General features: G+C 66.5%; 66 protein-coding genes and 1 pseudogene (1 of these 67 cut by a window edge). 55 read left to right on the forward strand and 12 right to left on the reverse strand.

Translation table 11 applies throughout. The features are described from left to right. Positions 1-129: 129 nt before the first annotated feature. Positions 130-294, reverse strand: a complete 165-nt coding sequence (locus tag B4A39_RS12325; protein ID WP_292036843.1) for a hypothetical protein — start codon at positions 292-294, stop codon at positions 130-132. Positions 295-447: 153 nt separating this feature from the next. Between B4A39_RS12325 and B4A39_RS12330 the strand changes: the two genes are divergently transcribed. From B4A39_RS12330 to B4A39_RS12340, 3 genes are all read left to right on the forward strand, one after another. Next, complete coding sequence (locus B4A39_RS12330) at positions 448-1,599, forward strand: GNAT family N-acetyltransferase (RefSeq protein WP_292036844.1); 1,152 nt, start codon at positions 448-450, stop codon at positions 1,597-1,599. After that, positions 1,596-2,522: a cupin-like domain-containing protein gene (locus B4A39_RS12335; protein ID WP_292036845.1), complete on the forward strand. Its 927-nt coding sequence runs from the start codon at positions 1,596-1,598 to the stop codon at positions 2,520-2,522. The genes B4A39_RS12330 and B4A39_RS12335 overlap by 4 nt, the downstream gene beginning before the upstream one ends. A gap of 105 nt (positions 2,523-2,627) precedes the next feature. Beyond that, on the forward strand, positions 2,628-3,524 hold the full coding sequence (locus B4A39_RS12340; RefSeq protein ID WP_292036846.1) for a GIN domain-containing protein: 897 nt from the start codon (positions 2,628-2,630) through the stop codon (positions 3,522-3,524). Between the two features lie 158 nt (positions 3,525-3,682). On the opposite strand, the gene B4A39_RS12345 is transcribed toward B4A39_RS12340, so the two are convergent. Further along, positions 3,683-4,432 carry a porin gene (locus B4A39_RS12345; protein ID WP_292036847.1) on the reverse strand — a complete coding sequence of 250 codons (750 nt, stop codon included), beginning with the start codon at positions 4,430-4,432 and terminating at the stop codon, positions 3,683-3,685. 598 nt (positions 4,433-5,030) lie between these two features. Here B4A39_RS12345 and rpsJ point away from each other — a divergent pair. The 30 genes and pseudogenes from rpsJ to B4A39_RS12495 all read left to right on the forward strand — a co-directional run bounded on the left by rpsJ (position 5,031) and on the right by B4A39_RS12495 (position 22,481). Then, a complete protein-coding gene (rpsJ, locus tag B4A39_RS12350) occupies positions 5,031-5,336 on the forward strand; it encodes a 30S ribosomal protein S10 (protein ID WP_105563630.1) in 306 nt (101 codons plus the stop codon). Between the two features lie 23 nt (positions 5,337-5,359). Further along, entirely contained in the window at positions 5,360-6,106 is a 747-nt protein-coding gene (gene rplC / locus B4A39_RS12355) for a 50S ribosomal protein L3 (protein WP_292036848.1), read from the forward strand. Beyond that, positions 6,106-6,744 carry a 50S ribosomal protein L4 gene (gene rplD, locus B4A39_RS12360; protein WP_105563632.1) on the forward strand — a complete coding sequence of 213 codons (639 nt, stop codon included), beginning with the start codon at positions 6,106-6,108 and terminating at the stop codon, positions 6,742-6,744. Before rplC ends, rplD begins: the two co-directional genes overlap by 1 nt. Further along, a complete protein-coding gene (locus B4A39_RS12365) occupies positions 6,744-7,049 on the forward strand; it encodes a 50S ribosomal protein L23 (protein ID WP_105563633.1) in 306 nt (101 codons plus the stop codon). Before rplD ends, B4A39_RS12365 begins: the two co-directional genes overlap by 1 nt. 4 nt (positions 7,050-7,053) lie before the next feature. After that, positions 7,054-7,890: a 50S ribosomal protein L2 gene (gene rplB, locus B4A39_RS12370; RefSeq protein ID WP_292036850.1), complete on the forward strand. Its 837-nt coding sequence runs from the start codon at positions 7,054-7,056 to the stop codon at positions 7,888-7,890. A 2-nt stretch (positions 7,891-7,892) separates the two neighbouring features. Continuing rightward, positions 7,893-8,171 carry a 30S ribosomal protein S19 gene (gene rpsS, locus B4A39_RS12375; RefSeq protein WP_105563635.1) on the forward strand — a complete coding sequence of 93 codons (279 nt, stop codon included), beginning with the start codon at positions 7,893-7,895 and terminating at the stop codon, positions 8,169-8,171. A gap of 3 nt (positions 8,172-8,174) precedes the next feature. Further along, positions 8,175-8,555 (forward strand): 50S ribosomal protein L22, encoded by a 381-nt coding sequence (gene rplV, locus B4A39_RS12380; protein WP_105563636.1) that lies wholly within the window; start codon positions 8,175-8,177, stop codon positions 8,553-8,555. Further along, the gene (gene rpsC / locus B4A39_RS12385) at positions 8,555-9,298 is read left to right on the forward strand and encodes a 30S ribosomal protein S3 (RefSeq protein ID WP_292036853.1); all 744 of its coding nucleotides are present in this window, start codon (positions 8,555-8,557) and stop codon (positions 9,296-9,298) included. Before rplV ends, rpsC begins: the two co-directional genes overlap by 1 nt. A 6-nt stretch (positions 9,299-9,304) precedes the next feature. Next, complete coding sequence (gene rplP / locus B4A39_RS12390) at positions 9,305-9,745, forward strand: 50S ribosomal protein L16 (protein ID WP_105563638.1); 441 nt, start codon at positions 9,305-9,307, stop codon at positions 9,743-9,745. Then, positions 9,742-9,939, forward strand: coding sequence for a 50S ribosomal protein L29 (gene rpmC / locus B4A39_RS12395; RefSeq protein WP_105563639.1), 198 nt, complete (start codon positions 9,742-9,744; stop codon positions 9,937-9,939). The genes rplP and rpmC overlap by 4 nt, the downstream gene beginning before the upstream one ends. Positions 9,940-9,949: 10 nt before the next feature. Further along, positions 9,950-10,192, forward strand: a complete 243-nt coding sequence (rpsQ, locus tag B4A39_RS12400; RefSeq protein ID WP_105563640.1) for a 30S ribosomal protein S17 — start codon at positions 9,950-9,952, stop codon at positions 10,190-10,192. Positions 10,193-10,210: 18 nt separating this feature from the next. Further along, positions 10,211-10,579, forward strand: a complete 369-nt coding sequence (gene rplN, locus B4A39_RS12405) for a 50S ribosomal protein L14 (RefSeq protein ID WP_021698481.1) — start codon at positions 10,211-10,213, stop codon at positions 10,577-10,579. 1 nt (position 10,580) lies between these two features. After that, positions 10,581-10,889: a 50S ribosomal protein L24 gene (gene rplX / locus B4A39_RS12410; RefSeq protein ID WP_292036855.1), complete on the forward strand. Its 309-nt coding sequence runs from the start codon at positions 10,581-10,583 to the stop codon at positions 10,887-10,889. After that, complete coding sequence (gene rplE, locus B4A39_RS12415; RefSeq protein WP_292036856.1) at positions 10,889-11,449, forward strand: 50S ribosomal protein L5; 561 nt, start codon at positions 10,889-10,891, stop codon at positions 11,447-11,449. Before rplX ends, rplE begins: the two co-directional genes overlap by 1 nt. A gap of 20 nt (positions 11,450-11,469) precedes the next feature. Beyond that, the gene (rpsN, locus tag B4A39_RS12420) at positions 11,470-11,775 is read left to right on the forward strand and encodes a 30S ribosomal protein S14 (protein ID WP_105563643.1); all 306 of its coding nucleotides are present in this window, start codon (positions 11,470-11,472) and stop codon (positions 11,773-11,775) included. A 15-nt stretch (positions 11,776-11,790) separates the two neighbouring features. Then, positions 11,791-12,189, forward strand: a complete 399-nt coding sequence (gene rpsH, locus B4A39_RS12425) for a 30S ribosomal protein S8 (RefSeq protein WP_105563644.1) — start codon at positions 11,791-11,793, stop codon at positions 12,187-12,189. A 1-nt stretch (position 12,190) separates the two neighbouring features. Then, positions 12,191-12,724 carry a 50S ribosomal protein L6 gene (gene rplF / locus B4A39_RS12430; protein WP_292036858.1) on the forward strand — a complete coding sequence of 178 codons (534 nt, stop codon included), beginning with the start codon at positions 12,191-12,193 and terminating at the stop codon, positions 12,722-12,724. A gap of 3 nt (positions 12,725-12,727) precedes the next feature. Next, positions 12,728-13,084, forward strand: a complete 357-nt coding sequence (gene rplR, locus B4A39_RS12435; RefSeq protein WP_292036859.1) for a 50S ribosomal protein L18 — start codon at positions 12,728-12,730, stop codon at positions 13,082-13,084. 13 nt (positions 13,085-13,097) lie between these two features. After that, the gene (rpsE, locus tag B4A39_RS12440) at positions 13,098-13,703 is read left to right on the forward strand and encodes a 30S ribosomal protein S5 (protein ID WP_292036860.1); all 606 of its coding nucleotides are present in this window, start codon (positions 13,098-13,100) and stop codon (positions 13,701-13,703) included. Between the two features lie 5 nt (positions 13,704-13,708). Beyond that, entirely contained in the window at positions 13,709-13,903 is a 195-nt protein-coding gene (gene rpmD, locus B4A39_RS12445) for a 50S ribosomal protein L30 (RefSeq protein ID WP_114818609.1), read from the forward strand. 164 nt (positions 13,904-14,067) lie between these two features. Then, positions 14,068-14,529 (forward strand): annotated as a pseudogene (gene rplO, locus B4A39_RS12450) (50S ribosomal protein L15); the annotation flags it as partial. A gap of 279 nt (positions 14,530-14,808) precedes the next feature. Next, the gene (secY, locus tag B4A39_RS12455) at positions 14,809-16,188 is read left to right on the forward strand and encodes a preprotein translocase subunit SecY (RefSeq protein ID WP_292036862.1); all 1,380 of its coding nucleotides are present in this window, start codon (positions 14,809-14,811) and stop codon (positions 16,186-16,188) included. A 24-nt stretch (positions 16,189-16,212) separates the two neighbouring features. Continuing rightward, entirely contained in the window at positions 16,213-16,773 is a 561-nt protein-coding gene (locus B4A39_RS12460; RefSeq protein ID WP_292036863.1) for an adenylate kinase, read from the forward strand. A gap of 65 nt (positions 16,774-16,838) precedes the next feature. After that, the gene (locus B4A39_RS12465) at positions 16,839-17,567 is read left to right on the forward strand and encodes an energy transducer TonB (RefSeq protein ID WP_292036864.1); all 729 of its coding nucleotides are present in this window, start codon (positions 16,839-16,841) and stop codon (positions 17,565-17,567) included. Between the two features lie 99 nt (positions 17,568-17,666). Continuing rightward, positions 17,667-18,449 carry a hypothetical protein gene (locus B4A39_RS12470; RefSeq protein WP_292036865.1) on the forward strand — a complete coding sequence of 261 codons (783 nt, stop codon included), beginning with the start codon at positions 17,667-17,669 and terminating at the stop codon, positions 18,447-18,449. 109 nt (positions 18,450-18,558) lie between these two features. Beyond that, positions 18,559-18,927 (forward strand): 30S ribosomal protein S13, encoded by a 369-nt coding sequence (gene rpsM / locus B4A39_RS12475; protein ID WP_114816471.1) that lies wholly within the window; start codon positions 18,559-18,561, stop codon positions 18,925-18,927. 14 nt (positions 18,928-18,941) lie between these two features. Then, the gene (gene rpsK / locus B4A39_RS12480) at positions 18,942-19,331 is read left to right on the forward strand and encodes a 30S ribosomal protein S11 (protein ID WP_292036867.1); all 390 of its coding nucleotides are present in this window, start codon (positions 18,942-18,944) and stop codon (positions 19,329-19,331) included. 95 nt (positions 19,332-19,426) lie between these two features. Then, positions 19,427-20,446: a DNA-directed RNA polymerase subunit alpha gene (locus B4A39_RS12485; RefSeq protein ID WP_292036868.1), complete on the forward strand. Its 1,020-nt coding sequence runs from the start codon at positions 19,427-19,429 to the stop codon at positions 20,444-20,446. Positions 20,447-20,564: 118 nt separating this feature from the next. Further along, the gene (gene rplQ / locus B4A39_RS12490; RefSeq protein ID WP_292036869.1) at positions 20,565-20,981 is read left to right on the forward strand and encodes a 50S ribosomal protein L17; all 417 of its coding nucleotides are present in this window, start codon (positions 20,565-20,567) and stop codon (positions 20,979-20,981) included. Positions 20,982-22,004: 1,023 nt separating this feature from the next. Then, complete coding sequence (locus tag B4A39_RS12495; RefSeq protein WP_292036870.1) at positions 22,005-22,481, forward strand: GNAT family N-acetyltransferase; 477 nt, start codon at positions 22,005-22,007, stop codon at positions 22,479-22,481. Positions 22,482-22,484: 3 nt separating this feature from the next. Here the strand turns inward: B4A39_RS12495 and B4A39_RS12500 are convergent, their stop codons facing one another. Together B4A39_RS12500 and B4A39_RS12505 are read right to left on the reverse strand one after the other, a co-directional pair. Then, a complete protein-coding gene (locus B4A39_RS12500) occupies positions 22,485-23,348 on the reverse strand; it encodes an ABC transporter permease subunit (protein ID WP_292036871.1) in 864 nt (287 codons plus the stop codon). Then, positions 23,338-24,261: an ABC transporter ATP-binding protein gene (locus B4A39_RS12505; protein WP_292036872.1), complete on the reverse strand. Its 924-nt coding sequence runs from the start codon at positions 24,259-24,261 to the stop codon at positions 23,338-23,340. The genes B4A39_RS12500 and B4A39_RS12505 overlap by 11 nt, the downstream gene beginning before the upstream one ends. Before the next feature lie 99 nt (positions 24,262-24,360). Between B4A39_RS12505 and B4A39_RS12510 the strand changes: the two genes are divergently transcribed. From B4A39_RS12510 to bla, 4 genes are all read left to right on the forward strand, one after another. Further along, the gene (locus tag B4A39_RS12510; protein WP_292036874.1) at positions 24,361-25,587 is read left to right on the forward strand and encodes an ectonucleotide pyrophosphatase/phosphodiesterase; all 1,227 of its coding nucleotides are present in this window, start codon (positions 24,361-24,363) and stop codon (positions 25,585-25,587) included. Positions 25,588-25,682: 95 nt separating this feature from the next. Further along, positions 25,683-26,924, forward strand: coding sequence for a TCR/Tet family MFS transporter (locus B4A39_RS12515; protein ID WP_292036875.1), 1,242 nt, complete (start codon positions 25,683-25,685; stop codon positions 26,922-26,924). Positions 26,925-27,023: 99 nt separating this feature from the next. After that, entirely contained in the window at positions 27,024-28,412 is a 1,389-nt protein-coding gene (locus B4A39_RS12520; RefSeq protein ID WP_292036877.1) for a trypsin-like peptidase domain-containing protein, read from the forward strand. Positions 28,413-28,497: 85 nt separating this feature from the next. Further along, positions 28,498-29,379 carry a subclass B3 metallo-beta-lactamase gene (gene bla / locus B4A39_RS12525; protein WP_292036878.1) on the forward strand — a complete coding sequence of 294 codons (882 nt, stop codon included), beginning with the start codon at positions 28,498-28,500 and terminating at the stop codon, positions 29,377-29,379. Here bla and B4A39_RS12530 read toward each other — a convergent pair. Next, a complete protein-coding gene (locus B4A39_RS12530) occupies positions 29,376-29,789 on the reverse strand; it encodes a VOC family protein (protein WP_292036880.1) in 414 nt (137 codons plus the stop codon). The genes bla and B4A39_RS12530 overlap by 4 nt on opposite strands. Positions 29,790-29,793: 4 nt before the next feature. Beyond that, positions 29,794-30,213, reverse strand: coding sequence for a VOC family protein (locus B4A39_RS12535; protein ID WP_292036881.1), 420 nt, complete (start codon positions 30,211-30,213; stop codon positions 29,794-29,796). Between the two features lie 67 nt (positions 30,214-30,280). Here B4A39_RS12535 and B4A39_RS12540 point away from each other — a divergent pair, with 67 nt between their 5' ends. The 11 genes from B4A39_RS12540 to B4A39_RS12590 all read left to right on the forward strand — a co-directional run bounded on the left by B4A39_RS12540 (position 30,281) and on the right by B4A39_RS12590 (position 41,108). Then, positions 30,281-31,588 carry a replication-associated recombination protein A gene (locus B4A39_RS12540; RefSeq protein WP_292036882.1) on the forward strand — a complete coding sequence of 436 codons (1,308 nt, stop codon included), beginning with the start codon at positions 30,281-30,283 and terminating at the stop codon, positions 31,586-31,588. Between the two features lie 105 nt (positions 31,589-31,693). Further along, positions 31,694-32,146, forward strand: coding sequence for a hypothetical protein (locus tag B4A39_RS12545; RefSeq protein ID WP_292036883.1), 453 nt, complete (start codon positions 31,694-31,696; stop codon positions 32,144-32,146). 11 nt (positions 32,147-32,157) lie between these two features. Further along, entirely contained in the window at positions 32,158-32,886 is a 729-nt protein-coding gene (locus tag B4A39_RS12550; protein ID WP_292036884.1) for an RluA family pseudouridine synthase, read from the forward strand. 78 nt (positions 32,887-32,964) lie between these two features. Beyond that, the gene (locus B4A39_RS12555; protein ID WP_292036885.1) at positions 32,965-33,459 is read left to right on the forward strand and encodes a CC0125/CC1285 family lipoprotein; all 495 of its coding nucleotides are present in this window, start codon (positions 32,965-32,967) and stop codon (positions 33,457-33,459) included. Positions 33,460-34,240: 781 nt separating this feature from the next. Beyond that, on the forward strand, positions 34,241-37,285 hold the full coding sequence (locus B4A39_RS12560; protein WP_292036886.1) for a TonB-dependent receptor plug domain-containing protein: 3,045 nt from the start codon (positions 34,241-34,243) through the stop codon (positions 37,283-37,285). Between the two features lie 158 nt (positions 37,286-37,443). Further along, complete coding sequence (crcB, locus tag B4A39_RS12565; RefSeq protein WP_292036887.1) at positions 37,444-37,842, forward strand: fluoride efflux transporter CrcB; 399 nt, start codon at positions 37,444-37,446, stop codon at positions 37,840-37,842. Then, positions 37,839-38,834: an RluA family pseudouridine synthase gene (locus tag B4A39_RS12570; RefSeq protein WP_292036888.1), complete on the forward strand. Its 996-nt coding sequence runs from the start codon at positions 37,839-37,841 to the stop codon at positions 38,832-38,834. Before crcB ends, B4A39_RS12570 begins: the two co-directional genes overlap by 4 nt. After that, positions 38,831-39,508, forward strand: a complete 678-nt coding sequence (locus B4A39_RS12575) for an HAD-IA family hydrolase (RefSeq protein ID WP_292036889.1) — start codon at positions 38,831-38,833, stop codon at positions 39,506-39,508. The genes B4A39_RS12570 and B4A39_RS12575 overlap by 4 nt, the downstream gene beginning before the upstream one ends. A 9-nt stretch (positions 39,509-39,517) precedes the next feature. Beyond that, on the forward strand, positions 39,518-40,282 hold the full coding sequence (locus B4A39_RS12580; protein WP_292036890.1) for an ATP12 family chaperone protein: 765 nt from the start codon (positions 39,518-39,520) through the stop codon (positions 40,280-40,282). 155 nt (positions 40,283-40,437) lie between these two features. Beyond that, on the forward strand, positions 40,438-40,812 hold the full coding sequence (locus tag B4A39_RS12585) for a hypothetical protein (RefSeq protein WP_292036891.1): 375 nt from the start codon (positions 40,438-40,440) through the stop codon (positions 40,810-40,812). Continuing rightward, positions 40,809-41,108 (forward strand): winged helix-turn-helix domain-containing protein, encoded by a 300-nt coding sequence (locus tag B4A39_RS12590; RefSeq protein ID WP_292036892.1) that lies wholly within the window; start codon positions 40,809-40,811, stop codon positions 41,106-41,108. The genes B4A39_RS12585 and B4A39_RS12590 overlap by 4 nt, the downstream gene beginning before the upstream one ends. Before the next feature lie 4 nt (positions 41,109-41,112). Here the strand turns inward: B4A39_RS12590 and B4A39_RS12595 are convergent, their stop codons facing one another. Then, entirely contained in the window at positions 41,113-41,880 is a 768-nt protein-coding gene (locus tag B4A39_RS12595; RefSeq protein ID WP_292036894.1) for a pseudouridine synthase, read from the reverse strand. A 310-nt stretch (positions 41,881-42,190) separates the two neighbouring features. On the opposite strand from B4A39_RS12595, the gene B4A39_RS12600 reads away from it, so the two are divergent. Then, on the forward strand, positions 42,191-42,685 hold the full coding sequence (locus B4A39_RS12600) for a hypothetical protein (RefSeq protein ID WP_292036895.1): 495 nt from the start codon (positions 42,191-42,193) through the stop codon (positions 42,683-42,685). A gap of 25 nt (positions 42,686-42,710) precedes the next feature. On the opposite strand, the gene B4A39_RS12605 is transcribed toward B4A39_RS12600, so the two are convergent. Beyond that, entirely contained in the window at positions 42,711-43,337 is a 627-nt protein-coding gene (locus B4A39_RS12605) for a DUF938 domain-containing protein (RefSeq protein ID WP_292036896.1), read from the reverse strand. 216 nt (positions 43,338-43,553) lie between these two features. Between B4A39_RS12605 and B4A39_RS12610 the strand changes: the two genes are divergently transcribed. Both B4A39_RS12610 and B4A39_RS12615 read left to right on the forward strand, forming a co-directional pair. Beyond that, positions 43,554-45,404, forward strand: a complete 1,851-nt coding sequence (locus B4A39_RS12610) for a phosphoenolpyruvate carboxykinase (GTP) (RefSeq protein WP_292036897.1) — start codon at positions 43,554-43,556, stop codon at positions 45,402-45,404. A 48-nt stretch (positions 45,405-45,452) separates the two neighbouring features. Beyond that, positions 45,453-46,469, forward strand: a complete 1,017-nt coding sequence (locus B4A39_RS12615) for an NAD(P)/FAD-dependent oxidoreductase (protein WP_292036898.1) — start codon at positions 45,453-45,455, stop codon at positions 46,467-46,469. Between the two features lie 9 nt (positions 46,470-46,478). Here the strand turns inward: B4A39_RS12615 and B4A39_RS12620 are convergent, their stop codons facing one another. Further along, positions 46,479-47,213: a TonB family protein gene (locus tag B4A39_RS12620; protein ID WP_292036899.1), complete on the reverse strand. Its 735-nt coding sequence runs from the start codon at positions 47,211-47,213 to the stop codon at positions 46,479-46,481. 128 nt (positions 47,214-47,341) lie between these two features. Between B4A39_RS12620 and B4A39_RS12625 the strand changes: the two genes are divergently transcribed. Together B4A39_RS12625 and B4A39_RS12630 are read left to right on the forward strand one after the other, a co-directional pair. After that, positions 47,342-48,148: a transglycosylase SLT domain-containing protein gene (locus B4A39_RS12625; RefSeq protein ID WP_292036900.1), complete on the forward strand. Its 807-nt coding sequence runs from the start codon at positions 47,342-47,344 to the stop codon at positions 48,146-48,148. A gap of 98 nt (positions 48,149-48,246) precedes the next feature. Continuing rightward, positions 48,247-49,389 (forward strand): DUF2336 domain-containing protein, encoded by a 1,143-nt coding sequence (locus tag B4A39_RS12630; RefSeq protein WP_292036901.1) that lies wholly within the window; start codon positions 48,247-48,249, stop codon positions 49,387-49,389. Between the two features lie 70 nt (positions 49,390-49,459). On the opposite strand, the gene B4A39_RS12635 is transcribed toward B4A39_RS12630, so the two are convergent. From B4A39_RS12635 to B4A39_RS12645, 3 genes are all read right to left on the reverse strand, one after another. Then, positions 49,460-49,933, reverse strand: coding sequence for an Hpt domain-containing protein (locus B4A39_RS12635; protein WP_292036902.1), 474 nt, complete (start codon positions 49,931-49,933; stop codon positions 49,460-49,462). Between the two features lie 63 nt (positions 49,934-49,996). Continuing rightward, complete coding sequence (locus tag B4A39_RS12640; RefSeq protein WP_292036903.1) at positions 49,997-50,776, reverse strand: NAD kinase; 780 nt, start codon at positions 50,774-50,776, stop codon at positions 49,997-49,999. A 31-nt stretch (positions 50,777-50,807) separates the two neighbouring features. Next, the gene (locus B4A39_RS12645; protein ID WP_292036904.1) at positions 50,808-51,950 is read right to left on the reverse strand and encodes a DUF2336 domain-containing protein; all 1,143 of its coding nucleotides are present in this window, start codon (positions 51,948-51,950) and stop codon (positions 50,808-50,810) included. A 163-nt stretch (positions 51,951-52,113) separates the two neighbouring features. Between B4A39_RS12645 and B4A39_RS12650 the strand changes: the two genes are divergently transcribed. Both B4A39_RS12650 and B4A39_RS12655 read left to right on the forward strand, forming a co-directional pair. Beyond that, positions 52,114-52,878: a class II aldolase/adducin family protein gene (locus B4A39_RS12650; RefSeq protein WP_292036905.1), complete on the forward strand. Its 765-nt coding sequence runs from the start codon at positions 52,114-52,116 to the stop codon at positions 52,876-52,878. Positions 52,879-52,904: 26 nt separating this feature from the next. Continuing rightward, positions 52,905-53,365: the 5' portion of a hypothetical protein gene (locus tag B4A39_RS12655; protein ID WP_292036906.1), read on the forward strand. 289 nt of this gene lie beyond the right edge of the window; 461 of the gene's 750 nt are visible here — the first part of the coding sequence; its start codon is at positions 52,905-52,907; the stop codon falls past the right edge of the window.

Genomic DNA, 53,365 nt, shown 5'->3' on the forward strand with positions numbered 1-53,365 from the left:
GATCGTCGAGTAATCGATGGATCCGGGTCTTCGGACCCGAGCAGTAGGCGTACCGGCGGCTCCTCGGAGCGGTCGGAGTACCGAGTAACAGAGCGGCCCCCCGGAGCGATCCGGGGGGCCGTTTCTGCGTCAGCCGTTCGGCTCGCCCGTCGCGGGATCGGTCTCGGTCTCGCCGGAGTTGCTGGAGCCCTCGGCGCCGTCGGGTTCGGTGGCCGGGCGCGGCGGCTGGCCGGGGCGATCCGGCTTCTGGTTTTCGTTCTCGATTTCGCGACTGTCGGGGCGAGGGTCGGACATGGCGTGCTCCTTGTGAGGCAGGACAACGCGTGGCGGGGGAAGGTCGCTCCCCACATCCTGTTCACCAACCCTCTAAACCGTGTTGAAACGGCCATGGGCTAGAGCGGGACAGCGGAATGGAAATTGGTAACCGTTTCGCGCAAAGGGAAAGCCATGTCCGGCGCGCTATCGGTAGAGATCCGCAACATCGACAGCCTGACGGCTGACGAATGCGCCCAGTGGAACGCCTGGAGCGCGGCGGACCCTGACCTGGCCAGCCCCTATTTCCGCGTGGAGTTCGCCCGGATCGCCGGGCGGATCAGTCCCGGCTCCGCGCTGGCGGTGTTCAAACGCGATGGCGAGACCGTCGGCTACTTTCCGTTCCAGCGCCGCGGCGGGGCGGTCCAGCCGATCGGCGCGCCGATGAACGACTATCACGGCGTGATCGGACCAAAGGGCGCCGTGCCGAGCCTGGCGGAGGTCGCCCGGCTGTTGGGCGGCACGCGGTTCAGCGTCAATGGGTGGGTGGGTCCCGCCTCGGGCGGCGTCAGGGGCGAGAGCTTTCGCACGGCCATCTGCGAGGTCGGCGCCTATGAGGCCTGGTACGCCGAACGGCGCAAGGCGTTCAGCAAATACTTCAAGGACAAGGAGCGGGCGCGACGCAGCATGGCGAGCGAGTTCGGCCCGGTCGAGGTCGAGATCGGGGTGCGGGACGGCGCCCTGCTGGACGAACTGATCGCCCTGAAACGGGAGCAGTACCGGCGCACCGCGCGGCACGACGTCTTCGCCTGCGGCTGGACCCGCGACCTGCTCCACGCCCTGATGGCGGCGGAGCATGAGGATTTCGGCGCCTCCATCGCTGTGCTGAGAGCCGGCGGACGGATCGCAGCCCTGGAATATTCGCTGCACGCCGGACGGCGGTTCCACTTCTGGTTTCCGGCCTATGTGCCGGCGCTGGCGCGGTGCTCACCGGGCATCATGCTGAGCATGGAGACCATTCGACTGGGCTATGATCTGGGTTATCGCGACTTCGACTACGGCTTCGGCGGCGAGGCCTACAAACGCTACTTCTGCGACCGGGTGCAGCCCGTGACCGAGGCGGTCATCCTGAGGCCGGGCCTGCCGAGCGCGCTGGGCGACCTGACGGCGTCGGTGCTGGGGCTGGCGGGGCCGGTCCGGGCCGAGCGGCTGCGCAACAGCCTGCGCCGTCGCTGGAACGTGATCGAGGCCTGTGAGACCAATGGGGCGGACCGGTTCAAGGGCGCGGCCCTGGCCGCCCGAGTGGCGGTCGCCAAGGCGATCGGCCGACCCGCGAGGGCATCATGAAGACGAGGACCATCATGACTGAACGCGGCACCCGCTATCCGGGCCCGATCGCCGAGGCGGCCGTTCATCCGCATAGCCTGATCGATCAGGGCTTCGCCGAGGACGCCGCCCTGGCGGGCGTTCTGGACCGGTATCCGGCGGAGCTGTTCGACATCAACCTGTACGACTACGACGACGAGGGGCAGGTCTCGCTGCGCACCGGCGCACGGGGGCGGCTGGACGGCGGGCAACTGCTGGAGGCGATCCAGCAGGGGCGGCTGTGGGTCAATCTGCGCGGCGTCGAGACCGGCTGGCCGGAACTGTGGGCCGCCGCCATGGCCGAGTATCGCAAGATCCAGGCGACCTATCCCGGACTGAAGGCCGTCACCAACGCCGGCCAGTTGATACTGTCCTCGCCCAAGGCGCGCGTGCCCTATCATTTCGACGCGGCTGGCGTGGTGCTGTTCCACCTGCGGGGGCGCAAGCGGATCTTCGTCTATCCGGGCGACGAGGCGCATCTGCCCGAGCGCAACATGGAGCAGGTCGTGGCCCGGCAGACGACCGAGGAACTGCCCTATACGCGCGCGTTCGAGGCCGATGCGCGGATCATGGACCTGGAACCCGGCCAGGCCCTGACCTGGCCGCTGTATGCACCGCATCGGGTCGAGAACCTGGACCGGTTCTGCGTCTCGCTGTCCATGGACTTCCAGACCTGGCCGTCGCGTTTCCGCAACGGCGCCCTCTACACCAACGCCGTGATGCGCAGCCGGGGCGGCGCGCCGCGGTTCACCGATCAGATGGGGCAGGGCGAACTGGCGACGCGTTGGGCGGCGTCCCTGGCGCTGCGGCGGATGGGGGCGCTGAAAAGCCGGATCGCGAACTTCGAACGCGACTTCGAGCCCGAGGTGGGGGCGACCGACGGGGCCGGCGCCCTGGGCCGCTGAGGGCCAAGTCCCCCATTTCTTACAACGACTTCATGACCTCGATTTAAAATGACTTGAGGCCGGCCCCAGCCCATTTTCAGCTCACATCTGGAGAGGGACACCGCCATGAAGATCGCCGTCTACGCCGCCGCTTCCGCCGCCGTTCTGGCCGCATTCGCCGCCGCCCAGCCCGCCGCGGCGCAGGACGCCGAAATCCGCAACGCCGTGGCGCGGGTGATCGTCATTCCCGAGGACCGCGCCGACATCGCCGTCGAGATCACGCCGGGATCGGCCGACCTGCCGCAACTGACGGTCGAGCGTCGCGGCGACAAGGTTCGCATCGACGGCGGTCTGGGCCGTCGCCGCAGCATGCTGCAGTTCAACAACGACAGCATCCGCAACTGCAACAGCGGGTCGGCCGACGCCCGTCAGCCGGGCGAGGGCGCCACCGTCGAGCTGGCCGGCAAGGGCCGCATCCGTCTGGAGGACGCGCCGCTGGTCGTGCTGCGCACGCCGCGGGACGTGGACGTCAGCGCGGGCAGCGGGGTCTACGGCTCGATCGGCCGCGGCGCGCGCTCGGTGGACCTCGGGGCCGGCGGATGCGGGGCCTGGACCGTCGCGAACGTGGACGGGCGTCTGGAAATCGGCGTGGGCGGCTCGGGCACGGTCCGCGCCGGGACGTCGCGATCGCTGGAGGCGTCGGTCGGCGGTTCGGGCTCGATCCTGGCCGGCGCGACGGGCGATCTGGAAGCCAATATCGGCGGCTCGGGCAACATCGTGGTGGCGGGCGTGAACGGACCGGCGGAGGTGTCGATCGGCGGATCCGGCGACGTGACGATCCGCGGCGGTCGCGCGACGACCATGGAGGTGGCGGTGGCCGGCTCGGGCAACGTCCGCTTCGAAGGATCGGCCAACAGCCTGGAGGCGTCCATCGCCGGGTCGGGCGACGTGCGCGTGGCTGAAGTGACCGGGCCGGTGTCGCGCTCGATCGTGGGTTCGGGCGAGGTGCGCATCGGACGCTGATCCGACGCATCCAGCCCAGAGAGAAGGCCCGGGAGCGTGGAACCCCCCGGGCCTTTTTCACGTCTGCCGGCCCGCTGCGCGACAGCCAGCAAAAAGCCCCGGCGGACAGGTCCGCCGGGGCTTCGCGTTTCGACCGTGAGGCCGAAGGTCTGAAAGGCTTAGAAGCCAGCCAGGCCCGGCAGGCCAGCAAGGGTGCGACCCAGGTTGGCGCCGGCGCGGTCCAGCGACTGCAGGGTGCCGCCGAAGTTGTAGCGAGCGCCGATCATGAAGACGTCAGCGTCGACGTCGACGTTGGCGAAGTCGGTCGACACGCGCTGGTACGAGCCGTTGACGCTGAACGGGCTGTTGGCGAACTGATACTCGGCGCCGGCGCCGTAGGCCCAGACGTCAGCTTCGCCGAGGTCGGCGTCGACGTTGGTGTACGAGACGCCAGCGTTCAGGCGGAACGACGGGTTGACGTAGTAGGCGGCGTCGCCGCCGAAGGTCCAGGCGTCAGCGCCGTCCAGGTCGGTGTAGGACACCAGGCCGGTCAGGGTCGCCGAGGCGAGGTACTTCTGCACTTCAGCGCCGACCGAGAAGGTCTCGTCGCCGCCCAGGTCCGAAACGCCGACGAAGCCGCCGACGCGCAGGTCCGAACCGAAGGTCTTGCTCAGGTGAGCAGCGGCGGCGGCCGTGGTGTCGTCGCCGAGGTCGCTGTCAGCGTAGTTGACGGCGCCGTTGACGGTCACGGTCCATTCCGGAGCGACCTGGAAGGCGCCGACGCCGTCCAGCTGGGCGCCGTCGGTCTTGAGGCCTTCGATGTCGGTGTGGACGTAGCCGATGCCGGCCGAGCCGACGGCGTCTTGAGCGAAGGCGGGAGCGGCGATCAGGGTCGCGGCGGCGACCGAGGCGAGGAAGACGGTTTTCATTATGATTATCCTTTTTGTCGTGCCGCCGGATTCGCATCACGGCGGGACTGGGCAGATAGGCCCCGCTTCGACGCTTTGCTGTAACGAACTTGTCATCTTTCAGCGGTTTAGGGCTGATGTTGCCGATGTGTGACGCATTGCGGCATGTTTGCGTCACTGGGCGGTGCGGGATTGAGGCCGACCCTTAACAGGGCGGTCATGTGGCCAAGCTTTCGCCCCAGGCGTTAAGGCGGCGGGTGTGGAAAGCGGGCATGGGCGCCATTATAAGGAGCGCTCGATCCGGCGACGGGCCGCAGGAGGCGACGAGTCTCAAACCCTTGCTGCGCGGCGGTTTCGGCGCTTGACGAAAAAGGAATCGAAGGGCATAAGCCCCCTTCTTGTTGGACCGGCTGTGCACTTTCGGGTGCAGACGCGGTTCGCAGGGACGACCTAAGTTACTGTTCTTTGCAGCATTCTTGGGACTTCAATGGCCTTCGCGGGGTTCTGCGTGGGCCAATCGTTTTTGCGGATTTGCGTTCCTTGGGGCTCTGCCCGAGGCTTCGGTCTTTGAAATGGTTCACAGGGACGCGGTTCCGACCGCTTGGGAATAACAACCGATATGGATCAAAGCATCCGCATCAGGCTCAAGGCCTTCGATCATCGCGTCCTCGACTTTTCGACGCGCGAGATCGTCAACACCGCTAAGCGCACCGGGGCGACCGTTCGTGGTCCGATCCCGCTGCCGACCCTGATCGAAAAGTTCACCGTGAACCGCTCGCCGCACGTCGATAAGAAGTCGCGTGAGCAGTTTGAAATCCGCACGCACAAACGCGTGCTCGACATCATCGACCCCACCCCGCAGACCGTGGACGCGCTCATGAAGCTCGACCTGTCCGCTGGCGTGGACGTCGAGATCAAGATTTAAGAAAGAAAGAGGCGGGATCCGACATGCGTACGGGCGTGATCGCCAAGAAACTGGGTATGACGCGCGTCTTCGCTGAAGACGGCGCGCACATCCCGGTCACGGTTCTGCAGCTTGATGGCTGTCAGGTCGTGGGTCAGCGCACTCAAGAGCGGGACGGCTACGTCGCCCTGCAACTGGGCGCCGGAACCAAGAAGGCAAAAAACACCAACAAGGCTCAGCGCGAAGTTTTCGCCAAGGCCGAGGTTGAACCTAAGCACTATGTGACCGAGTTTCGCGTTGACGCGGAAGGTCTGCTGGACGTGGGCGCCGAGCTGTCGGCCGATCACTTCCTGGCCGGCCAGAAGGTCGACATCCAGGGCGAGACCATCGGTAAGGGCTTCGCCGGCGCCATGAAGCGCTGGAACTTCGGCGGTCTGCGCGCCACGCACGGCGTTTCGCTGTCGCACCGCTCGCACGGTTCGACTGGCCAACGCCAGGATCCGGGCAAGACCTTCAAGGGCAAGAAGATGGCCGGCCACTATGGTCAGGAAGTCGTCACCCAGCAGAACCTGACCGTCGTCCGCGTGGACGCCGAGCGTGGCCTGATCCTGATCAAGGGCGCTGTCCCGGGTCACGACGGCAGCTACGTCAAGGTTCGCGACGCCGTTAAGAAGGCTCGTCCGGCTGACGCTCCCTTCCCGGGCGCCGTCAAGTCGACGAAGGCTGCTCAACCCGCCTCGACCCCGGCTGAAGCGCCGGCCGTTGAAGCGACCGAAGGCGGTGAAGCGTAATGAAACTCTCTGTCATCAAGCTCGACGGCAAGGCTGCCGGCGACGTGGAACTGTCGGAAGCCGTCTTCGGCATCTCGGACATCCGCGGCGACCTGCTGGCCCGTTACGTCAACTGGCAGCTGGCCAAGCGCCGCGCCGGCACGCACAAGGTTCAAACCCGCAACGAGAACTCTCGTACGGGTAAGAAGATGTACAAGCAAAAGGGCACCGGCGGCGCTCGTCACGGTTCGCGCCGTGCACCGCAGTTCGTCGGCGGTTCGCGCGCCTTCGGTCCGGTCGTTCGCGACCACGGCTACTCGCTGCCGAAGAAGGTCCGCGCCCTGGCTCTGCGTCACGCGCTCAGCTCGAAGGTCAAGGCCGGCGATCTGATCGTGGTCGACAGCGTTTCGGTCAAGGAAGCCAAGACGGCCTCGCTGCGCGAGACCTTCGGCAAGCTTGGCTGGACCAAGGCCCTGATCATCGCGGGTCCGGAAGTCGAAACCAACTTCGGCCTGGCCGCTCGCAACATCCCGCACATCGACGTGCTGCCGAACGCCGGCCTGAACGTCTATGACATCCTGCGGGCCGACAAACTGGTGCTGACCAAGGCCGCCGTTGAGGCGATCGAGGCGCGCTTCGCTGAGAAGGAAGCCGCATAATGGCCGCCGCTCAACCCACCGCCAAGCACTACGACACCATCCTGGCTCCGATCATCACGGAAAAAGCCACGATCCTGTCGGAGCAGAACAAGGTCGTCTTCCGCGTCGCCGGCACGGCGACCAAGGACGAGATCGCCGCGGCGGTCGAAAGCCTGTTCAAAGTCAACGTCCTCAAGGTCAACACCCTGGTTCAAAAGGGCAAGACCAAGCGCTTCCGGGGCATCCTGGGCCGTCGCGTGGACATCAAAAAAGCAATCGTGACGCTGGCCGATGGTCAGTCGATCGACGTGACGACGGGGCTCTAATCAGATGGCTCTGAAGCATTACAATCCGACGTCGCCGGGCCGCCGCGCCCTGGTGCTGGTCGACCGGTCCGAGCTCCACAAGGGCCGTCCCGAGAAGTCGCTGACCGAAGGCCTGACGAAGTCCGGCGGTCGTGGCGCAGGTGGTCGTATCGCTGTCCGCTTCCGCGGCGGCGGCGCGAAGACCCTGTACCGCAAGATCGACTTCAAGCGTCGCAAGTTCGACGCCATCGGTACGGTCGAGCGTCTGGAATACGACCCGAACCGCACGGCCTTCATCGCCCTGGTCACCTATGCCGACGGCGAGAAGACCTACATCATCGCGCCGCAACGCCTGAAGGCCGGCGACACGGTGATCGCGGGTGAAAAGACCGACGTGAAGCCGGGCAACGCCATGCCGCTTCGTTCGATGCCGGTGGGTACGATCATCCACAACATCGAAATGAAGCCGGGCAAGGGCGCCCAGCTGGCCCGCTCGGCCGGCGCCTACGCCCAGCTGGTCGGCCGCGATCAGGGCTACGCCCAGATCCGTCTCGGCTCGGGCGAGCTGCGCATGGTCCTGGACTCGTGCATGGCCACCGTCGGCGCTGTGTCCAACCCGGACCACATGAACCAGAACCTCGGCAAGGCCGGTCGCGTTCGTCACATGGGCTTCCGTCCGCACGTTCGCGGCGTCGCCATGAACCCGATCGACCACCCGCATGGTGGTGGTGAAGGCCGGACCTCTGGTGGTCGTACCCCGGTTACGCCGTGGGGCAAGGACACCAAGGGCACCCGCACCCGCAAGAACAAGGCTACGGACAAGTTCATCATCCGTACCCGCCACGTGAAGAAGGCTCGCTAAGAATGGCCCGCTCCTCCTGGAAAGGCCCGTTTGTCGACGGGTATCTGCTCAAGAAGGCCGACGCCGTTCAAACGTCGGGCCGCAAGGATGTGATCAAGACCTGGTCGCGTCGTTCCACCATCCTGCCGCAGTTTGTCGGCCTGACCTTCGGCGTCCACAACGGCCAAAAGCACGTGCCGGTGATGGTCAACGAAGACATGGTCGGCATGAAGTTTGGCGAGTTCGCCCCGACCCGGTCGTTCCCGGGTCACGCGGCGGACAAGAAGGCCAAAAGGAAGTAACTGATGGCCAAGTCCAACAACCCCCGCCGCGTCGGCGCCACCGAGGCTCGCGCCAAGCTGGTCAACGTTCGCATCAGCCCTCAAAAGCTGAACCTGGTCGCCGCTTCGATCCGCGGTCTGCCGGTTCAGAAGGCGCTGAACGAGCTTGAGTTCAGCCGCAAGCGCATCGCCACCGACGTTCGCAAGGTCCTGTACTCGGCCGTTTCCAACGCCGAGAACAACCACAACCTCGACATCGACAACCTGGTCGTCGCCGAGGCCTTCGTGGGCAAGAACCTGGTGATGAAGCGCTTCGCGAGCCGCGCTCGTGGTCGCTCGTCGCGCATCCTGAAACCGTTCAGCGAGATCACGATCGTGGTCCGTGAAGCCGGCGAGGCCGCCTGATGGGTCAGAAAATCAATCCGGTCGGGCTGCGGCTCGGCATCACCCGTACGTGGGACAGCCGCTGGTTCGCCGGCGGCGCCGACTACGCCCGCCTGCTGCACCAGGACCTGAAGCTGCGCACGTGGCTGAAGGAACGTCTGGCCGCCGCCGGCGTCTCGCGCATCATCATCGAGCGTCCGCACAAGAAGTGCCGCGTGACGATCTACGCCGCCCGTCCGGGCGTCGTGATCGGCAAGAAGGGCGCCGACATCGAGAAGCTCCGCAAGGACATCTCGGCTCGCACCGAAGGCGAAGTTCACCTGAACATCGTCGAAGTCCGCAAGCCGGAAGTCGATGCTCAGCTGATCGCTGAAAACATCGCGCAGCAACTGGAGCGTCGGATCGCCTTCCGTCGCGCCATGAAGCGTTCGATGCAGTCGGCCATGCGTCTGGGCGCCAAGGGTGTCCGGATCAACGTCTCGGGCCGTCTGGGCGGTGCTGAAATCGCTCGTATGGAGTGGTATCGCGAAGGTCGCGTGCCGCTGCACACCCTGCGCGCCGACATCGACTATGGCTTCTACGAAGCCAAGACGACCTACGGCATCATTGGCGTGAAGGTCTGGGTCTTCAAGGGTGAAGTGCTCGAGCACGATCCCATGGCCCAGGACAAGCGCTGGGCCCTGGAAGCCTCGGGTCCGTCGTCCAACGAAGGCCGTGGCGGCCCCCGCGGTGATCGCGGTCCGCGCCGCGGTCGTGAGGGCTGATAGGCCATGTTGCAACCGAAAAAGACCAAGTATCGCAAGGCCTTCAAGGGCCGCATCCATGGCTCGGCCAAGGGTGGTTTCTCGCTGAACTTCGGCTCCTACGGCCTGAAGACGGTGGAACCCGAGCGCATCACCGCGCGCCAGATCGAAGCGGCTCGCCGCGCGATCACGCGTCAGATGAAGCGTCAGGGCCGCGTCTGGATCCGGGTCTTCCCGGATCTGCCCGTCACGGGCAAGCCGGCTGAAGTCCGGATGGGTAAGGGCAAGGGCGCCGTGGACCATTGGGCCGCGCGTTGCCACCCGGGCCGCATCCTGTTCGAAATCGACGGCGTGCCGGACGACGTGGCTCGTGAAGCGCTGCGCCTCGGCGCCGCCAAGCTGCCGGTCCGCACCAAGGTGGTCACCCGCCTGGACGCCGGCATTGCTCACCTTGAGGAAGCGGCATGACCAAGATCGCCGATCTCCGGGGCCAAACCCCCGACCAACTGGCCGACGAGCTGCTGAAGCTCAAGAAGGAACAGTTCAACCTGCGCTTCCAGGCCGCCACCGGTCAGATGGAAAAGACTCACCGCGTTGGTGAAGTCCGCAAAGACATCGCTCGCATCTCCACGCTTCTGCGTGAGAAGCGCGCAGCGGTTTAAGGAAACACCTATGCCCAAACGTATTCTTGAAGGCGTGGTCGTGTCCGACAAGGGCGACAAGACGGTCGTCGTGAAGGTCGAGCGCACTCTGCTGCACCCGGTCCTGAAAAAGATCGTCCGTCTGTCCAAGAAGTATCACGCTCACGATGAGGGCAACGCCCTCAAAGTCGGCGACGTCGCACGCATCGTCGAGTGCGCCCCCAAGTCCAAGCTGAAGCGTTGGGAAGTCGTTTCCCCCGCCTCGGCTTCCTAAAGAAAAGGATCGGATCCTATGATCCAGATGCAAACTAACCTGGAGGTCGCCGATAACTCGGGCGCCCGCCGGGTCATGTGCATCAAGGTGTTGGGCGGCTCCAAGCGCCGCTACGCCTCGGTGGGCGACACCATTGTCGCCTCGGTGAAGGAAGCTATTCCTCGCGGCCGCGTGAAGAAGGGCGACGTCGTTCGCGCCATCGTCGTGCGCACCGCCAAGGACATCCAGCGCAAGGACGGCTCGGTCATTCGTTTTGACAAGTCGGCCGCCGTCATCGTCAACAAGCAAAACGAGCCGGTCGGCACGCGGATCTTTGGCCCGGTTCCTCGCGAACTGCGCGCCAAGAACCACATGAAGATCATCTCGCTGGCTCCGGAGGTCCTGTAACATGGCCGCCAAGATCAAGAAGGGCGACAACGTCGTCGTCCTGGCCGGCAAGGACAAGGGCCGCACCGGCCAGGTGCTCCGCGTTCTCCCGACCGAAAACCGCGTCGTCGTGCAAGGCGTCAACATGGTTCAGCGCCACACGCGCCCGACCCAGGCTGACCCGCAAGGCGGCATCAAGCACAAGGAAGCCTCGCTTCACCTGTCGAACGTCGCGATCGCCGACGCCAACGGCAAGGCGACCCGCGTCGGCTTCAAGGTCGAAGGCGACGCCAAGGTTCGCTTCGCCAAGACCACGGGAGACGTCATCTAATGGCTGACACCAAGTACACGCCGCGTCTCAAGACCGAATATCAGGACCGCATCCGCGCCGTCCTGAAGGAACAGTTCGGTTACACCAACGAGATGCAAGTGCCCAAGCTGGACAAGATCGTCCTGAACATGGGTATCGGTGAAGCTGTCGCCGACTCCAAGAAGGCCAACGCGGCCCTCAAGGATCTGACGGCCATCGCCGGCCAGAAGGCCGTCGCCACCAAGGCTCGCAACTCCATCGCCGGCTTCAAGCTGCGTGAAGGCATGGTCATCGGCGGCAAGGTCACGCTGCGCGGCGCCCAGATGTACGAGTTCCTGGACCGGTTCATCACGATCGCGCTGCCGCGCGTGAAGGATTTCCGTGGCCTGAAAGGCACCTCGTTCGACGGTCGCGGCAACTACGCCACGGGTCTGAAGGAGCACATCGTGTTCCCGGAGATCAACTACGACCAGATCGACCAGATGTGGGGCATGGACATTGTCGTCTGCACCACGGCCAAGACCGATGCGGAAGCCAAGGCTCTCCTCACCGAGTTCAATTTCCCGTTCGTGAAGAACTGAGCGGGAAGGGATAGAGAACAATGGCTAAGAAAAGCGCCGTAAACCGTAACGAAGCCGTCAAGGCCCTGGTTGCGAAGTATGCCGCGAAGCGGGCCGCCCTCAAGGCGACCGCCAACGACGAGAGCCTGCCGCTGGAGGAGCGCTTCGACGCGCGCCTGAAGCTGGCCGAGCTGCCGCGCAACTCCGCGCCGTCGCGCATTCGCAACCGCTGCGAAGTGACCGGCCGTCCGCGGGCCTTCTACCGGAAGCTCAAGATGAGCCGTATCGCCATGCGCGAACTCGGCAATCTGGGGCAAATCCCCGGCCTGACGAAGTCGAGCTGGTAAGGGGAGCGAACAGACATGATGATCAACGATCCCCTGAGCGACATGATCGCTCGCATCAAGAACGCGGCGACTCGCAAGCGTTCCAAGGTGCTGACCCCGGCTTCCCGTCTGCGCCAGCGCGTCCTCGACGTGCTGCAGGACGAAGGCTACATCCGCGGCTATTCGCTGGTTCAAAACCCCGGCGAGTTCCCGCAGTTCGAGATCGAGCTGAAGTACTTCGACGGCCAGCCGGTGATCGCTGAGATCGCCCGCGTGTCGAAGCCCGGCCGTCGCGTCTATTCGGCCATCGGCGATCTGAAGCCGATCAAGAACGGCCTCGGCATCTCGATCCTCTCGACTTCGAAGGGCGTCATGTCCGACGCCAACGCCCGCGACGCTAACGTCGGCGGCGAAGTCCTCTGCAGGGTCTACTGATATGTCCCGTATTGGCAAGAAAACCATCGCTGTGCCGAAGGGCGTGACTGTCACGCTCGACGGCCAAACCGTCTCGGTCAAGGGTCCCAAGGGCGAACGCTCCTGGACCGTGGCCGAAGAAATCGAAGTCACCCAGGGCGAAGAGGGGCTGTCGCTGGCTCTTCGCACCGACACCCAGCGCGGTCGCGCGATGTGGGGTCTGTCGCGCACCCTGGTCGACAACATGGTCACCGGCGTGACCGAAGGCTTCGAGAAGACCCTGGAACTGGTCGGCGTGGGTTACCGCGCCGCCCTGAAGGGCCAGGCTCTGTCGCTGCAACTCGGCTTCTCGCATGAAGTCGACATCGCGCCGCCGGCCGGCATCACCTTCGTCGTGCCGAAGCAGACCGAGATCAAGATCTCGGGCAACGACAAGCAGGTCGTCGGTGAAATCGCCGCCGTCATTCGCAAGCTGCGTCCGCCGGAACCCTACAAGGGCAAGGGCGTGCGCTATCAGGGCGAAACCGTCCGGCGCAAGGAAGGCAAGAAGAAGTAAGTCATGGCTCTTTCTCTGCAACAACAAGCCAAGCGCCGCGCCGAACGCAACCGTCGTCGCCTCAAGTCGGTGGCCAACGGCCGTCTGCGTCTGTCGGTCTTCCGTTCGGACAAGAACATCTCGGCCCAGATCATCGACGACGCCCAGGGCGTCACGGTGGTCGCCGCCTCGTCGCTGGAAGGCGGCAAGGGTTCCAAGGGTTCGGACGTCGCCGCTGCAGCTGCCATCGGCAAGCTGATCGCCGAGCGCGCCAAGGAGAAGGGCGTCTCCGACGTCGTCTTCGACCGCGGTGGCTACATCTATCACGGCCGCGTCAAGGCGCTGGCGGAGGCCGCGCGTGAAGCCGGCCTGAACTTCTAAGGGATCGAGAAGCATGGCTCGTGAACCCCAACGCGGACAAGGTGGTCAGAACCGCGACCGCCGCGACCGTAACGCTCCCGTTGTCGACGGTCCGGACTCGGACATCGTCGAGAAGCTGGTGCACATCAACCGCGTCGCCGCCACCGTTAAGGGCGGCCGTCGTTTCTCGTTCGCAGCCCTGATGGTTGTGGGCGACGGCAAGGGCCGGGTCGGCTTCGGTCATGGCAAGGCGCGTGAAGTGCCGGAAGCCATCCGCAAGGCGACTGAAGAAGCCAAGAAGACCATGATCCGCGTTCCTCTTCGTGAGAACCGCACCCTGCACCACGACGGCAACGGCCGTTGGGGCGCCGGCAAGATCATGATGCGCGCTGCCCCTCCCGGCACCGGCGTCATCGCTGGCGGTCCGATGCGTGCGGTCCTCGAAACCCTCGGCGTCCAGGACGTCGTCGGCAAGTCGACCGGTTCGTCGAACCCCTACAACATGATCCGCGCGACCTTCGAAGCTCTGAAGGTTCAATCGTCGCCGCGTCAGGTTGCTGCAAAGCGTGGCAAGAAGGTCGCTGACCTGATGGGCCGCCGCAACGACGGCGCCTCGGCGCCTGAAGCAGTCGAGGGCTGATAGACATGGCCAAGAACGAAAAAGCCACCGTCACGGTTCGCCAGACGGCCAGCCCGATCCGCCGCAAGGCTGATCAGCGCGCCACTCTGTCGGGCCTGGGTCTGAACCGCATCGGCCGCGAGTCGACGCTGGAAGACACCCCCTCGGTCCGTGGGATGATCGCCAAGGTCGCCCACATGGTCGAAGTGGTCGAAAAGTAAGACGACACGCCCTCTCCCGATCCGGGGGAGGGCGTTTCTCTTTGAAGAAGCATCTTGCGATGCTGCGACGGGCCGCCTAGAAGCGGCCTTCAATTTTTCCAACGCCGAGTCAGGCCTGATCGTTCGTGATCGACCTGGCGCTAGCACCCGAAAGGATCAGGCACATGAAACTGAACGAAATTCGCGACAACGAAGGCGCCCACAAGAAGCGTATGCGCGTCGGCCGCGGCCCGGGTTCGGGCAAGGGCAAGACCGCCGGTCGCGGCGTCAAGGGTCAGAAGTCGCGTTCGGGCGTCGCCATCGGCGGCTTCGAAGGCGGTCAAATGCCGCTGTACATGCGTATGCCGAAGCGCGGCTTCAACAACGCCAACGCTCTGAAGCTGGCCGAAGTGAACCTGTGGCGCGTGCAGGAAGCCATCGACGCCGGCAAGCTAGACGCCAAGGCTGAGATCAACGGCGCCGCCCTGGTGGCCGCCGGCGTGATCCGCCGCGTCAAGGACGGCGTGCGCGTGCTGGGCGAAGGCGAACTGAAGGCCAAGCTGAACCTGGTCGTGTGGTCGGCCTCGGCCGGCGCCGTCAAGGCCATCGAAGCCGCCGGCGGCTCGGTCGAGCAACAGCGCATCGCCGCTGAAGCCAAGGCCGCTGCTCGTGTCGAGAAGCGCAACGCCGCCAAGGGCAAGGCTCCGGCCGCCAAGGCTCCGCTGGGCGACGCCAACAAGGTTTCGGCTCGCGCCAAGCGCGCCGCGGCCAAGGCCTAAATCGATATCGTCATCCCGTGCGAGCGTTGCTGATGCGGCGTTCGCCGGGATTGTCCGCACCGGGATGACGAAATTCATGAAAGCGGCCCTCGCAAGACGGCCGCTTTCCGCCTATCTGACGACGGGCATAGTCGTGGGGACCGCCTAATGGCTTCGGCCGCTGAACAACTCGCCGCCAATATGAACATGGGCTCGTTCGCGAAAGCGACCGAGCTGCACAAACGCCTGCTGTTCACGCTGGGCGCGCTGCTGGTCTATCGGATCGGCACCTATGTTCCGATTCCGGGCATCAATTCCGAGGCCTTCCTGGCCTTCTTCCAGAACCCTGATGGCCAGCGCGGCATCCTGGACATGTTCAACATGTTCTCGGGCGGCGCGGTCGAGCGTATGGCCGTCTTCGCGTTGAACGTGATGCCGTACATCTCGGCCTCGATCATCGTGCAACTGATGGGCGCGGTTTACCCGCCCTGGGAGAAGCTGAAGAAGGAAGGCGGCGAAAGCGGCCGCAAGCAGCTGAACCAGTACACCCGCTATCTGACGGTGTTCCTGGCCCTGGCGCAGTCCTTCGGCATCGCGGCGGGCCTCAACGCCCAGGCCGGTCTGATCGACAGCCCCGGGATCTTCTTCATGATTTCGACGGTCACGACCCTGACCGGCGGCACCATGTTCCTGATGTGGCTGGGCGAGCAGGTGACGGCGCGCGGGGTCGGCAACGGCATCTCGCTGATCATCTTCGCGGGCATCGTGGCGGTTCTGCCGTCGACCGTGGCGCGTCTGCTGGGTCTGGCCCAGCAGGGTCAGATGTCGGTCTTCACCCTGCTGTTCATCGCCATCATGGCGGTCGCCGTGATCGTCTTCATCGTCTTCATGGAGCGCGCCCAGCGTCGCCTTCTGATCCAGTATCCGAAGCGCCAGGAAGGCAACCGCATGACGGGGGGCGAACGTTCGTTCCTGCCGCTGAAGGTCAACACCGCCGGCGTCATCCCGGCGATCTTCGCCTCGTCGCTGCTGATGCTGCCGACGACGGTGGCCACCTTCACCGCCCAGGCCAATCTGCCGGAGTGGATGAGCTGGCTGCCGATGGTGACGGCGCAGCTGACCCACGGCCAGCCGCTGTTCATGATCCTGTACGCGGTGCTGATCGTCTTCTTCTGCTTCTTCTACACCTCGATCACGTTCAACCCCGAGGATACGGCCGAGAACCTGCGCAAGTACGGCGGCTTCCTGCCGGGGATCCGTCCGGGCAAGCGCACGGCCGAGTATCTGGACTATGTGCTGACCCGCCTGACGGTCATCGGCGCGGCCTACATCACTGCGGTCTGCCTGCTGCCGGAGTTCCTGGTCAGCAGCCTCGGCAACAGCCTCTACTTTGGCGGAACGTCTATCTTGATCGTCGTCTCGGTTACGATGGACACTGTCGCCCAGATCCAGTCCCAACTGCTGGCGCACCAGTACGAAGGTCTGATCAAGAAGGCCAAGCTGCGTGGTCGCGGCGGTCGGGGCGGCGCCGCCCCCGCCCGGCGCTAAAGCTCGGGTAGGGGAGCCCGTACGATGAACCTGATCCTGTTCGGGCCGCCCGCGGCCGGCAAGGGTACGCAGGCCAAGCGTCTGGTCGAGGAGCGGGGCATGATCCAGCTCTCGACCGGCGACATGCTGCGCGCGGCGATCGCCTCTGGCTCGGACCTCGGCCTCAAGGTCAAGGACGTGCTGGCGCGCGGCGACCTCGTCACCGACGAGATCGTCATCGCCCTGATCGAGGATCGCTTGCCGGAGGCCGAGGCCGCCGGCGGCGCCATCTTCGACGGTTTTCCGCGTAACGTGGCCCAGGCCGAAGCCCTGGACGCCATGCTGGCCAAGCGCGGCGCCCAGATCGATCGCGTCGTCCGCCTGAAGGTCGACGACGCCGCCCTGACCGACCGGATCGCCAAGCGCTTCGCCGAGCAGGGACGGCCGGACGACAATCCGGAAACCTTCAAGGACCGCCTTGGGGTCTACAACGCCCAGACGGCGCCGCTGCTTCCCTATTATGAAGCCCAGGGCAAGCTGACGGAGATCGACGGCATGGGCGATATCGCCGCCGTCGCCACGGCGATCGACGCGGCCCTGGCCTGAACCGGCCCTGATCTGAAGCGGCGTTCGGGCGTTAGAGTTCGGACGACCGCATTCAGGAGACGCCCTTGACCGATGGACTGACGACGCGCCGCAACGCGCTGGCGCGTTTGGGCGTCGCCGGTCTGGTCGGCGTGGTCCACATCGGGCTTTTCATATTGCTGGGCCAGGTGCGGACCGATCAGGCCTACAGCCCGTCACCGACGCCGATCATCATCGACCTGGTGCGGCCGGAACCCGCGCCGCCACCGCCGCCTCCTCCGCCACCCTTGCGGACGCCGTCCGCAGCAGCCGGCGGCGGCGCGCCGTCCGCCCCCTCGGTCGTGCGCCCGGCCCGACCTCGTACCCAGCAACCGCCCGTCGAGATCACAGCGCCGCCCAGCCCGGCGCCTGTGCAGCCCCTTGTGATCGGCGCGGCTCCGACGCCGTCCGCCACGACGGGCGCCGGTCAGGGCGGACAGGGCGCGGGCGTCGGCGGCGGGATCGGAACCGGGGCAGGGCGCGGGGCCGGCGAAGGCCGCTTCCGCCTGCTGCGCGGACCCACGATGGAGGAGTTGCGTCGACTGCACCCCCCGGCGGCCTTCCGCCAGAGGTTGGGCGGGCGCGCTACCCTGTCCTGCCGCATTCGCCTCGATACGCGGCTGGAGGATTGCCGCGTCGTTGATGAGAGTCCGCCTGGCATGGGCTTTGGCCGGGCGGCGCTCGAGGCGTCGGGCTACTTCCGGTTTCAACCGCCGACGCGCGACGGCGTGGCAGTGGAGGGCCAGGAGGTTCCCGTCGTCGTGCTCTGGCCGTGACCTGTTGCGGGCGACGGCGCCTTGCACCGTTGTCAAAGTGGCGCATTATGCTCGGATTTCGACGTTATCCTTGAGTAGCCGGAGGACGAGCCGTTGCATATGGCGATGCAGGCAGGGGCGGTGCGGCATGGGGCGACGTCGGCAGGGACGGACCGCCGACGTCGCCTGGCCCTGACGTCGGCTGTCGCCCTCGCGCACGCGGCCATGATCGCGGCTCTGGTGATCGCCCGGCCGGATTTTCCGCCGGACTCCGTGATGCCCCCGGTGTTCGACGTGCTGATGATGCGGGCTCCGCCCCCAGGCGACGGAGTTGAAGAAGACAGGGCGGGGGGCGGCGCGCCGGCGGCGGCGTCACGAGTTCATCCTGTGCCGGCTCCTCCGCCCGATCCCGTGGAACTGATCGCGCCGCCAATCCCGACGCCGGTTCCCGAGCTGGCGATAGGGCCGGCGATCGTGCCGAGTGTTGCGCCGGCATCGGGGCACGGCGGCGAGGGAAGCGGCAGGGGGCAGGGGACGGGCGCCGGCGACGGTCCGGGATCGGGTTCAGGGCGAGGGGCGGGGCCGGTGCTGATCAGCGGTCCGCGTGGCGCGGTCATGACGGCCAATGTCTCCGGCGCATCGCTGGCGGGTCTTCCGGGGCCCTACGCCGTGCTTCAATGCTATATCAGGGTCGGTCGTGATCGACTGGAGGACTGTCGCGTCAAGCACGAACATCCTGCCGGTTCAGGCGTCGGCGCAGCGGCCCTCAGGAAGTCCGAGGAGTTTCGCTACAGAGCGCCGACGCGCGTCGGTCGCTCACGCGACCGCTATCGCCAGACCATTGCGGTCGGCTTCCCCGCGTCGCCGACCGACCCGGCGGGCGTCGCGGGCGGGTGGCATTGACGCCCGCAGAATCCCCTGTATAAGGGCCGCTTCCGCGAAGGGCGCACACGCTCCTGGTCTGTTGACCGGAGCGGTTTCCGCGTCTGTTTAAGCGTATCTGGAGATTCTCGTGGCCCGTATCGCTGGCGTCAACATTCCGACCAACAAGCGCGTCGAAATCGCGCTTCAGTACATCCATGGCATCGGCGCGCACGCGGCCAAGGAAATCACCGCGAAGGTCGGCATCGAGCCGGCGCGTCGCGTGAACCAACTGACCGATGCAGAAGTCCTGCAGATCCGTGAAACGATCGACAAGGACCACACCGTCGAAGGCGACCTGCGTCGCGAAACCTCGATGAACATCAAGCGTCTGATGGACCTGGCCTGCTACCGCGGCCTGCGTCACCGCAAGGGCCTGCCGGTCCGCGGCCAGCGCACGCACACCAACGCCCGTACCCGCAAGGGTCCGGCCAAGCCGATCGCCGGCAAGAAGAAGTAAGAGAGGGCTGATCGATGGCCAAGGAACCGGGTCGCGTAAAGAAGCGCGAGCGCAAGAACATCACGTCGGGCGTCGCTCACGTGAACGCCTCTTTCAACAACACCATGATCACGATCACGGACGCCCAGGGGAACGCGATTTCCTGGTCTTCGGCCGGTCACATGGGCTTCAAGGGTTCGCGTAAGTCGACCCCGTACGCCGCTCAGATGGCGGGTGAAGACGCGGGCAAGAAGGCTCAGGAACACGGCGTCAAGACGCTGGAAGTCAACGTCTCGGGTCCGGGTTCCGGCCGTGAGTCGGCGCTTCGCGCCCTGCAGTCCATCGGCCTGACGATCACGACCATCCGCGACGTCACCCCGATGCCGCACAATGGTTGCCGTCCGCCCAAGCGTCGCCGCGTCTAATCGCGACTGCGTTAACAGGCACCCCCAATCTCCGTCGGCTCCACCATGGCCTCGTCGACAAGGCCGGAGCCGACGAAATCCGTTCGAGGGACTCTATGATCGAAAGAAACTGGCAAGAGCTGATCCGTCCCGAGAAGCCGCAAGTCGAGGGCGGCTCCGACCCGCTGCGCAAGGCGCGTCTGGTCGCTGAGCCCCTCGAGCGTGGTTTCGGTGTGACGCTCGGCAACGCGCTTCGTCGCGTTCTGCTGTCGTCGCTGCAAGGCGCGGCCGTCACGGCCATCCAGATCGACGGCGTTGTTCACGAATTCTCGTCGCTGGAAGGCGTGCGCGAGGACGTGGTCGATATCGTCCTGAACATCAAGCAACTGGCGCTGCGCATGCACGCCGAAGGCCCCAAGCGCATGACCCTGCGCGCCACGGGCCCCGGCGTCGTCACGGCTGGCCAGATCGAGGCTCCGGCCGACATCGAGGTTCTGAACCCCGAGCACGTCATCTGCACGCTGGACGACGGCGCGTCGGTCCGCATGGAACTGACCGTCCAGAACGGCAAGGGCTATGTCGCCGCCGAACTGAACCGTCCGGAAGATGCGCCCATCGGCCTGATTTCGGTTGATGCCCTGTATTCGCCGGTCAAGCGCGTCGCCTATCGCGTCGAGCCGACCCGTCAGGGTCAGTCGATGGATTACGACAAGCTGATCCTGGAAGTGGAAACCAACGGCGCGGTTTCGCCGGTTGACGCGGTGGCCTACGCCGCCCGCATCCTGCAAGACCAGCTGCAGATCTTCATCACCTTCGACGAGCCGACCAAGGCTGTTGAGGCCACGGACGGCAAGCCCGACCTGCCCTTCAACCCGGCCCTGCTCAAGAAGGTCGACGAACTGGAGCTGTCGGTCCGCTCGGCGAACTGCCTGAAGAACGACAACATCGTCTACATTGGCGACCTGATCCAGAAGACCGAGGGCGAAATGCTTCGCACCCCGAACTTCGGCCGCAAGTCGCTGAACGAGATCAAGGAAGTTCTCGCGACGATGGGCCTGTCGCTCGGCATGGACGTGCCGAACTGGCCGCCCGAAAACATCGAAGATCTGGCCAAGAAGTTCGACGACCAGATCTGATCATCAACCCTCCGCCCAGCGCCCTTCGGGACGCGGATGGGGCGGTTAGAAGAACAAGGCCCCAGGTCCCGCCCCTTTAGTTAAGGCCGGAAACCAGGGTTGAGTAGGAGAGACCCCGATGCGCCACGGCGCCGCTTACCGCAAGCTCGGCCGTACGGTCAGCCACCGCCAAGCCATGTTCGCCAACATGGCCGCCTCGCTGATCAAGCACGAGCAGATCACGACCACCCTGCCGAAGGCGAAGGAACTGCGTCCCTTCGTTGAGAAGCTGGTCACCCTCGCCAAGAAGGGCGACCTGCACGCTCGTCGTCAGGCCATCAGCGCCGTCCGCGACGTGCCGCAAGTCGGCAAGCTGTTCGAAACGATCGGCCCGCGCTACGCCGAGCGTTCGGGTGGTTACATCCGCATCATGAAGGCCGGCTTCCGTCACGGCGACAACGCCGCGATGGCCGTGATCGAGTTCGTCGACCGCGACACCGCCGCCAAGGGCCTGGACTCCGGTCCGGTCTACGCGATCGAAGGCGACGAAGCGTAATCCGCTTTTTCGACCGAGACATTGAAGGGGCGGCTGGAGCAATCCAGCCGCCCTTTTCATTTGGCCGCCCTCGCGGCTCCGGCTAGCGTTCGCCGGTCTAAGGGAGCGCGCGGTGCTTAGAAGTCTTGCGGCGGCCATAGTCGGCCTGGTCCTTCTGGCGGCGTGCAGCCCGATGAAGCTCTCCCATCTTGATCGGCCTTCGTCGGAGCGCGTGCTGGAGGCCGTTGGCAAAGGGGGAGGCGGGACGAGCCGTCACCGACCAAGGGCAGGTTCTTGACCTCGGCGGTGCGGTCACGGCCGGGCCGTGGGTCTGCGCGACGACGTTTGAACCCGCCTGTATCGCTGCGGGACGCGTCACGGCGCTGGAGGTGCGGCAGGCGCCCCGATCGCCCTGGTGGGCCTATGCCGTTGCAGCGCCCTTCGTCCCTTTGGTCCTGGGCGACATGGCGCTTCAGGAGGTGGATCGCAGGCTGACCGGCGGACCTCAGACCTTTTCGGCGCAATGGGCCGCCAGCGATGCCGGTCCCTGTATCCGGCATGTGCGCCGAGACAAGAGCGGGGCCTGGCCTTCAGATCAACAAATCCGAGCTGATCTCTATCGACGACGTGGCGCCCTGGGCGGTCGCTGTCTGGTGCAGTTGGCGGGGGACTTCGCCTTTCCTGCAGCGGAGCGGCGCAGGATGTCGCTGACCGGATTGGCGCGGTGGAGGTTCGAAGCCTTCGCCTGTGTTCGAGCCCGTCCCGACGCGGAAGCGGGGGCGTCGAGGGCTCTTGTGCCCCGCCCGTGGGACCTGGACGGGCGCGAGGTCGATTGGCCGCTCGAACTCAAAACCATTCTCGAAGACGAGGATACCTGGGCTGTGACCGATGAAGTGACCGAGGGCTGCCGATCAGCAGGGGGCGCGGCTCCAGATCTGTCTCTCGCCGTGGCGAGGGCGCGAGAGGGATGGCCGCTGCCGTCGATCTGAACCGAGCTTGGGCAGGGCTATTCTCGCCGGCGCCATCCGGCGCCATAGACGACCCATGAGCGAACCACTGTACCGTATCGTCGGCTATCGCCCGGAGCATCGCGCTGCCTGGCAGGCTTTGAATGAAGCCTGGCTCCACGAGGGCGGCTTCCGCATCGAGGACAAGGATCGGAAGGTTCTGGGTGACCCGGAAGGGCAGGTCCTGAGCCAGGGCGGACACATATTCATCGTCGAGCGCGAAGACGGAACGGCGGCAGGCTGCTGCGCCCTGATGGCCATGGATGACGGGCTGGGCTTTGAAGTCGCCAAGATGACCATCAGTCCCGAGGCGCGGGGCGGCGGGCTGGCGATGCGCCTCCTGGAGGCCTGTGAGGCGAGGGCGCGGGCGGTGGGGGCGCACCGGCTCTATCTGGAGACCAGCTCGACCCTGGGGCCGGCGCTGGCTCTCTACGCCCGCTTCGGATTCGTGCATCTGCCGCCGCAGCCGACGCCCTACGCGCGCGCCGACGTGTGGATGGAGAAGCGGCTGTAGCCGCTACTCCTTCGATAGATCCTGACGGCTGAACCAAGCGATAGCCGCGGCCAAGGGAAGCAGGGTCCATAGGGTCAGGCTGGTGATCGCCTTTACGGCGATGCCATCGGGCAGGGTGGACGCGTCCATGCCGCCGTTGACCAGGGCCTTGAGCGCCTCGAACGCCGTCCCGGGCAGCAGCAGTTGGGTCAACCAGTCGCCGGGCTCAAGCCCCAGCAAAGGCGCGAACGGACCGCCGAGGAAGAACTGGGCGACGCCGAGCACCACGGGGATGAAGAGCGCCGCCAGCAGCGATCGCGTGACGGTGGCGGCCAGCAGGCTGATCATCAGGAACTGAACCACGCGCACGAAGGACAGCAGGAACAGCAGACCGAACTGGCCCGCTTCGGCGGCGCCGAAGGTGAAGGTCAGGGGGCGGTCGAAGATGGCCGCCTTGATGACCTCGGAGACAGCGCCGGTCAGCAGCAGGACCACCATGGCGACGAGGGCCAGCAGCTTCAGCACGCCGACCTTGCCCAGCAGCAGGTTGGGGCGGCTGTTGCGGGCGCTGATCAGACGCCAGGTCTCCCAGCGATAGTCGCCGGCGTAGAGCGTGGCGGCGCCGATCAGCAGGAAGGCGAGGATGGCGGGGTTGGCCAGGTCGCCGGCGCTGTTGGCGATGGCCTGACCCAGATCCAGCGGGCCGCCCAGCGACAGCTCGGGCGGCAGTTGGCCTCCGCTGATCTGCGCCGCCTTCGACTTGACGACCAGGAGCCCGACGATGGACAGCGCCAGGCCCATGATCGGCACGAAGAAGACGCTCCAGAAGACCGCGGTGCGGTTCTGGAGCAGGCGATAGGCTTCGGAACGGATGGCGTCAGCCAGCATGGAGGGCCTCCCGGACCTGAGCAGGGGTGCGCGCCGGACCGGTCTCGGCCATGAAGACGCTTTCCAGATCGGCGCCGACCCAGCGGGCCTCGTCGATGTCCACGCCCTGTTCGATCAGGGCGCGCAGCAGGGCGGGGGCCTCGGCGCGGGGAATGGCGGCCAGAACGGCGTCGCCGTCCAGCGTCGCCCGGTCGCCCAGCACGCCCATGATCCTGGCCAGAGGCGTGGCCGACAGGCGCAGGCGTTCGCCGGAGGCGGTCAGTTCGCTGACCTTGCCCTCGGCGGCCAGTGTGCCGCGATTGAAGATGGCGACCCGGTCGCAGACTCGTTGGACCTCGAGCAGCTGGTGGCTGGCCAGGATGATGGTCACGCCGTCGTCGTCGGCCAGGCTGCGGATCAGGGCGCGCATCTCCTGAATGCCGGGCGGGTCCATGCCGCTGGTCGGCTCATCAAGGATGACGAGGTCCGGTTTGGTCATCAGGGCGGCGGCGACGCCGAGGCGCTGCAACATGCCGACCGAGAAGCCGCGCACGCGGCGGTTGGCCGCTTCGGTCAGGCCGACGCGGTCCAGCCAGGCGTCGATGGCGGCGTCCTGTCCCATGCCGTGGGCGAGAGCGAGCCAGTTCAGCACCTGGCGCGCGGTCATGTAGGGCGGGAAGCGCGGCGTCTCGATCATGGAGCCGATGCGACGCATCACGGCGGGATCGCCCGCGTGCTGGCCCAGGACGCGGACCTCGCCCGCCGTCGGCCGGATCAGGCCCAGCAGGATGCGGAACAGGGTGGACTTGCCGGCCCCGTTTGGCCCCAGCACGCCATAGACCCCGCCGCGCGGGATGGAGAGGCTCAGCCCGTCCAGGGCGCGCACGGCGCCATAGGTCTTGGTCAGGCCGGTCGTTTCGATAACAGCGGTCATGCGGTCGAGCTTGGCCCGATGGGGATAAGCCGACAAGCCGTCTTCTTGCTGTCGCAGATTAAGCTTAGGCAATCTTCCCGAAGTCGCTTCGGAGTTCCCATGTTTTCTCGCGTCGCGGGCCTGTGTCTGGCCCTGCTGCTGACCGCCTGCGCCACCACGCCTGTCGTCGCCCCTGAGCCGCAGACTGCCGAACGGCCGCTGGTCATGCTGGTCTCCATCGACGGGTTCCGCGCCGACTATCTGGACCGGGGCGTCACGCCCAACCTGTCGCGACTGGCGAGCGAAGGGGCGACGGGGTCGATGCGGCCGTCCTTCCCCAGCGTGACCTTCCCCAATCACTATACGCTGGTGACGGGATTGCATCCCGACCACCATGGCATCGTCGGCAACAACATGATCGACGCCGAACTGGGCCGCTTCAGCCTGGGCAACAAGCAGGCCGTGACGGACCGACGCTGGTGGGATCAGGGTGAACCGATCTGGGTCTCGGCCGAGAAGGCCGGGGTAAAGACGGCGACGATGTTCTGGCCCGGCTCGGAAGCCGACATTCGCGGCGTGCGGCCGTCCTACTGGACTCCCTTTGATCAGGGGATGCCGGGCGATGCACGCGTGGACCGGGTGCTGGAATGGATGGACCTGCCGGCGGACCAGCGGCCGCAGCTGACCACCCTCTACTTCGACATCGTCGACACCCAGGGTCACCACAACGGTCCTGACGCGCCCGAGACCGCCGAGGCCATACGCTCGGTGGACGCTTCGATCGGCCGCCTGGTCGAGGGCCTGAAGGCGCGGGGTCTTTATGAGCGCACCGTGCTGGTGGTCGTGTCGGATCACGGCATGGCCGCGACCTCGCCGGAGCGAGTGACGTGGATTGACGATCTGATTGACCCGGCGGCGATCCAGATCGTCTATTCCGGGGCGGTGACCTTCCTGAACCCGGTGGCGGGGCGCGAGGCCGAGGTCGAGGCGGCCCTGCTGGGCTCGCGCCCGCATCTGGACTGCTGGAGAAAGAGCGAGATTCCGGCGCGGTTCGTGCTGGGCTCCAACCCGCGCGTCTCGGCCATTGTCTGCGCCTCGGAGCCGGGCTGGAGCTTCACGACCAGGGCGCGGCCGGTGACCAAGCCGGGCGGGGCGCACGGCTATGACAACTTCGCGCCGGAGATGGCGGCCATCTTCATCGCGCATGGGCCGGGCGTGATTCAGGGACGGCGTCTGGCCGATCTGGACAGCGTGGACGTTCAACCCTTCCTGGCGCGTCTGTTGGGCGTGGACGCGCCGCGCGGCGACGGGCGGGCGGAGGACACCCTGCCGGTGACGACCCGCTGACGGCGCCATTTGTGGTCCCGGATAGCCCTGTGGGCTTCCGGGATGACGGGAGAGGGGGCGCGGTCTAGAACACCCGTCCAACAGATCGGCGCTCCATGTCCCTGCATCATCCCAAGGTCCGCCGCGCGGCGATCGCCTTTATCCTTGTGACGGCGGTGCTGGACATCGTGGCCATGGGGATCGTCATTCCGGTCCTGCCGCACCTGATCGAGGAGTTCGTCGGCTCGAACGCGCGGGCGGGGCTGCTGAACGGCGTTTTCGTGGCCCTATGGGCGGGGATGCAGTTCCTGGCTTCGCCCGTGATCGGCTCGCTGTCTGACCAGTATGGGCGGCGGCCGGTGATCCTGATCAGCTGCGCTGGGCTGGCGGCCGACTATGTGCTGATGGCGCTGGCGCCGAACCTGTGGTGGCTGGCGGTCGGTCGGCTGATCGCGGGCGTCACCTCGTCCAGCTTCACGACCATCTACGCCTACATGGCCGATATCACCGAGCCGGAGAAGCGGGCGCGGGCCTATGGCCTGATCGGGGCGGCTTTTTCGGGCGGCTTCGTGCTGGGGCCGGTTCTGGGCGGCTTCCTGGGCGAGTTCGGCCCGCGCGTGCCGTTCTGGGTGGCGGGCGGCCTGTCGGGCGTGGCCTTCCTCTATGGCCTGTTCATCCTGCCCGAGAGCCTGGCGCCGGAGAAGCGGATGAGGTTCAGCTGGGGCCGGGCCAACCCCGTCGGGGCCATGATGCTGCTGAGGCGTCACGCCGAGCTGGCCGGCCTCGCGATCGTGAACTTCCTGCTCTACTTCGCCCATCATGTGTTTTCGGCGGTCTTCGTCCTCTATGCCGGGCTGAGATACGACTGGGGGCCGTGGCAGGTGGGGATGCTGCTGGCGCTGGTCGGGGTGCTCGACATGATCGTTCAGGGTCTTCTGGTCGGACCGGTGTCGAAGCGGCTGGGCGACCGGATGACCATGATCCTGGGCCTGTGCGGCGGCACGATAGGCATCGCCCTGATGGGCTGGGCGCCTACGGGCGTCGCCTTCATCATCGCCATGTTGCCCAACGCCCTGTGGGGACTGGCCATGCCGACGCTGCAGTCCCTGATGACCCGGCGCGTCAGCGAGAGCGAGCAGGGCCAGTTGCAGGGCGCGAACATGAGCGTCGCCTCCATCGCCGGGGTGGCGTCGCCCCTCTTCTTCGGCTGGGTCTATTCGGAATCGGTGGAGCAGGGGATGTGGGCGCCCAATCCGGGGCTGGCCTTCTATCTGGCGGCCGTCGTTCTGGCCCTGGCCGCGCTGATCGGCTGGATCACCGCACGGCGCGCGGAACGGGAAGAGGTCACGGTCGTTTGATCGCGGGCGGGCGTCAGGCTTGGCCGTTGGCCTTGATCCTGTCTCAAACCCGTTGCGCAATGCCTTGTTAATTCAGCCTTCCGAACGAGACCGGACCCGATGAAGACGTCCAGACTGGCCATCGCCGCCGCCCTGATGCTGTCCGCCTGCGGCCAGCCGCAACCGTCCAAGGCGCAGGAAGGCGTCTTCGCCGAGCAGCCGCGTCAGGCCCCGCGCGACGCCGGGGCGATGAAGTCCAGCTTCGCCCCCGTGGTGCGCGAGGCGGCGCCCGCCGTGGTCAATATCTCGGCGCGCGGCGTGCAGCAGGTGCGCGATCCCTTCTTCGAGATGTTCGGCGGCGGACCGCAGTCGCGGGTGACCGGCTCGATCGGCTCGGGCGTCATCGTGCGGTCCGACGGGGTGGTGGTGACCAACAACCACGTCATCGAAAACATGCAGCAGATCCGCGTCACGCTGAATGATCGGCGCGAGTTCGCGGCCAGGGTGCTGCTGGCGGATTCCCGCTCCGACATCGCGGTGCTGCAACTGGAGGGCGTCGAGGGGGCGCTGCCCGCCCTGCGCATCGACGATCAGGAAGAACAGCAGGTCGGCGATCTGGTTCTGGCCATCGGCAATCCGTTCGGGGTCGGCCAGACGGTGACCAACGGCATCATCTCGGCGGTGAACCGCACCGAGACGGGGATCAGCGATTCCGGCTCCTTCATCCAGACCGACGCGGCCATCAACCCCGGCAACTCGGGCGGGGCGCTGGTCGACATGGACGGCGACCTGATCGGCATCAACACGGCCATCTTTTCCCGCACCGGCTCCTCAAGCGGCGTGGGCTTCGCCGTACCGGCGACCATGGTGAAGCGGGTGGTGGATTCTGCCATCGGCGGGGCCAAGGCCGTGGTGCGGCCCTGGCTGGGCGTGAAGGGCGACACGGTCAGCGCCGACATCGCCCGCAGCCTGGGCCTGTCGCGGCCGCAGGGCCTGATCATCACCGAGGTCTATCCGCAGGGACCCGGCGCGCGCGCCGGCCTGGAAGAAGGCGACGTCATCACGGCCGTCGACGGAGCGGAGATCAACGACCAGGGCGGCCTGAACTTCCGCGTCGGCACCAAGTCGCCCAATGACACGGTAGCCGTGACCATCCTGCGCGATGGGCGCACCCAGACGCTCAACGCCCGCGTCTCAGCCCTGCCCGGCGAGGCTGATCCCGGTCAGGGCACGACCGTGGGGCAGGGCGCGCTGGCGGGATTGCAGGGCGTGGCGCTGAACCCGGCGCTGGCCGACCGCCTGGGCGGAGATCCCTTCACCAGCGGCGTGGTCGTGACAGGGGTGCAGCGCAACAGTCTGGCCGCGCGCATCGGTCTGCGCCCCAATGATCTGATCGCGCAAGTGGACGGTCGTCCGCCGACGTCGGTGGCGGCTCTCGGTCGGGCGCAGCGCGGCACCGAGTTGACCATTCTGCGCGGCGGTCGCCGTCTGACGGGACGGTTGCCGTAAGCCATCGGAAGACGCGGCTGGGGATAGCTGGGCTGTTCGGGGTAGCGCGGCTTGCGTCCGGGGATGGGGCGTGCGGAATGGCGGGATGATCTTCTTGCCCCTCGCCGTCGCGCTTTTCATGATGTCCGCCAGCGGGGGCACCGCCCATGACGATCCCCTGACGCAGCCGATCCCGGGGAACGCGGACTGGGTGAAGCCGCAGGCGCCTCTGAGGCTCTACGGCGACACCTACTTCGTCGGGACGGGTGGTCTCAGCCTGGTGCTGATCGACACGGACGACGGCCTGATCCTGATCGACGGCGCCCTGCCGCAAACCGTGGCGGCCACGGAGGCGAGCATTCGTCGGCTGGGATTTCGGGTGGAAGACATCCGCTACATCCTGAACACCGAGGCGCACTACGATCATTCGGGCGGGCTGGCCGCGCTGGCGCGCGACAGCGGGGCGGAGGTGATCACCAGTCCCATCGGCGCCGCCGCCCTGCGGACCGGTCGGGTCGACGCCCATGACCCGCAGGCTGCGAACATCCCCGAGCATCCGCCGGTCCCCAATGCTCGCGGTATCGGCGACGGGGAGACGGTGCGTCTGGGCGATACGGTGGTGACGGCGGTTTTCACGCCGGGCCACACGCCGGGCAGCGTCAGCTGGACCTGGAAGACGTGCGAAGGCGAGACCTGCGTGGACGTGGTGTTCGCCTCCAGCCTCAACGCCGTGGCGAACGGGACCTTCACCTATACGGCGCACCCCGAGGTGACGGCGACGCTGCGCGCTTCGATCGACCGGGTGGAGGCCTTGCCCTGCGACCTGCTGATCTCGGCCCATCCCGACAACTCGGGCGGCGACGTCAAGATCGCGGCCTTGCAGGCGGGCGCGACGCCCAACCCCTTCCTCGATCCGTCAGCCTGTCGCGCCTATGCGGACCGGGCGCGAGGGCGGTTGCAGACGCGGCTGGACGCAGAAGCGCGCTAGGCGCCCCTGGCGGCGCTGATGATCGACCAGACGTGGCCGAAGGGATCGCGCAGCTTGGCGTGGCGACCGTAGAACTCGTCAGCAGGCGGTCGCAGGGCGGCGGCGCCGGCTTGGATGGCCCGGTCGAACCAGCGGTCCACGTCGTCCACCGACAGGTTCACTGAACAGGTCGTGCCGCCAAGCGTCTCGGGCGAGGCCGTGCCGACGATGTCGGCCAGTTCGGGGAATTCGTCCGACAACATCAGCGAGCCGCCGTTCAGGCCGAGGGTGGCGTGGCCCAGGCGGCCGTCCTCCATGTCGTAGCGCTCGACCACCTCGGCGCCGAAAGCGCGGACGTACCAGTCCATGGCCTCGGCCCCGCGCTTGACCATCAGATAGGGGCTGAGCGGGGGATAGGCGGGATCGGACATGGCCTTATTCCTTCTTCGGCCCGCCGATGGACCAGGTGTGGCCGAAGGGGTCGCGGACCTGGCCGTAACGGTCGCCCCAGAACTGATCTTCCAGCGGCATGACCGGGACGGCGCCGGCCACCAGGGCGCGGGTCCACCATTCGTCGGGATCGTCGACCTGGAGATGGAGGGTGACGCCTCTGGGGGTGATGTCGGCCTCGCCAGACCATTCGGGGAACTCGTCGGCCAGCATCAGGCTGGCGCAATTGATCTTGAGGTGGGCGTGCATCAGGCGCTCGCCGTCTTCGGCGGGCATCCGCAGGACCTCTTCGGCGCCGAAGGCCCGGCCGTAGAACTCGATAGCCGCCGCGCCGCCGCGCGACGGTATGGTCAGATGAGGCGTGAGGCCGCCGGTCGGGCCCTGGTTCGGCTGGGATTCGGACATGGTTCCTCCGTTCGCGCCGATAGTAGTGCGTGTGTTCGACTGAACGAACGCCTATCTAGGCTGTTCCATGAGTGATCTGTTCGAAGCCTCCGGCATCCATCCTCCCGACGCGCCCCTGGCCGACCGTCTGCGCCCGCAGACGCTGGATCAGGTCGTGGGGCAGGACCACCTGCTGGGCGAGGGCGGACCGATCCGCCGCATGGTCGAGGCCGGGCGTCTGGGCTCCATGATCCTGTGGGGGCCGCCTGGGACCGGCAAGACCACAATCGCCCGGTTGCTGGCCAAGGCCGCGGGTTATGAATATCAGTCCATTAGCGCTGTCTTTTCCGGCGTCGCCGACCTGAAGAAGGCGTTCGAGGCCGCGCGGATGCGTCGGGCTGCGGGGCAGCAGACCCTGTTGTTCGTGGACGAGATCCACCGCTTCAACCGCGCCCAGCAGGACGGCTTCCTGCCCTTCGTGGAGGAGGGGATCGTCACCTTAGTCGGGGCCACGACCGAGAATCCTAGCTTCGAACTGAACGGGGCGCTGCTGTCCCGCAGCCAGGTCTATGTGCTGAAGCGACTGGACGATGGGGCGCTGGACCAGTTGCTCGACCGGGCGGCGGCCTTGATGGAGCGGCCCTTGCCGCTGACGGCTGAGGCGCGTCAGGCCATGCTGGCCCTGGCCGACGGCGACGGGCGCTATCTGCTGACCATGTCGGAGGTGCTGTTCGACCTGCCCGAAGGCGAACCGCTGGACGTTCAGGCGCTGGCCGGCGTGTTGCAGAAGCGGGCGCCCGCCTACGACAAGTCGCGCGAGGAGCACTATAACCTCATCTCGGCCCTGCATAAGTCGGTGCGAGGATCGGATCCGGATGCGGCGCTCTACTGGCTGGCGCGGATGCTGAACGGGGGCGAGGACCCGCTCTATCTGGCGCGACGGATCGTGCGCATGGCGGTCGAGGACATCGGCCAGGCCGACCCCCTGTCCATCCTGGTCGCCAACGCCGCCAAGGACACCTACGACTTCCTGGGATCGCCCGAGGGCGAACTGGCTCTGGCCCAGGCGGTGGTCCATCTGGCCACGGCGCCCAAGTCAGTCGGGGTCTATGAGGCCTTCAAGGCGGCCAAGAGAGCGGCGCACGAAACCGGCTCCCTGATGCCGCCGGCCCATATCCGCAACGCCCCGACCAAGCTGATGAAGCAGCTCGGCTACGGCAAGGGCTACCAGTACGACCCGGACACGCCAGAGGGCTTCTCCGGCGCTGACTTCTTCCCCGACGAGATGGAACGCCGCACCTTCTACAAGCCCAAGGGCGAGGGCCACGAGGAGAAGGTCAAGGCGCGGCTGGAACGCTGGGCGGCGTTGCGGGAGCGGGCGCAAAGGGAAGGCTAGACGTCCCTTGGCCATGCAGCGGGCGCGCTGTCTTATCGCTGTTCATTGTTAAGCATGGCCGTTCGGGCTTAGCCTCTCCTCCATCGGCAACCTGGGGAGGGAAACATGACCGATATTGCAAGGCGAGCGCCGACGCCCTGGCACCTGTGGCTGGTGGGCGTGCTGTCGCTGCTGTGGAACGGCTTCGGCGGGTACGACTTCATCCAGACCACGACGCGCGGCGAAGCCTATATGCGTGAATCCGGCTTCGGCGATGAGATGATCGCCTACTACAACGCCATGCCCGCGTGGATGTATGCGCCATGGACCCTGGGCGTCTGGGGGGCGGTGATCGGGTCGCTGTTGCTGCTGGCGCGCAGCCGCTTCGCAGTCCACGCCTTTGGTCTGTCGCTGATCGGGGCGGTGGTCAGCCTGATCTATTCCAAGATGATCAACCCGCCGCCGGCTCTGCCGCCGGAGTTGGCGATGATGCAGTGGATGCCCTACGTCATCACCCTGATTGCTGCATTCCTGGCCTGGTACGCCTGGACCATGGCGAAGAAGGGCGTCCTCCGCTAAAGGCTCGGCGGGTGAAAACCCGCCAGCCCGCTTCCCTGACCGAAGAAGACATCGCCGCCGTCCGTTCGTGGGTCATCCACGAGGACGCGCACATCATCGCCTTCAACAAGCCCTCGGGTCTGTCGAGCCAGGGCGGCCGTATCCAGGCCCATACGCTGGACGACCTGCTGTGGGCCTTCGCGCGCTCGAACGGCAAGCGGCCGGAACTGGTGCACAGGCTGGACCGCGACACCTCGGGCGTCATCCTGGCGGCCAAGACCAAGCCGGCGGCTGGCTTTCTGGGCAAGGCCATGCAGATGCGCCGCTTCCAGAAGACCTATCTGGCCCTGGTGTCCGCAGCCCCTGAGCCGAAGTCAGGCCGCATCACCGCCGCCCTGCGCCGCGAAGAGATCGGCCGCGAGAGCTATATGCGGGTGGTCGAGTTCGACACGCCGGGCGCGCAAGGGGCCGTCAGCGGCTATCGCACCCTGGCGGCCAGCGAGGACGGCGCTCTGGTGGAACTGTCGCCCGAGACAGGGCGGATGCACCAGCTGCGGGTCCACATGGCCTCTATCGGCCGTCCTCTGGTCGGCGATGTGCGTTACGGCGGGGCTTTGACTTTCGCCGGACGCGGCGCGGCTCGTCTGATGCTGCACGCGGCCAAACTGTCCTTCCCGCATCCTGAGGGCGGCGAGCGCGTGACGCTGGAGGCGGCACCGCCTGCGGACTTTGCGGCCTTGCGGGAGGCGGCGGGCCTTTAGGCGGTTCAGCGGCCGTTCAGCTTCATGGCGGAACATCCTGCTTGGCTCGACGCTATGCGAGCAAAGGGAGATCGCTGCATGAAACGCCTGACCTTCAGCCTGATCGCGGTTTCGGCGCTGGCCCTGACCGCCTGCGCCAGCCTGGCCCCCTATGGGCCGCAGCAGGCGGGAAGAGGGCAGGGGTTTAGCGAGCAGCGCATTGAATCCAATCGTTTCCGCGTGACCTACAACGGCGTCGGCGCGCCCGGACCCGTTGCGGACCGGGCCCTGTTCCGCGCGGCGCAACTGACCGTCGACGAAGGCTATGACTGGTTCGAGGTGACGCAGCGGTGGCTGGACGGCCGGCCGGACAGCGCCGGGGGCGTCCGCCCCAGCGTCTCCATAGGCGCGGGCTCCAGCCGCTACGGCGGCTACAGCGCGTCAGGCGTCGGCGTCGGGCTTGGCTTCGACCTCAGCGGCCCACAGCCGACCTCCACCACGCTGGAGATCGTGATGGGGCGCGGGCAACGCCCGGATCGCGCCGACGCCTATGACGCACGAGGCGTTCAGGACGCCATCCGCGCACGACTGTAGCAACCTGAAGGATACTTCAGGCGGAAATTTCCATTTCTTTGGAACTACTGGGTCTAGCGAACCCCTTCCGATCGCAGTCACGGCGTTGAACGGTTGCGAGCTTTTCCGGATTCGCGCAGATTCGGGCCGAGGGCGTTACCGGGCGAGGCGCGCGGGAGCGGCCTTGATGGAACGCCTGCAGGGCAGGGGATCCGCTGACGGTCAGAGCGTCGCCTTGGATCTGGGCGGTTGTTCTAGGGCGTCCCTGTCCGCCTGACGCTCAGGCTGCCGTCAGCCGCGTGGCCATTCGCCAAAGCCGCTCAGGCGTTGAACCGCAACGCTTTTACTGCTCCGCTTGGTCGCCGGGACTGGGCACGCCGTCGCGGGGTCGAGCGCGCGGGGCGCGGATCGGCGCCCGAGGAATGTTGCGCGGATCGCCCGACGGCGTGGGCTCACATCGTAAATAACATCGGTATCGAAGAAGTGAAGTCGCCGAAATTGCTCCGACCTACGCCAATATCGTTCCCCATATGCGCCCGTGCAGGGATATCGACTACAGCAATAGCGTCATAAATGGGGCAAGTTTGCCTCGATCGGATGCGCGATAAACCGTGTCTACTTTGCGACATATGGGACGGCATTATCGTGACAGGCAGTAATTTCGTGGCGCAAATCGGACGCTACAGCGTAATCGAAGGGCGGATTGGTGGTCGAATCGAGAATTGGCCACCCCAGGATTTAGGGCGGGGGCGCGGGGAGCATCCTTTGCTTTGTCGCCTATCTTCAGGAGAGGGTTCTGAAATTGACCATTAAACGTGAACGCCTTTTGGCCACCACGATGATCGCCGGCCTTGCGCTGGCTGGCTTCGCTGCGCCCGCCATGGCGCAGACCGCGCCGACGGCTCCGGCCCCGGCGGATCAGGCCAGCCAGGTTGAAGACGTCGTCGTCACGGGCTCGCGCATTCGTCAGCCCAACCTGACCACCACCAGCCCGGTGACCCAGGTCACGGGCGAGGACATCGACGTCCAGGGCGTGACCCGGGTCGAAGACCTAGTGACGCAACTGCCGCAAGCCTTCGCCGCGCAGAACTCGACCGTGTCGAACGGCGCCTCCGGCACCGCGACCGTGTCGCTGCGTAACCTTGGCTCGTCGCGCACCCTGGTGCTGATCGACGGCAAGCGCATGGGCTACGGCTCGCCGCTGGACGACGCCGCCGACCTTAACCAGATCCCCGGCCAAATGGTCGAGCGGGTGGAAGTGCTGACGGGCGGCGCCTCGGCCGTTTACGGTTCGGACGCCATCGCCGGCGTCGTCAACTTCATCATGCGCCGCGATTTCGAGGGCATCGAAATCGACGCCCAGTACGGCTTCAACCAGCACAACAACGACTATGACGGCGTCGGCAACGTCCGGAACGTCGTCGCGGCTCGCGCGGCGACCAACCCGTCGCAGTTCAAGCTGCCCGACGACAACGTCACCACCGGCTTCAGCCGCGAAGTCAACATCCTGATGGGTGTCAGCACCCCGGATGATCGCGGCAACATCACCGCCTACGCCGGCTATCGCAAGAACAACAAGGTTCTGGGCCGCGACTACGACTACTCGTCCTGCTCGCTCGGCGCGCCTGCCGCCGCCACACCGAACGATTTCGCCTGCGCCGGTTCGGGCACCTCGTTCCCCGGCCAGTTCACGAACTTCGGCAGCTACACCTATACGGTTGACGACGCCGGCAACTTCATTCCTTACGTTGGTGCGCGTGACGCCTACAACTTCGGCCCGCTGAACTACTACCAACGTCCTGATGAGCGTTACACGCTGGGCGCCTTCGGTCATTATGATGTCAATGACAAGATCGAGCTCTACACCCAGCTGATGTTCAGCGACTACTCGACCATCGCGCAGATCGCGCCGTCGGGTAACTTCTTCGGCGAGTTTGCAGACGGCTTCCGCACGACGGACGGGAGCTCGACCATCCGATGCAACAACCCGCTGCTGTCGGCTCAACAACGCGGGGCGATCGGCTGTAGCGCTGCGGACATCACCTCCGGCGCGGCCAAGGACATGTATATCGGCCGTCGTAACGTCGAAGGCGGCGGACGTCAGTCGGACATCCGCTTCCAGTCCTACCGCGGCGTCATCGGCGCCCGCGGCGACCTGAACGAGGCCTGGAGCTACGACCTGACGGCGCAGTATTCCCGCGCCCAGTACACCAACATCTATCGCAACGAGTTCTCGAACACGCGCCTGGCGCGGGCTCTGGACGTTGTGACGGATCCGGTCACCGGCCAGCCCGTCTGTTCGTCGGTTGTCGCCGGCATCGACGCCGACTGCGTGCCCTACAACATCTTCCGCTCGGGAGGCGTCACGCAGGAAGCTCTGGATTACCTGCAAGTGCCGCTTCTGGCGACGGGCTGGACCACCCAGCAAGTCGTGTCCGGCTCGCTGACCGCCGACCTCGGAACCTATGGCGTCAAGTCGCCCTGGGCCACGCGCGGTGTTCAGGCGGCGTTCGGCGTCGAGTATCGTCGTGACGCGCTCGATCTGACGCCCGACGTGTCGTTCACGAGCGGCGACGGCGCCGGTCAAGGCGGCCCGACGCTGGGTCTGAACGGTGCAAACCAGGTCTACGACGTCTTCGCCGAAGCCCAGATCCCGATCGCTGAAGGCATGGCCTTCGCCGACCAGCTGTCGATCGATCTGGCCTACCGTCATTCCGAGTATGACCTCGGCGGCGGCACGGATTCCTGGAAGATCGGCGGCGACTGGGCGCCGGTTCCCTCGGTTCGCTTCCGCGCCAGCGCCCAGCGCGCCGTGCGTGCGCCGAACGTGATCGAACTGTTCACGGCGCAAGGCTTCAACCTGTTCGACCTGGACGCCGACCCCTGCGACAAGAACGTGGCCGCCAGCTACGCTGGCGACGCGGCCTGCATCGGCACCAATCCGTGGCAAGTGACCTTGGCTCAGGCGACCAGCACGGGCATCTCCAGCCCGGCGGGTCAGTATAACTTCCTGCAGGGCGGCAACACCGCACTGACGCCGGAAGAGTCCGACACCCTGACCCTCGGCGTCGTCTTCACGCCGGAGTTCCTGCCGGGCTTCAACCTGACGCTCGACTACTTCGACATCCAGATCGACAACCTGATCTCGTCGATCGGCGCGCAGAACTCGCTGGACGCCTGCTACACGGCCGGTCTGGCGGCGGCTTGCTCGAACATCCAGCGTAACTCGAACGGACAACTGTGGATCGGCACCGGCAACGTGGTCGACCTGAACACCAACATCGGTGGTCTCTCGACGTCGGGCCTGGACGTGGCGGCCAACTACCGTATGGACCTGGCCGATTTCGGTTGGGACAGCGCCGGCACGCTCGGCTTCACCATGGTCGGCACCTGGCTGCAGTCGCTCGAGACCGACACGGGTCTGGGCTTCGACAACTCGAAGTATGACTGCGCCGGCTACTACGCCAACCAGTGCGGCGTTCCGAACCCGGAATGGCGTCACCGCGCGCGCATCGATTGGGGCACCCCGATCGAAGGCCTGAACCTGGCCGGCACCTGGCGCTACTACGGTGGTTCCGAGATCGCTGTCCTGGGCGACGACGGAAGCCTGAACAACTCGCCGGCGGCCCGTATCGACCGCGAGTTCGACGCCATCAACTACTTCGACCTGGCGGCGACCTGGCAAGCTCGTGACAACGTGAACGTCCGCGTCGGCGTGAACAACGTCTTCGACACCGATCCGCCGCTGTCCTACTCGGTCGGCACCACCGGTAACAACAACACCTACCCGCAGCTGTATAATGCGATGGGTCGCTACGTCTTCTTCGGCGTTACGGCGAACTTCTAAGCACTTATCGGGCTTGGTATCTGGGCGGCGGCGGATCTCACGATCCGCCGCCGTTTCTTTTTGCCCGGAAGGCGACGGCTGTTCGCGCGCTATCTCACCGTGTTGCGGCAGGGGAAGGTCGTCTTCGCCAAAGCCGAGCGGCGGTGTAGAAGCCCGTCATGACGCAGTTTCTTCTTGTCGCCATCGGCGGCGCCCTGGGCGCTGTGGCTCGCTACGGCCTTGGTCTGATGACGGGTCGGCTGGCGCCCGGCGCGGTCTGGCCGTGGGGCACCTTCGCCGCCAATATTTCGGGAGGCCTTCTGATGGGGCTGCTGGCCGGCTGGCTGGCGCTGAAGGCGGGCGCGGGGCAGGAGAGCGTCCGCCTTTTCGCCGCCGTCGGCGTGCTGGGCGGCTTCACCACCTTCTCGGCCTTTTCGCTGGAAACGGCCTTGATGATCGAACGCCGTGAACTGGCCACGGCTTTCGTCTATGCGGTGAGTTCGGTGGTTGTTTCCATCGCCGCCCTGTTCGTCGGCCTGATGATCGCGCGCAAACTGTTTACCGGAGTGGGCGCATGAGCCGCGAAGTCCAGACCCTCTATGTCGCCGAGGATGAACACGACATCCGTCTGGACCGCTGGTTCAAACGCCGATGGCCGCACCTGACCCACATCCAGGTCGAGAAGATGGCCCGCAGCGGCCAGATCCGCGTCGACGGATCGCGGGTCAGGCCGCAGGACCGCCTGACCGCCGGCGCCGCCGTGCGCGTGCCGCCGCTGCCCGACGCCAATCCGCGCAAGCCGGGCGACCTGCACGAATTGTCGGAACGCGACGTGGCCTACGCGAAATCGCTGGTCCTCTATGAGGATCACATGGTCATCGCCCTGAACAAGCCGCACGGCCTGGCCGTGCAGGGCGGCACCAAGACCACCAAACACGTCGACCGCCTGCTGTCGGCCTGGGGCGAGGGGATGGACCGGCCGCGTCTGGTCCACCGCCTGGACCGCGACACCTCGGGCGTTCTGCTGCTGGGCAAGGGACCGGAGGCCGCCAAGCGCCTGGCCGGCGCCTTCGCCCGGCGCCAGGCCAAGAAGACCTATTGGGCCATCGTCATCGGCAATCCCAAGCCCTCGGCCGGTCAGATCGACATGGCGCTGAAGAAGACGGGCATCAACGACTTCGAGATGATGCGCCCCGCCGATCCCAAGGATCCCAAGGGAGAGCCGGCCGAGACCGCCTTCGCCACCATCAGCCGCGCCGCCCATCGCGCGTCGTGGATGGCGCTGCGCCCCTTTACCGGGCGGACCCACCAGCTGCGCGCCCACATGGCGGCCATCGGCCACCCGATCCTCGGCGATCCCAAGTATGGCGACGAGAAGTCGCGCGAACTGTCCGGCGTGCTGAAGCTGCAGCTCCATGCGCGTCGCATCGAACTGGATCACCCGGGCGGCGGCAAGCTGATCGTCGAAGCGCCGTTGAGCCCCGAGATGAAGGCCGGCTTCGCCCACTTCGGCTTCTCGGAGGACGAGAGCGAGGTCGATCCGTTCGAAGGGGTCAAGCGCCAGCGATGATAAGGCCGCTCGCTGTCTTCGACATCGACGGGACCCTGGTGGACAGCCGGGCCTCGATCTTTCGCGCCTCGTGCGAGGCGGCGCAGGTTCTTGGACTGGCCGAGCCGTCCTATGACCGGGTGCGCCAGATCGTCGGGCTGTCACTGGACAAGGCGTTGCACGTGCTGGAGCCGGGCCTGACGATGGCCGAAATGGCGGACTTCGTGGCCGCCTTCCAGGCCAGCTTCCGCGCCATGTACGAGGCCGGGCACGAGGAACCGCTCTATCCGGGCGTCATGGACACCCTGAGGCGGTTGAAGCGTGACGGGTGGCGGCTGTCGCTGGCGACGGGGCAGAACCGGCGCGGCGTGACGCGCAATCTGGCGCGGCCGGAATGGAGCGCCTTGTTCCTGTCCAGCCACTGCGCCGCCGATGGTCCGGGCAAGCCCGATCCCGCCATGCTGCTGGCCGCCATGGCCGCCTGTGGCGCCGACGCGGCCTCGACCGTCATGATCGGCGACACCAGCCACGACATCCTGATGGCCCGGAACGCTGGCGTGCATCCGCTGGGTGTCGGCTGGGGCTTCCATACGCATGAGGAGCAGGTGGTGGCAGGCGCGCAACACGTCGCCGTCGACTGCCCTGATCTGGAGGCGGCGCTGGATCGCTTCGCCTCGACCGCTATCGCCGCCTAGAAGACCGTCATGTCCCACATTCCTCCGCTTGATCCCAACGTCGCCGCCCGCAAGGGCTTTCGCGAATCCGAGGAGCGCATCAAGCGCTTCTGGGCGGTCGCGGACGTCTCGAAAGACGAGGGCGGGTGGACGGTGCGTCTGGACGGGCGTACGCCCAAGACACCGGCTGGCGCCACCCTGACCCTGCCGACCGAGGCCGCCGCGCGGCTGGTCGCCGACGAGTGGGCGGCGCAGGGCGAGTTCCTGCTTCCCGGGACCATGCCGGCCACCCGTCTGGCCTCGACCGCCATTGACCGGGTCAGCCAGACGCGCGAGCCGGTAGCGGCCGAGATCGCCGCCTACGCCGGGTCGGACGTGATCTGCTACCTGGCCGAGCATCCGGCGGCCCTGACTGAGCGTCAGCAGGCCGAGTGGGGCCCTTGGCGTGACTGGGCGGCGAGGGAATTGGGCGTGACGTTGCATACTGCCGAGGGCATCGTCCACCGGCCCCAGCCGCCTGAGGCGCTGGAACGGGTCAAGGCGCTGGCGTTGGCGATGGACGACTATGCCCTGACCGGGCTGGCGACAGCCGTGCCGCTGCTGGGGTCGGCGGTGCTGGGTCTGGCAGTGCAGCGCGGCGTCTTGTCGGGGGCGGCGGCGCTGGACCTGTCACGCCTGGACGAGGCCTTCACTGAGGAACGCTGGGGCGTGGACGAGGAAGCCGCCGCCCGGGTTGACGCCCACCGCGCCGAGGCGACGTTGCTGGAGCATTGGTTCCGGGCCTTGGCGAGATAACTTTCCAATCTGGAAAATTATCGCTTGCCGTTGTGGAAAGTGAAGCCTAGTCTTTCCGTATTGGAAAGTGAGGTTTCGTCATGTCGCAGGATCAACAGACCCCTCAAGAGGCCCTCGCATCGATCAGGGCGACGCGGGCAAGCGTCGCGCCCGCGATGAGTTATCCCGTAGCGTATGACCTGGCCTACGGCGCGGTGTGCGGGCTGCTGGTGGCAGGGCAGGGGATGCCGCAGCCCTGGTCCCTGCTGGTCCTGCCGGTCGCGCTGGGCGGACTGGCCGTCATGGTGATGTGGTGGCGCAGGAAGTTCGGTTGGTGGGTCAGCGGTTACTCGCCAAAACGCGCGCGTTGGGCGGCGTTCGGTTTGCTGGCGGTGTTTCTGGGCCTGATCGGCCTGTCTCTCTACGGGCGGTTCGTCGGACCGTGGTGGCTGTTAATGGTGTCGGGCGCATTGGGCTTTATCGCCGCCATCGTAGGCAGCCGGGTGTGGCTGGCCGTCTGGCGACGGGAGTTGGCGGAGACGGTGGAATGAGCACGCCCCCCGTTTTCGACCCCGTCATCCATGCACCGGGACGGCTGCAGATCTGCGCCCTGCTGTCGGGGATCGACGACGCGGAGTTCGCCATGATCCGCGATCGGTTGGAGGTGTCGGACTCTGTCCTGTCCAAGCATCTGAAACAGTTGGAGGAGGCAGGCTATGTCGCGCTGCGCAAGGCGGCGACGGCGGGGCGTCAGCGGACGTGGATCAGCCTGACGCCGGCGGGCAGGAAGGCGTTCGCCAGCCATGTGCTGGAATTGAACCGACTGGCCGGGATCGCGCTGACCTGAACGATCAGGCCGTCGCGCCGTTGATCAGCGCCTCGCGTTCCTCGGCCGTGATCATCCGCCAACTGCCTTCGGGCAGGTTGTTCAAGTGGATGGGGCCGACGCGGATGCGCAGCAGGTCGACGACCTCCAGATCCACCATTTCGCACATTCGACGAATCTGACGGTTGCGGCCCTCCGTCAGGATGAAGCGCAGGCGGTTCTGCTCCATGCGCGACACCTTGGCGTATTTCAGAATACGCCCGTCCAGCATCAGGCCGCGGCGCAGCAGAGCCAGCTTCTTCTCGGTGACGTCGCCCTCGACGCGGACCAGGTATTCCTTGTCCAGATGCGACTGCGGGCCGATCACGGCCTTGGCGACCACGCCGTCGGACGACAGCATCAGCAGGCCGCGGGAATCCTCGTCCAGTCGACCGATGGGGGGCAGGGAGGCGTCTTCGCCCGGAACAGCGCCCTCGCCGACGCGGTTGGCCTCGGTCAGCAGGCGGACGGCGGGGATCTTGTCCGGCTCGGGCTGGCCCGAGACATAGCCGAGCGGTTTGTGGATCAGGATGGTGACGCCCGACGCCAGAGCGGCCTCGCCCCGGTCGTTCAGGGTCAGGGTCTGGCCCGGCTCGATCTTGCGGCCCGCGTCGGTGACGCTTTCGCCGTCGATGCTGACCATGCCGGCGGCGATCAGGGCTTCGGCCTCACGCCGCGAGCAGACGCCGGTCTGACCCAGCCACTTGTTGATGCGGACAGGCTCGGGGCCGTCATAGGTGCGGGTGAAAGCCATGGCGTCGATCCTTGCAGACGCGCTCTGTAGAAGGCGGGAGGGGGACGAGGCAAGCTGTCGCGCGACCGGTGTTCGGAAAGATTTCGGGAGATGTGTATGAATATCTCTGAGGTCAGGCATCGCTGCCGCATCATTGACCATGAGCGCAGCCGCTCTATATGTTCAGTCACCCCAACGAATTGATCCAGATCGCGTCCGGCCGCTCCGTGACGCGGCGATTCCTGTTTTCAGTTTCGCATTCGGGAGGTTTCGTCCGGTCCGTGTCGATCAGGCGAATGAATATTGAACGACAACCTTCGAAGGAGACGTCTTGTACGCTCAACGCAACACCTCGACCTCACCCCGCCCGCGTCAGGGTTTCAGCCGTCCCGCCGCCGTGCGTCTGCGCATGGCGCTGATCATGCGCAAGGGAATGGATTTCGGCCCTCTGGGCGATATGGAGACGGCGCTCCGCTTTGACGGCGTGTCCCTGGCGCCGATTTCGACTGGCGACGCCAGCCTGATCAACGGCGGCGTGACGGTGCTGGCCACCGCGACAGGCGACGACATCACCAGCGGACGGGTCAAGGGCGTGGTCTTGCCGGGCGGCGAGGCGGACGAGGCGGGCGTGGCGCAGGCCAAGGCTTTGCTGAAGCTGGCCAGGGCGCAAGGCTTGCCGGTTCTGGCCTTCGCCGACGGCGTGGCTTTGGCGGCTGAAGCGTTTGGCGTCGCAGCGGAAGCTCCGGGCGCGGTCTTCCAAGGCGACAAGGCGGCTCTGATCAATGAGCGCGCCGAACTGTCGGCCGTGGTCGCGACCATTTCCTGATGTCGGGCGCCGGCTCGAAAGACGCTTAGACTCGTCTGAACAGGAGGCTGATGTTGTTGGCGGGCATCTCCGTCCGCAACGTCAGCGTCAGGCCGTGCGATCGGGCCAGGGCGACGACCTCGTCCCGATCGCGCAGGCCCCAGGCCGGGTCGCGTGATTTCAGGCTGACGTCGAAGGTTTGGTTCGACGGGGCCAGAGGAACTTCGGTCTCGCGATAGGGACCGTAGAGATAGAGAAGACCGCCGGGGCGGGGCAGAAGGCGCTCCGCCAGCCTCATCAGGCCCTCGGTCGCCGTCCACGGGCTTATGTGGATCATGTTGATGCAGACGATTGCGTCGAAAGGACCCTCGGGCCAGCTGCTGTCGTCCATGCAGTCCAGGGCCAAGGGGGACTGCAGGTTCGCCGGGCCTGCGTGTGCGGCCCAGGCGGCGATGCTGCCGCGAGCGTCGGGGCTGGGATCGCTGGGGGTCCACTTCAGACCCGGCAGGGCGCTGGAAAAGGCGACGGCGTGTTGACCCGAGCCGGCCGCGATTTCGAGCACGTGGCCGCTTCGGGGCAGGTGCGCCCGCAGGATTTGCAGGATGGGTTCGGTGTTGCGAACCGACGCCGGCGAGGCCAGGGCGCCGTCGGGCAGGGCGTTTAGGGTGTCCATGGTGCGCATCGCATCGTGATATCGCCGGTCGATGCGCGTCGCGAGCTCAAATCATGCTGCGGCGCACCAATTTTATTCCGCTCAAGGTGAATTCCGGCAACGGTTGACCTTGCGTCGTTTCCGGTGGCATTGCGCCTGTAACAGGGCGTGATCAGCGCCCGACTCGTCACGACGGCGACAGATCGTCGGGCGGCCACGGTTCAGGAGACCATAGTTGTGACTGCAGACGTATCGATTCCGGGACTCTATCCCGCGCCGACCGAACACAAGGGTCTGGTCGCCTGGGTCGCCCAGATCGCGGCCCTGACCAAGCCGGACCGGGTGCATTGGTGCGATGGCTCCGAGGCCGAAAAGTCCGCCATCATCGCGGATCTGATCGGCAAGGGCACGCTGAAGGAACTGGATCAGATCAAGCGCCCCGGCTGCTATTACGCCGCTTCCGACCCGAAGGACGTGGCCCGCGTCGAGAGCCGCACCTTCATCTGTTCGGAAGACGAGGCCGACGCCGGCCCGACCAACAACTGGTCCGATCCGATCGAGATGCGTGATCGCCTCGACGGTCTGTTCGACGGCTGCATGAAGGGGCGGACGATGTATGTCGTCCCGTTCTGCATGGGCCCGCTGGGCTCCAAGATTTCCGCCCTGGGCGTCGAGATCACCGACAGCGGCTATGTCGCCGTGTCGATGGGCGTCATGACCCGCATGGGCAAGGGCGCGCTGGACATGCTGGGCGCCGACGGCGTCTTCGTCCCCGCCGTTCACACGCTGGGCGCGCCGCTGGCTGACGGCCAGGCCGACGTGCCGTGGCCCTGCAACGACGACAAGTGGATCGTCCACTTCCCTGAAACCCGCGAAATCTGGTCCTATGGCTCGGGTTACGGCGGCAACGCCCTGCTTGGCAAGAAGTGCTACGCCCTGCGCATCGCCTCGATCATGGCGCGCGACGAGGGATGGCTGGCCGAGCACATGCTGATCCTCAAGCTGACCAGCCCCGAGGGCGTGTCCAAGTATGTGGCCGCCGCCTTCCCGAGCGCCTGCGGCAAGACCAACCTGGCCATGCTGCAGCCGGCGCTGGACGGCTGGAAGGCCGAGACCGTCGGCGACGACATCGCCTGGATGCGCTTCGGCGATGATGGCCGCCTCTATGCCGTGAACCCTGAAGCGGGCTTCTTCGGCGTGGCGCCCGGCACCAGCCGCAACACCAACCATAACGCCCTCGAGACCCTGGCGAAGAACACCATCTTCACCAACGTCGCCCTGACCGCCGACGGCGACGTCTGGTGGGAAGGCCTGACGAAGGAAGCGCCGGCCGGCCTGACCAACTGGAAGGGTCAGCCGCATGATCCGGCCTCGGGCGAGCCGGCCGCTCACCCGAACGCCCGCTTCGCCGCCCCCGCCGGCCAGTGCCCGGCCATCGCGCCCGAGTGGGAAGACCCGGCGGGCGTGCCGATCGACGCCATCCTGTTCGGCGGTCGCCGCGCCTCGGCCGTGCCGCTGGTGACGGAAGCCTTCGACTGGGAGCATGGCGTCTTCATGGGCTCGACCGTGGCCTCGGAAGGCACTGCGGCCGCCGAGAACAAGGTGGGCGAACTGCGCCGCGATCCCTTCGCCATGCTGCCCTTCTGCGGCTACAACATGGGCGATTACTTCGGTCACTGGCTGAAGATGGGTGAGAAGGCGGACGCCTCGAAGCTGCCGCGTCTCTTCTTCGTCAACTGGTTCCGCAAGAACGAGGACGGCAAGTTCGTCTGGCCGGGCTTTGGCGACAACGCTCGCGTGCTGAAGTGGATCGTTGAGCGACTGGACGGCAAGGCTGAGGCCGTGGACACCGCCGTCGGCCGCGTGCCGACGCGGGCTGCGCTGGACCTGTCGGGCCTGAGCCTGTCGGACGCCGACCTGAAGATCCTGCTGGACGTCGACGCCGACGTCTGGACCGAGGAAGCGGCTCTGATCCCCGCCTTCTACGAGAAGTTCGGCGAGCGTCTGCCCAAGGCCCTGTGGGCCCAGCACTCGGCCCTGACCAAGCGTCTGGAAGAAGCGCGGGCGGCCAGGCTCGCCGCCGAGTAAGACAAAAGCCGGGTTGAAATCGGGGCGCGGGAGGTCGAAGGACAGCCCGTGCCCCTTTTCAATTCTCAAGACATCCTGGTGGTCGGCGCGGGCGTTCTGGGCCTGTGCACGGCGGCGGAACTGGTTCGGCGTGGTCATGGCGTGACCGTGGTCGATCCCGGCGGCCTGAACGCCTCGGCGGTGGCGGCGGGGATGATCGCACCAGCGATGGAAAGCGCCATCGACGACCTGAGCTCGGACCACGCCGAACTGCTGCGCCGCGCACGTGATGCGTGGACCGACTTCGCCGAGGCGACCGGGGTCCGGCTGGACCGCGATCCGGCTGAATGGCGGGGCGAGAACGTCGAGGTTCTGGCCGGGCGGTTGTCCGCCCTGGGCTTTGACCACGCCTGCGACCGCGAGGCCGGGCGTCTGACGACAAACGAAGACTGGAAGGTCGAACCGGCCCAGGCGCTGGCGGCGCTCGGCCGCCGCGTTCGCATGGTTGAGGCCAGGTCGACCGGATTGAGTCGTGAAGGCGAGCGCTGGCGGATCGACACGACGGCGGAGCCGCTGTCGGCTGATCAGGTCGTGCTGGCCACTGGAGCTTCCGACCTGATGGAAGGCCTGCCGGAAGACGCCGCTCGCTTGCTGGGCATGGTCGCGCCGATCCGGGGCCAGATCGGCCTGGTGGGCGAACGACTGGTCGAGCACGTCGTGCGCGGTCCAGGCGCCTATATCGCGCCCATGGGGCAGGGCTGCGTCATCGGCGCAACCATGGAGGCCGGCGAGCGGTCGCTGACGCCTGATCCCGAACGTTGCGCCCGGATGCTCGACGCGGCCTGGGCCGTGCTGGGCCAGGCGCCGCGTCCGCTGACCATCGAATGGCGCGCCGGGGTGCGCGGCGCCACGCCTGACGGCCTGCCGATGGCGGGCGCGGTCGAGCGGGGGCTGCACCTGGCCCTGGGGCCGCGTCGCAACGGCTGGCTGTTGGGGCCGCTGGTGGCGGGCGTGATCGCCGACGAAGTCGAGGGCCGGTCCTCGAAAGAGCCGACCCTCGCGCCCCGTCGCTTCATCCAGCCCTAGAGGGCGGCCCTATTCGGGCAGATTGAAGCGAATGGCCATGCTGACGCGGGCGCCGTCGACGGCCTGGCCGTCCACCGTGCGCGGGCTGAGGCGGAAGTAGCGCGTCAGGCCCATGGCCGCCCGCCCGAAGCCTTGATTGCCAGGCGTTTCGGAGGCCACCGAACAGCCAGTCAGGGTCCCGTCCACCTTCACCAGGCAGGTCAGGTTGGCGACGCCGCTGACGCCGCGCGCCGCGGCCGCCGAGGGATAGGCCCGCATCATCTGTTCGCCGGTGGGCTTGCGCACCCAGTCGGGGTTGGTGATGACCGGCGGCGAACGCACCGGCTCGGCGCTGACCGCCGTTCCGGTCGAAGGCTCGCTCGCGGGAGCGGTCAGGTTGATCGCAGGTCCGGCGTCGGTCGATGTCACCGGCGCAATCGGAACCTCCAGCGGCGCCACATCGGACGGGATGACGGTTTCCGGCCTGTGGATCGGCGGCGTCGGCGCGGGCGGGACCTTGGGCGCTACGGTAGGCTCCGGCGGCTTGGGCATGGGGATGATGTCGATGATGGTGGTCGGCGTGTCCTCGATCGCCGGGATTTCAGCCAGTTCGAAACGCTGATTGTAGAGCCACACTCCGGCTCCGACGTGGACCAGGGCCGAAACCCCGATCGCCGCCCACATCCAGCGGGGAATCGGCTTCCTTCGTTCGGCAAAGTCTATCGGGCTCACCAGTCCGGGGCCGCCCGCGGTTCTGATCATCATGGCCTTCAACGCCTCCTGTCGTGGCCCTCCCCAGAGCCCACATAACGAAGGTCGCGCCCCGCTTGCGGCTTTATTGCGGCGCTTGGCGATTAGGTTTTCATTAACCTTAGTTAGCGACCGTCAACCTTATGAGCGTAGGAGCGATTCCATCGTCTGGCGGGGTTGAAGCGGCCATCCGGCGTGCGTCCAGCACGACCGGCGTGGACTTCGATTTCCTGATGAAGACGGCGCGTCGCGAGAGCGCGATGAACCCGTCGGCGCGGGCTTCTACCTCGTCGGCCTCGGGCCTGTTCCAGTTCATCGAGCAGACCTGGCTGGCCACGGTGAAGCAGCATGGCGCCAAGCATGGATACGGCCAGTACGCTGATCTGATCCATCGCGGCGACGATGGCCGGTGGCGGGTGCAGGGATCGGCTCGCAACGTGGTTCTGGATCTGCGTTTCGACGCCCAGGCGGCCTCGACCATGGCGGCGGAGCTGACGGCGTCCAACGCCGCCTATCTGCGGGGGCGCACAGGGCAGGAGCCCGGCGCGGGCGACCTCTATGCCGCACACTTTCTCGGCCCGGCGGGCGCCGCCAAGCTGATGGAGGCGATGCAGTCGCGGCCGGGCGCCAGCGCGGCGTCGCTGTTCCCCGACGCAGCTTCGGCCAATCGCTCGATCTTCTATCGCAATGGCCGCCACGCCACGGTGGCCGAGGTCCACGCCAACCTGCAGCGCACGGCGGGCGAGGGCGCGCCGGCGGCGGGTGTCGGCTCGGCGTTCAAGAGCGCCGTGCCGGAGCTGAGCGAAAAGGACCGGATGCTGGCCGCGCGGCTCGATCGGTTGAAGCAGGATCAGAGCCTGCTGGCCCTGCTGCTGGGGCAGGACGGCCAGGGCGGCAAGAGCAGCGGCTTCGGCGGAGCCTTCTCACCGCCCTCGGAGACAGCGGCCTAAAAGAACGTGGTTTCGCCTCATTCCTAATGAGGTGTTAACTATGTAACGCTAAGCGTGACGATTGATTCTTCGCCCCGCCAGCTCACGAGCGTCCTTTCATGACCGCCTACCGCGCCCGACTGACGGAAAGCGACATCAGGCGTCTGATCAAGTCTGACGCGGAAGACGAGCGCGCGGCGGCGGCGCACAAGCTGTGCCGCAGCATAGACAGGATGCCCCTGGACGAGACGGACAGGGCGGCGGCGCAGAAGATTCTGACCGTCATGGCCAATGACGCCGCCGAGCTGGTGCGCCGCGCCCTGGCGGTGACCTTGAAAGCGTCAGACCTGATGCCGCGCGAGGTGGCGCGTCGCCTGGTCGCAGACGTGGACAGCGTGGCCCTGCCCATCATCAGCTGCTCGCCCGCCTTCACCGACGACGACCTGATCGAGATCATTCGTGCCGGTTCCGCAGTGCGCCAGAGCGCGGTGGCGGGCCGTGATCGCGTGCCGCGCGATGTGGCCACGGTTCTGGCGGCCGAGGGTTGCCAGACGGCGGTGCGGGCCCTGGCGGCCAATGACAACGCCGACCTGTCCGAGGCCGCCCTGGGCGTGGTGATCGACCGCTTTGGCCAGACATCGGAGATCGTTTCGGCGATCGCCTACCGTCAGGTTTTGCCGCTTTCCGTGACCGAGCGCCTGGTGGCGCTGGCCAGCGACGCGGTGCGCGAGCATCTGGTGACGCGTCACGCCGTGGCGCCGGAAACGGCGATCCAGTTCTCTCAGTTCGCGCGGGAGCGGGCGACAGTCGATCTGGTGGACCAGGCGCGGGTCAGCAATGACCTGCCGGCGTTCGTCGCCAGCCTGAACGCCCGCAGGGCGCTTAACGCATCCCTGCTGCTGCGGGCCCTGGCGCGAGGGCAGATGGCCCTGTTCGAGCACGCCCTGGCCGAATTGACCGGAACGCCGCATCATCGCGCCTGGCTGATGGTGCATGACGCCGGCCCGCTGGGGTTGAAGTCCATCTATGATCGGGCCGGCCTGCCGCCGCGCCTGTTCCAGGCCTTCCGCGCGGGGGTGGATACGTGGCGCGCCCTGCAGGCCGAGGGCGGAGACACCGCCAGCGACATATTCCGTCAGCGGATGCTGGAACGCTTCCTGAGCCAGCGGCCCAGCACGTCGCGCGACGATCTGGCCTATCTGATGGAGCGGCTGGACCGATCGACCGAGGTCGAACGAGAGGCGGCCGTCAGCGCAGCCTGATCCTCATCCAGCCACGAAAAAAGGCGCCCCCGGCATCGAGGGCGCCTTTTTTATGAACCGTCGGCCGGCGTCAGGCGAGGTGTTCGTTGACGCGCGCTTCCAGGGTTTCGGCCAGCTCACGACCAACCGGGTGTTCGTCGGTCTGGATTTCGTCGCGCACGACTGCGCGGATGGCGTCGATATGGGCGTCCAGAATCGCCAGCGGAGCCGCCATGCGTCGGTCGGCGTCATCCATCATCCGGCAAAGCGAGCCGGCGATGCGGGTCACCAGCGGGTACTGGTAGGTGGCGCCGAGGCCCTTGAGGTCATGGGCGCGGAAATAGAGCGCTTCTGCGGTTTCGGGCGTGTAGCCCCGGGTGCGGATGTCGGCCTGAGCCTGATCCAGCTTGGTGATTTCGTCCTGCAGCCATTGGCCGAACTGAGCCGACATGGCCTTGAGCGCGGCTTCGGCCTTGGCGATGGCGTCGGCGTCGATGCCGCCAAAACCGCCGACCTTGGCGCGCAGGGGGTTGGGCGGGCGAATGACCTGGGGAGGGTTGCTCACGTGACGGCTCCTGAACTCGTAGCGGACAGCCTATGCGACCGAGCCTTAAAAACCCGTGACGCTTCAGCTGGCGAATTGTTCAGCCATGACGCGTTCTTCAAAGGAACGCCCGGCGTCGAACAGCATGGTCAGGCTGATGTCGCGGCGTTCGCGCACTTCGACGCGGGTCACGCGGCGGACTTCGAAGTTGTCCGCCGTGGCGCTGACCGGGCGCTTGTCGGGCTCCAGCACCTCGAAACGCACGCGCGCCGTGTGCGACAGCAGGGCGCCGCGCCAGCGCCGGGGGCGGAAGGCGCTGATCGGCGTCAGGGCCAGGCTGGGCGCGTCCAACGGGATGATCGGGCCGTGCGCCGACAGGTTGTAGGCGGTCGAACCGGCGGGCGTGGCCACCATGCAGCCGTCGCAGCTGAGCTCCTCCAGCCGGACCTTGTCGTTGATGCTGACACGGAGTTTGGCGGTTTGGCGCGTCTGGCGCAGCAGCGAAACCTCGTTGATGGCCAGGCCGCTATGGACCTCTCCGCTTTCGACCCAGGCGTCCATCTGCAGGGGGTGGATGACCGTGTGGTCGGCCTCGGCAAGCCGCTCCAGAAGGTCGTCTTCCTCGTAGTCGTTCATCAGGAAGCCTACCGAGCCGCGGTTCATGCCGTAGACCGGGGTGCGAAGCTGCAGGTTGTTGTGCAGGGTCTCCAGCATGAAGCCGTCGCCCCCGAGCGCGACGACGACATCGGCCTCCGTCACAGGCACGGAGCCGTAGCGTTCGCTCAGCCGCACGCGCGCAGCCTCGGCTTCGGGGCGGTCGCTGGCGACAAAGGTCAGGGCGCGGGGGGCGGAGGCTGTCTTCACGGCGCCACGTGATCGGAGAGCGCAGTCCGTGTCAAACGGAAGGACCGTCGGCGTTGGCCATCAGTAACCGAAATTCATAGGCCGCCTGGTCGGCGGAGCGTTCGGCCAGTCGCCAGGCGGAGCTGTCCGGGTCGCGCGGGAAGCCCTTGTTGAGCTTCCGGATTTCGGTCAGCAGGGCCGGGAAGGCGGCCCGATCGAGGCCGACCGCAATGCAGGCCAGAAACAGAGGGCGGGCAGTGTCGCCGTCCAGCGCGCGGCGGACTTGCGACACTTCGAACCCGCCGAGCGTCGCCAGGCCGTGGGCGAAGACGCCCAGCTTTTCCTCGCGGAGGGCGCGGATCAGATAGGCGGCGCGCAGCTGGCCCGCAGCATGCAGCTTGGCCACCAGGCGTGAATCGGCCTCGTCGGCGGTGAGAGCCCATTCGACGGCGGCGGTCTGGCCGGTCGTCTGGCCGGCCGAGGTCCTAGCGGCGGCCTGAACCGCGTCCGCCAATCGAGCGGGGTCGATTGTGAAACGGTCGCTGATGGCCTGACGTAGAGCTTCGCCGACCCACTGGTAGAGACGGAGGGCCAGATCCTCGTCCAGCGACGGGTGCCGTGTCAGCGGCGCGCGGAGGGCGGCCAACTGACGGGACTGATCGACCAGTTGGGCGAAGTCCGGGGCTTCGATCCGGGCGCTGCGATTTGTGGCCAGCGCCGTCATGACCGCCGGATCAGCGCCCGCGATGATGGCGCGAGCCACCGCCGCGCCGATATTCGGGCGCAAGGCGATCTGAATCTGGTGGTCGATCGATCCGTCGGACAGGAGTTGCAGCAGGTCCTCGTCCAGCAACAGGGGACTGGCGGCGATCACCGAGCGAGCGATCTCGATCTCGTCGGCGGCCAGCATCTTCACCAGGGCGGCAGGAGCCCAGTCGACCTTGGCCAGTCGCTGGGCCAGGACCTGACGGATCTCGCGCTCGGCGCTGCGGGTCAGGGCGATGAAGATGTCGGCCAGGGCTTCGGGCGCGCCGCCGTGGGCGCCGGCAGATTCGTACAGGCCGGCGACGCCCATCAACAGGCGGTTCTGGTCATCAGGCGAGCGCTTCCTGGCCAGGTCCAGCAACTGATTCAGCCCTGACAGGGGAACGGCCTGGGCCGCGCTCGTCGGGTTTGGCGGAACGACTGTGGACAACGGCGGCTCCGCGCTTGGAAGGCGGCCGCCCTGGCCGCGTTGCATCCTCGTCCCAGCACGTGAAAACAGGGTTAACGAAAACCTTCCGGAGCGGAACCCGGGTCGCTTGACGCCAAGCCTGAGCGGGGCGAGGTTCAACAGAACAACGATAAGGGAGGTCGTCATGGCGGATGGAGCGGCGTCATCGCTGCAATCGCGAGTGTCGGAGGCGGAGTGGCAGGCGCGGGTCGATCTGGCCGCCCTGTACCGGCTGGTGGCGCTTCATGGGTGGGATGACATGATCTTCACCCACATTTCGGCGCGGGTGCCTGGTCCGGAGCATCACTTCCTGATCAACCCATACGGCTGGTATTTCGATGAAATTACAGCCTCTTCCCTCGTGAAAGTCGATCTGGACGGCAACATCGTCCAAGAGACGACCAGCTTCATCAATCCGGCCGGCTTCACCATTCACTCGGCGGTCCACGCCGCGCGCGAAGACGCCAAATTCGTCGTCCACCTGCATACGGTTAACGGCGTCGGCGTGGCGGCCCAGCAGCACGGCCTGCTGCCGATCAGCCAGAACGCCTGCCTGCTGCAACATCAGGTCGCCTACCATGGCTATGAGGGCCTGGCGCTGAACCATGACGAGCGCGAGCGGCTGGTGGCGGACCTGGGCGACAAGCCGCTGATGCTGCTGCGCAACCACGGCACGATGGCGGTGGGCGAAACCGCAGCCCAGGCCTGGGTCGGGATCTTTTTCCTGGAGCGGGCCTGCGCCCAACAGGTGGCGGCTCTTTCGGGAGGACGCGAGCACGTGCTGATCGCGCCGGACGCCGCCCAGGCCGAGACCAAAGATCAGGGGCGAGGCATCGGCTTCATCTCGTCGCTGGCCTGGCCTGGCGCCCTGCGTCAGCTCGAGCGAAAATCGCCGGGCTACGACGTGTGAGGTCGGTCGGGGGGCTGATCATCACTATGGCGCTGGCGTCGGGGGCTTCGCCCGTCCTGGCCGGCAGCTGGAACCTGCCGAAGGGGCAGGGCCAGGCCATCGTCAAATACGAGGACATGCGCGCAGACAAGAGCTTCGCCGCCGACGGCGAGACGGAAGACCTGTCTCGAGAGCGGGTGGACCGGACGGCGTCGCTGTTTGTCGAGTACGGACTGACGGACAAGGTGACGGTGCAGTTCAAGGGGGAGTGGCAGGAGGGGCGCGACGATTTCACCGACTATGACGGGCGAGGACCCATCGAGATCGGCGCACGCTGGCAGGCCTATCGCGACGACGCCAACGTGGTGGCCGTCTATGCCGGCTACGCCCTGAACGGCGAGGGCCGCAACGCCGGCTATGCGCCGCCCGGCGTAGGCGACAGCGACTGGGAGGTGCGGCTGATGGCCGGCCGCTCGATCGACGGTTCCGGCTCAAAATGGCTGCCGCA

The organism is Brevundimonas sp. UBA4553 (assembly GCF_002387245.1).
Classification (GTDB): Bacteria; Pseudomonadota; Alphaproteobacteria; order Caulobacterales; family Caulobacteraceae; genus Brevundimonas.

Bases quoted from the DNA above. Each gene is read 5' to 3' on its own strand.
- B4A39_RS12325 (WP_292036843.1), bottom strand. From the start codon at position 294: ATGTCCGACCCTCGCCCCGACAGTCGCGAAATCGAGAACGAAAACCAG.
- B4A39_RS12330 (WP_292036844.1), top strand. From the start codon at position 448: ATGTCCGGCGCGCTATCGGTAGAGATCCGCAACATCGACAGCCTGACG.
- B4A39_RS12335 (WP_292036845.1), top strand. From the start codon at position 1,596: ATGAAGACGAGGACCATCATGACTGAACGCGGCACCCGCTATCCGGGC.
- B4A39_RS12340 (WP_292036846.1), top strand. From the start codon at position 2,628: ATGAAGATCGCCGTCTACGCCGCCGCTTCCGCCGCCGTTCTGGCCGCA.
- B4A39_RS12345 (WP_292036847.1), bottom strand. From the start codon at position 4,432: ATGAAAACCGTCTTCCTCGCCTCGGTCGCCGCCGCGACCCTGATCGCC.
- rpsJ (WP_105563630.1), top strand. From the start codon at position 5,031: ATGGATCAAAGCATCCGCATCAGGCTCAAGGCCTTCGATCATCGCGTC.
- rplC (WP_292036848.1), top strand. From the start codon at position 5,360: ATGCGTACGGGCGTGATCGCCAAGAAACTGGGTATGACGCGCGTCTTC.
- rplD (WP_105563632.1), top strand. From the start codon at position 6,106: ATGAAACTCTCTGTCATCAAGCTCGACGGCAAGGCTGCCGGCGACGTG.
- B4A39_RS12365 (WP_105563633.1), top strand. From the start codon at position 6,744: ATGGCCGCCGCTCAACCCACCGCCAAGCACTACGACACCATCCTGGCT.
- rplB (WP_292036850.1), top strand. From the start codon at position 7,054: ATGGCTCTGAAGCATTACAATCCGACGTCGCCGGGCCGCCGCGCCCTG.
- rpsS (WP_105563635.1), top strand. From the start codon at position 7,893: ATGGCCCGCTCCTCCTGGAAAGGCCCGTTTGTCGACGGGTATCTGCTC.
- rplV (WP_105563636.1), top strand. From the start codon at position 8,175: ATGGCCAAGTCCAACAACCCCCGCCGCGTCGGCGCCACCGAGGCTCGC.
- rpsC (WP_292036853.1), top strand. From the start codon at position 8,555: ATGGGTCAGAAAATCAATCCGGTCGGGCTGCGGCTCGGCATCACCCGT.
- rplP (WP_105563638.1), top strand. From the start codon at position 9,305: ATGTTGCAACCGAAAAAGACCAAGTATCGCAAGGCCTTCAAGGGCCGC.
- rpmC (WP_105563639.1), top strand. From the start codon at position 9,742: ATGACCAAGATCGCCGATCTCCGGGGCCAAACCCCCGACCAACTGGCC.
- rpsQ (WP_105563640.1), top strand. From the start codon at position 9,950: ATGCCCAAACGTATTCTTGAAGGCGTGGTCGTGTCCGACAAGGGCGAC.
- rplN (WP_021698481.1), top strand. From the start codon at position 10,211: ATGATCCAGATGCAAACTAACCTGGAGGTCGCCGATAACTCGGGCGCC.
- rplX (WP_292036855.1), top strand. From the start codon at position 10,581: ATGGCCGCCAAGATCAAGAAGGGCGACAACGTCGTCGTCCTGGCCGGC.
- rplE (WP_292036856.1), top strand. From the start codon at position 10,889: ATGGCTGACACCAAGTACACGCCGCGTCTCAAGACCGAATATCAGGAC.
- rpsN (WP_105563643.1), top strand. From the start codon at position 11,470: ATGGCTAAGAAAAGCGCCGTAAACCGTAACGAAGCCGTCAAGGCCCTG.
- rpsH (WP_105563644.1), top strand. From the start codon at position 11,791: ATGATGATCAACGATCCCCTGAGCGACATGATCGCTCGCATCAAGAAC.
- rplF (WP_292036858.1), top strand. From the start codon at position 12,191: ATGTCCCGTATTGGCAAGAAAACCATCGCTGTGCCGAAGGGCGTGACT.
- rplR (WP_292036859.1), top strand. From the start codon at position 12,728: ATGGCTCTTTCTCTGCAACAACAAGCCAAGCGCCGCGCCGAACGCAAC.
- rpsE (WP_292036860.1), top strand. From the start codon at position 13,098: ATGGCTCGTGAACCCCAACGCGGACAAGGTGGTCAGAACCGCGACCGC.
- rpmD (WP_114818609.1), top strand. From the start codon at position 13,709: ATGGCCAAGAACGAAAAAGCCACCGTCACGGTTCGCCAGACGGCCAGC.
- secY (WP_292036862.1), top strand. From the start codon at position 14,809: ATGGCTTCGGCCGCTGAACAACTCGCCGCCAATATGAACATGGGCTCG.
- B4A39_RS12460 (WP_292036863.1), top strand. From the start codon at position 16,213: ATGAACCTGATCCTGTTCGGGCCGCCCGCGGCCGGCAAGGGTACGCAG.
- B4A39_RS12470 (WP_292036865.1), top strand. From the start codon at position 17,667: ATGGCGATGCAGGCAGGGGCGGTGCGGCATGGGGCGACGTCGGCAGGG.
- rpsK (WP_292036867.1), top strand. From the start codon at position 18,942: ATGGCCAAGGAACCGGGTCGCGTAAAGAAGCGCGAGCGCAAGAACATC.
- B4A39_RS12485 (WP_292036868.1), top strand. From the start codon at position 19,427: ATGATCGAAAGAAACTGGCAAGAGCTGATCCGTCCCGAGAAGCCGCAA.
- rplQ (WP_292036869.1), top strand. From the start codon at position 20,565: ATGCGCCACGGCGCCGCTTACCGCAAGCTCGGCCGTACGGTCAGCCAC.
- B4A39_RS12495 (WP_292036870.1), top strand. From the start codon at position 22,005: ATGAGCGAACCACTGTACCGTATCGTCGGCTATCGCCCGGAGCATCGC.
- B4A39_RS12500 (WP_292036871.1), bottom strand. From the start codon at position 23,348: ATGCTGGCTGACGCCATCCGTTCCGAAGCCTATCGCCTGCTCCAGAAC.
- B4A39_RS12505 (WP_292036872.1), bottom strand. From the start codon at position 24,261: ATGACCGCTGTTATCGAAACGACCGGCCTGACCAAGACCTATGGCGCC.
- B4A39_RS12510 (WP_292036874.1), top strand. From the start codon at position 24,361: ATGTTTTCTCGCGTCGCGGGCCTGTGTCTGGCCCTGCTGCTGACCGCC.
- B4A39_RS12515 (WP_292036875.1), top strand. From the start codon at position 25,683: ATGTCCCTGCATCATCCCAAGGTCCGCCGCGCGGCGATCGCCTTTATC.
- B4A39_RS12520 (WP_292036877.1), top strand. From the start codon at position 27,024: ATGAAGACGTCCAGACTGGCCATCGCCGCCGCCCTGATGCTGTCCGCC.
- bla (WP_292036878.1), top strand. From the start codon at position 28,498: ATGATCTTCTTGCCCCTCGCCGTCGCGCTTTTCATGATGTCCGCCAGC.
- B4A39_RS12530 (WP_292036880.1), bottom strand. From the start codon at position 29,789: ATGTCCGATCCCGCCTATCCCCCGCTCAGCCCCTATCTGATGGTCAAG.
- B4A39_RS12535 (WP_292036881.1), bottom strand. From the start codon at position 30,213: ATGTCCGAATCCCAGCCGAACCAGGGCCCGACCGGCGGCCTCACGCCT.
- B4A39_RS12540 (WP_292036882.1), top strand. From the start codon at position 30,281: ATGAGTGATCTGTTCGAAGCCTCCGGCATCCATCCTCCCGACGCGCCC.
- B4A39_RS12545 (WP_292036883.1), top strand. From the start codon at position 31,694: ATGACCGATATTGCAAGGCGAGCGCCGACGCCCTGGCACCTGTGGCTG.
- B4A39_RS12555 (WP_292036885.1), top strand. From the start codon at position 32,965: ATGAAACGCCTGACCTTCAGCCTGATCGCGGTTTCGGCGCTGGCCCTG.
- crcB (WP_292036887.1), top strand. From the start codon at position 37,444: ATGACGCAGTTTCTTCTTGTCGCCATCGGCGGCGCCCTGGGCGCTGTG.
- B4A39_RS12570 (WP_292036888.1), top strand. From the start codon at position 37,839: ATGAGCCGCGAAGTCCAGACCCTCTATGTCGCCGAGGATGAACACGAC.
- B4A39_RS12575 (WP_292036889.1), top strand. From the start codon at position 38,831: ATGATAAGGCCGCTCGCTGTCTTCGACATCGACGGGACCCTGGTGGAC.
- B4A39_RS12580 (WP_292036890.1), top strand. From the start codon at position 39,518: ATGTCCCACATTCCTCCGCTTGATCCCAACGTCGCCGCCCGCAAGGGC.
- B4A39_RS12585 (WP_292036891.1), top strand. From the start codon at position 40,438: ATGAGTTATCCCGTAGCGTATGACCTGGCCTACGGCGCGGTGTGCGGG.
- B4A39_RS12590 (WP_292036892.1), top strand. From the start codon at position 40,809: ATGAGCACGCCCCCCGTTTTCGACCCCGTCATCCATGCACCGGGACGG.
- B4A39_RS12595 (WP_292036894.1), bottom strand. From the start codon at position 41,880: ATGGCTTTCACCCGCACCTATGACGGCCCCGAGCCTGTCCGCATCAAC.
- B4A39_RS12605 (WP_292036896.1), bottom strand. From the start codon at position 43,337: ATGGACACCCTAAACGCCCTGCCCGACGGCGCCCTGGCCTCGCCGGCG.
- B4A39_RS12620 (WP_292036899.1), bottom strand. From the start codon at position 47,213: ATGATGATCAGAACCGCGGGCGGCCCCGGACTGGTGAGCCCGATAGAC.
- B4A39_RS12625 (WP_292036900.1), top strand. From the start codon at position 47,342: ATGAGCGTAGGAGCGATTCCATCGTCTGGCGGGGTTGAAGCGGCCATC.
- B4A39_RS12630 (WP_292036901.1), top strand. From the start codon at position 48,247: ATGACCGCCTACCGCGCCCGACTGACGGAAAGCGACATCAGGCGTCTG.
- B4A39_RS12650 (WP_292036905.1), top strand. From the start codon at position 52,114: ATGGCGGATGGAGCGGCGTCATCGCTGCAATCGCGAGTGTCGGAGGCG.